This window comes from Klebsiella sp. KE9456, from assembly GCF_043832615.1.
In the GTDB taxonomy this organism is placed as follows: domain Bacteria; phylum Pseudomonadota; class Gammaproteobacteria; order Enterobacterales; family Enterobacteriaceae; genus Klebsiella; species Klebsiella indica.
The window spans coordinates 1-56,870 of the sequence record NZ_JBDYQK010000001.1; the positions used below are offsets into that span (position 1 = coordinate 1).

The 56,870-nt window shown below is 52.4% G+C and carries 56 protein-coding genes, 1 tRNA gene and 2 pseudogenes (1 of these 59 running past the window's edge); 24 read left to right on the forward strand and 35 right to left on the reverse strand.

All coding sequences use genetic code 11. The features are described from left to right. Positions 1-104, forward strand: a 104-nt coding sequence (locus ABK821_RS00005) for a hypothetical protein (RefSeq protein WP_395033806.1), incomplete at its 5' end; no start/stop codon positions are given. Between the two features lie 19 nt (positions 105-123). Here the strand turns inward: ABK821_RS00005 and ABK821_RS00010 are convergent. Then, positions 124-1,269 (reverse strand): annotated as a pseudogene (locus ABK821_RS00010) (IS3 family transposase). Between the two features lie 1,075 nt (positions 1,270-2,344). Between ABK821_RS00010 and ABK821_RS00015 the strand changes: the two are divergent. Beyond that, positions 2,345-3,244 (forward strand): integrase domain-containing protein, encoded by a 900-nt coding sequence (locus ABK821_RS00015; RefSeq protein ID WP_054176397.1) that lies wholly within the window; start codon positions 2,345-2,347, stop codon positions 3,242-3,244. A gap of 508 nt (positions 3,245-3,752) precedes the next feature. On the opposite strand, the gene ABK821_RS00020 is transcribed toward ABK821_RS00015, so the two are convergent. Further along, positions 3,753-4,700 carry a LysR family transcriptional regulator gene (locus ABK821_RS00020; RefSeq protein WP_343178147.1) on the reverse strand — a complete coding sequence of 316 codons (948 nt, stop codon included), beginning with the start codon at positions 4,698-4,700 and terminating at the stop codon, positions 3,753-3,755. 70 nt (positions 4,701-4,770) lie between these two features. Here ABK821_RS00020 and ABK821_RS00025 point away from each other — a divergent pair, with 70 nt between their 5' ends. Then, on the forward strand, positions 4,771-5,709 hold the full coding sequence (locus tag ABK821_RS00025) for an alpha/beta hydrolase fold domain-containing protein (protein ID WP_343178146.1): 939 nt from the start codon (positions 4,771-4,773) through the stop codon (positions 5,707-5,709). A 130-nt stretch (positions 5,710-5,839) separates the two neighbouring features. On the opposite strand, the gene ABK821_RS00030 is transcribed toward ABK821_RS00025, so the two are convergent. The 5 genes and pseudogenes from ABK821_RS00030 to ABK821_RS00050 all read right to left on the reverse strand — a co-directional run bounded on the left by ABK821_RS00030 (position 5,840) and on the right by ABK821_RS00050 (position 11,253). Continuing rightward, on the reverse strand, positions 5,840-6,688 hold the full coding sequence (locus tag ABK821_RS00030) for an MBL fold metallo-hydrolase (protein WP_053067579.1): 849 nt from the start codon (positions 6,686-6,688) through the stop codon (positions 5,840-5,842). Positions 6,689-6,716: 28 nt separating this feature from the next. Continuing rightward, positions 6,717-8,048 (reverse strand): annotated as a pseudogene (locus ABK821_RS00035) (MFS transporter). A 21-nt stretch (positions 8,049-8,069) separates the two neighbouring features. After that, positions 8,070-9,080 carry a succinylglutamate desuccinylase/aspartoacylase family protein gene (locus tag ABK821_RS00040; protein WP_343178145.1) on the reverse strand — a complete coding sequence of 337 codons (1,011 nt, stop codon included), beginning with the start codon at positions 9,078-9,080 and terminating at the stop codon, positions 8,070-8,072. Between the two features lie 107 nt (positions 9,081-9,187). Continuing rightward, complete coding sequence (locus tag ABK821_RS00045; protein ID WP_048330683.1) at positions 9,188-10,093, reverse strand: LysR family transcriptional regulator; 906 nt, start codon at positions 10,091-10,093, stop codon at positions 9,188-9,190. Between the two features lie 266 nt (positions 10,094-10,359). Next, positions 10,360-11,253, reverse strand: coding sequence for a LysR family transcriptional regulator (locus tag ABK821_RS00050; protein ID WP_054176399.1), 894 nt, complete (start codon positions 11,251-11,253; stop codon positions 10,360-10,362). A 159-nt stretch (positions 11,254-11,412) separates the two neighbouring features. Between ABK821_RS00050 and ABK821_RS00055 the strand changes: the two genes are divergently transcribed. Next, on the forward strand, positions 11,413-11,685 hold the full coding sequence (locus ABK821_RS00055) for a YciI family protein (protein WP_256818537.1): 273 nt from the start codon (positions 11,413-11,415) through the stop codon (positions 11,683-11,685). Between the two features lie 151 nt (positions 11,686-11,836). Here the strand turns inward: ABK821_RS00055 and ABK821_RS00060 are convergent, their stop codons facing one another. The 4 genes from ABK821_RS00060 to ABK821_RS00075 are packed head-to-tail and all read right to left on the reverse strand — an operon-like array spanning position 11,837 to position 14,891. Next, the gene (locus tag ABK821_RS00060) at positions 11,837-12,394 is read right to left on the reverse strand and encodes a flavin reductase family protein (protein ID WP_048330680.1); all 558 of its coding nucleotides are present in this window, start codon (positions 12,392-12,394) and stop codon (positions 11,837-11,839) included. Between the two features lie 58 nt (positions 12,395-12,452). Continuing rightward, on the reverse strand, positions 12,453-13,310 hold the full coding sequence (locus ABK821_RS00065; RefSeq protein WP_045903272.1) for an SDR family oxidoreductase: 858 nt from the start codon (positions 13,308-13,310) through the stop codon (positions 12,453-12,455). 35 nt (positions 13,311-13,345) lie between these two features. Then, complete coding sequence (locus ABK821_RS00070) at positions 13,346-14,113, reverse strand: SDR family NAD(P)-dependent oxidoreductase (RefSeq protein ID WP_054176400.1); 768 nt, start codon at positions 14,111-14,113, stop codon at positions 13,346-13,348. A 34-nt stretch (positions 14,114-14,147) separates the two neighbouring features. Continuing rightward, a complete protein-coding gene (locus tag ABK821_RS00075) occupies positions 14,148-14,891 on the reverse strand; it encodes an SDR family oxidoreductase (RefSeq protein WP_064184566.1) in 744 nt (247 codons plus the stop codon). A gap of 236 nt (positions 14,892-15,127) precedes the next feature. On the opposite strand from ABK821_RS00075, the gene ABK821_RS00080 reads away from it, so the two are divergent. Next, a complete protein-coding gene (locus tag ABK821_RS00080) occupies positions 15,128-16,033 on the forward strand; it encodes an AraC family transcriptional regulator (RefSeq protein WP_038807512.1) in 906 nt (301 codons plus the stop codon). Positions 16,034-16,358: 325 nt separating this feature from the next. Here the strand turns inward: ABK821_RS00080 and ABK821_RS00085 are convergent, their stop codons facing one another. Further along, the gene (locus tag ABK821_RS00085; RefSeq protein WP_044173415.1) at positions 16,359-16,733 is read right to left on the reverse strand and encodes a hypothetical protein; all 375 of its coding nucleotides are present in this window, start codon (positions 16,731-16,733) and stop codon (positions 16,359-16,361) included. A 111-nt stretch (positions 16,734-16,844) separates the two neighbouring features. Between ABK821_RS00085 and ABK821_RS00090 the strand changes: the two genes are divergently transcribed. Next, entirely contained in the window at positions 16,845-17,264 is a 420-nt protein-coding gene (locus tag ABK821_RS00090) for an Rrf2 family transcriptional regulator (RefSeq protein WP_048330677.1), read from the forward strand. 55 nt (positions 17,265-17,319) lie between these two features. Here ABK821_RS00090 and ABK821_RS00095 read toward each other — a convergent pair whose 3' ends face one another. Both ABK821_RS00095 and ABK821_RS00100 read right to left on the reverse strand, forming a co-directional pair. Then, positions 17,320-20,511 carry an efflux RND transporter permease subunit gene (locus ABK821_RS00095; protein ID WP_395033794.1) on the reverse strand — a complete coding sequence of 1,064 codons (3,192 nt, stop codon included), beginning with the start codon at positions 20,509-20,511 and terminating at the stop codon, positions 17,320-17,322. Next, positions 20,508-21,677, reverse strand: a complete 1,170-nt coding sequence (locus ABK821_RS00100; protein WP_079451228.1) for an efflux RND transporter periplasmic adaptor subunit — start codon at positions 21,675-21,677, stop codon at positions 20,508-20,510. Before ABK821_RS00100 ends, ABK821_RS00095 begins: the two co-directional genes overlap by 4 nt. A 740-nt stretch (positions 21,678-22,417) precedes the next feature. Between ABK821_RS00100 and ABK821_RS00105 the strand changes: the two genes are divergently transcribed. From ABK821_RS00105 to ABK821_RS00160, 12 genes are all read left to right on the forward strand, one after another. Further along, entirely contained in the window at positions 22,418-22,774 is a 357-nt protein-coding gene (locus ABK821_RS00105) for a hypothetical protein (RefSeq protein WP_343178143.1), read from the forward strand. Continuing rightward, positions 22,767-23,141 (forward strand): hypothetical protein, encoded by a 375-nt coding sequence (locus ABK821_RS00110; RefSeq protein ID WP_395033795.1) that lies wholly within the window; start codon positions 22,767-22,769, stop codon positions 23,139-23,141. The genes ABK821_RS00105 and ABK821_RS00110 overlap by 8 nt, the downstream gene beginning before the upstream one ends. A 98-nt stretch (positions 23,142-23,239) precedes the next feature. Beyond that, positions 23,240-23,605, forward strand: coding sequence for a hypothetical protein (locus ABK821_RS00115; protein WP_006781400.1), 366 nt, complete (start codon positions 23,240-23,242; stop codon positions 23,603-23,605). Positions 23,606-23,688: 83 nt separating this feature from the next. After that, a complete protein-coding gene (locus ABK821_RS00120; protein WP_114262819.1) occupies positions 23,689-24,336 on the forward strand; it encodes a hypothetical protein in 648 nt (215 codons plus the stop codon). Between the two features lie 75 nt (positions 24,337-24,411). Then, on the forward strand, positions 24,412-25,014 hold the full coding sequence (locus tag ABK821_RS00125) for a DUF3085 domain-containing protein (RefSeq protein ID WP_343178141.1): 603 nt from the start codon (positions 24,412-24,414) through the stop codon (positions 25,012-25,014). Between the two features lie 67 nt (positions 25,015-25,081). Continuing rightward, entirely contained in the window at positions 25,082-25,429 is a 348-nt protein-coding gene (locus ABK821_RS00130; protein ID WP_343178140.1) for a hypothetical protein, read from the forward strand. An 80-nt stretch (positions 25,430-25,509) separates the two neighbouring features. Next, positions 25,510-26,496, forward strand: coding sequence for an ArdC-like ssDNA-binding domain-containing protein (locus ABK821_RS00135; protein ID WP_343178139.1), 987 nt, complete (start codon positions 25,510-25,512; stop codon positions 26,494-26,496). Between the two features lie 105 nt (positions 26,497-26,601). Beyond that, positions 26,602-27,534 carry a DUF1281 domain-containing protein gene (locus ABK821_RS00140; RefSeq protein ID WP_343178138.1) on the forward strand — a complete coding sequence of 311 codons (933 nt, stop codon included), beginning with the start codon at positions 26,602-26,604 and terminating at the stop codon, positions 27,532-27,534. Positions 27,535-27,641: 107 nt separating this feature from the next. After that, the gene (locus ABK821_RS00145; protein WP_343178137.1) at positions 27,642-28,325 is read left to right on the forward strand and encodes an N-6 DNA methylase; all 684 of its coding nucleotides are present in this window, start codon (positions 27,642-27,644) and stop codon (positions 28,323-28,325) included. Between the two features lie 127 nt (positions 28,326-28,452). After that, entirely contained in the window at positions 28,453-29,928 is a 1,476-nt protein-coding gene (locus tag ABK821_RS00150) for a UvrD-helicase domain-containing protein (protein ID WP_343178136.1), read from the forward strand. 66 nt (positions 29,929-29,994) lie between these two features. Continuing rightward, positions 29,995-31,614, forward strand: a complete 1,620-nt coding sequence (locus ABK821_RS00155; protein ID WP_343178135.1) for a TraI domain-containing protein — start codon at positions 29,995-29,997, stop codon at positions 31,612-31,614. A gap of 60 nt (positions 31,615-31,674) precedes the next feature. Next, on the forward strand, positions 31,675-32,706 hold the full coding sequence (locus ABK821_RS00160; RefSeq protein WP_343178134.1) for a site-specific integrase: 1,032 nt from the start codon (positions 31,675-31,677) through the stop codon (positions 32,704-32,706). Positions 32,707-32,901: 195 nt separating this feature from the next. On the opposite strand, the gene ABK821_RS00165 is transcribed toward ABK821_RS00160, so the two are convergent. Both ABK821_RS00165 and ABK821_RS00170 read right to left on the reverse strand, forming a co-directional pair. Then, positions 32,902-32,977 (reverse strand) — tRNA-Phe (locus ABK821_RS00165). Between the two features lie 105 nt (positions 32,978-33,082). Next, the gene (locus tag ABK821_RS00170; protein WP_138360827.1) at positions 33,083-33,799 is read right to left on the reverse strand and encodes a DUF554 domain-containing protein; all 717 of its coding nucleotides are present in this window, start codon (positions 33,797-33,799) and stop codon (positions 33,083-33,085) included. Between the two features lie 436 nt (positions 33,800-34,235). Between ABK821_RS00170 and ABK821_RS00175 the strand changes: the two genes are divergently transcribed. Next, a complete protein-coding gene (locus tag ABK821_RS00175; protein ID WP_395033796.1) occupies positions 34,236-36,371 on the forward strand; it encodes an ornithine decarboxylase in 2,136 nt (711 codons plus the stop codon). A gap of 179 nt (positions 36,372-36,550) precedes the next feature. On the opposite strand, the gene mltC is transcribed toward ABK821_RS00175, so the two are convergent. From mltC to mutY, 3 genes are read right to left on the reverse strand one after another with little or no spacing between them, the layout of a single operon-like run. Continuing rightward, positions 36,551-37,633 (reverse strand): membrane-bound lytic murein transglycosylase MltC, encoded by a 1,083-nt coding sequence (gene mltC / locus ABK821_RS00180; RefSeq protein WP_138360844.1) that lies wholly within the window; start codon positions 37,631-37,633, stop codon positions 36,551-36,553. Between the two features lie 52 nt (positions 37,634-37,685). Continuing rightward, complete coding sequence (locus ABK821_RS00185; protein ID WP_138360825.1) at positions 37,686-37,958, reverse strand: oxidative damage protection protein; 273 nt, start codon at positions 37,956-37,958, stop codon at positions 37,686-37,688. 27 nt (positions 37,959-37,985) lie between these two features. Next, positions 37,986-39,044 carry an A/G-specific adenine glycosylase gene (mutY, locus tag ABK821_RS00190; protein WP_138360824.1) on the reverse strand — a complete coding sequence of 353 codons (1,059 nt, stop codon included), beginning with the start codon at positions 39,042-39,044 and terminating at the stop codon, positions 37,986-37,988. Between the two features lie 136 nt (positions 39,045-39,180). Here mutY and trmB point away from each other — a divergent pair, with 136 nt between their 5' ends. From trmB to ABK821_RS00205, 3 genes are read left to right on the forward strand one after another with little or no spacing between them, the layout of a single operon-like run. Continuing rightward, positions 39,181-39,900 carry a tRNA (guanosine(46)-N7)-methyltransferase TrmB gene (gene trmB / locus ABK821_RS00195; RefSeq protein WP_138360823.1) on the forward strand — a complete coding sequence of 240 codons (720 nt, stop codon included), beginning with the start codon at positions 39,181-39,183 and terminating at the stop codon, positions 39,898-39,900. After that, positions 39,900-40,226, forward strand: coding sequence for a YggL family protein (locus ABK821_RS00200; protein WP_138360822.1), 327 nt, complete (start codon positions 39,900-39,902; stop codon positions 40,224-40,226). Before trmB ends, ABK821_RS00200 begins: the two co-directional genes overlap by 1 nt. Positions 40,227-40,276: 50 nt before the next feature. Next, entirely contained in the window at positions 40,277-40,996 is a 720-nt protein-coding gene (locus tag ABK821_RS00205; RefSeq protein WP_138360821.1) for a DUF2884 domain-containing protein, read from the forward strand. A gap of 105 nt (positions 40,997-41,101) precedes the next feature. Here the strand turns inward: ABK821_RS00205 and ABK821_RS00210 are convergent, their stop codons facing one another. The 8 genes from ABK821_RS00210 to ABK821_RS00245 form a co-directional block, all read right to left on the reverse strand. Further along, on the reverse strand, positions 41,102-42,403 hold the full coding sequence (locus tag ABK821_RS00210) for a TRAP transporter large permease (RefSeq protein ID WP_138360820.1): 1,302 nt from the start codon (positions 42,401-42,403) through the stop codon (positions 41,102-41,104). Next, complete coding sequence (locus ABK821_RS00215; RefSeq protein WP_138360843.1) at positions 42,403-42,906, reverse strand: TRAP transporter small permease; 504 nt, start codon at positions 42,904-42,906, stop codon at positions 42,403-42,405. Before ABK821_RS00215 ends, ABK821_RS00210 begins: the two co-directional genes overlap by 1 nt. Before the next feature lie 47 nt (positions 42,907-42,953). After that, positions 42,954-43,940, reverse strand: coding sequence for a TRAP transporter substrate-binding protein (locus ABK821_RS00220; protein WP_142502668.1), 987 nt, complete (start codon positions 43,938-43,940; stop codon positions 42,954-42,956). 305 nt (positions 43,941-44,245) lie between these two features. Next, complete coding sequence (gene hemW / locus ABK821_RS00225; protein ID WP_138360818.1) at positions 44,246-45,382, reverse strand: radical SAM family heme chaperone HemW; 1,137 nt, start codon at positions 45,380-45,382, stop codon at positions 44,246-44,248. Then, positions 45,375-45,968 (reverse strand): XTP/dITP diphosphatase, encoded by a 594-nt coding sequence (locus tag ABK821_RS00230; RefSeq protein ID WP_138360817.1) that lies wholly within the window; start codon positions 45,966-45,968, stop codon positions 45,375-45,377. Before ABK821_RS00230 ends, hemW begins: the two co-directional genes overlap by 8 nt. Positions 45,969-45,980: 12 nt before the next feature. Next, complete coding sequence (gene yggU, locus ABK821_RS00235) at positions 45,981-46,271, reverse strand: DUF167 family protein YggU (protein ID WP_138360816.1); 291 nt, start codon at positions 46,269-46,271, stop codon at positions 45,981-45,983. Continuing rightward, complete coding sequence (locus tag ABK821_RS00240) at positions 46,268-46,834, reverse strand: YggT family protein (protein ID WP_142502665.1); 567 nt, start codon at positions 46,832-46,834, stop codon at positions 46,268-46,270. Before ABK821_RS00240 ends, yggU begins: the two co-directional genes overlap by 4 nt. A gap of 17 nt (positions 46,835-46,851) precedes the next feature. Then, complete coding sequence (locus ABK821_RS00245) at positions 46,852-47,556, reverse strand: YggS family pyridoxal phosphate-dependent enzyme (RefSeq protein WP_138360814.1); 705 nt, start codon at positions 47,554-47,556, stop codon at positions 46,852-46,854. Positions 47,557-47,572: 16 nt separating this feature from the next. Here ABK821_RS00245 and ABK821_RS00250 point away from each other — a divergent pair, with 16 nt between their 5' ends. Then, complete coding sequence (locus ABK821_RS00250; RefSeq protein ID WP_138360813.1) at positions 47,573-48,553, forward strand: type IV pilus twitching motility protein PilT; 981 nt, start codon at positions 47,573-47,575, stop codon at positions 48,551-48,553. Between the two features lie 95 nt (positions 48,554-48,648). Here the strand turns inward: ABK821_RS00250 and ruvX are convergent, their stop codons facing one another. The 8 genes from ruvX to metK form a co-directional block, all read right to left on the reverse strand. Next, entirely contained in the window at positions 48,649-49,065 is a 417-nt protein-coding gene (ruvX, locus tag ABK821_RS00255; RefSeq protein ID WP_138360812.1) for a Holliday junction resolvase RuvX, read from the reverse strand. Then, complete coding sequence (locus ABK821_RS00260) at positions 49,065-49,628, reverse strand: YqgE/AlgH family protein (protein ID WP_138360811.1); 564 nt, start codon at positions 49,626-49,628, stop codon at positions 49,065-49,067. The genes ruvX and ABK821_RS00260 overlap by 1 nt, the downstream gene beginning before the upstream one ends. A 179-nt stretch (positions 49,629-49,807) precedes the next feature. Further along, positions 49,808-50,755 carry a glutathione synthase gene (gshB, locus tag ABK821_RS00265; RefSeq protein ID WP_138360810.1) on the reverse strand — a complete coding sequence of 316 codons (948 nt, stop codon included), beginning with the start codon at positions 50,753-50,755 and terminating at the stop codon, positions 49,808-49,810. A 20-nt stretch (positions 50,756-50,775) separates the two neighbouring features. Continuing rightward, complete coding sequence (gene rsmE, locus ABK821_RS00270; protein WP_142502664.1) at positions 50,776-51,507, reverse strand: 16S rRNA (uracil(1498)-N(3))-methyltransferase; 732 nt, start codon at positions 51,505-51,507, stop codon at positions 50,776-50,778. A 90-nt stretch (positions 51,508-51,597) separates the two neighbouring features. Continuing rightward, positions 51,598-52,305: a deoxyribonuclease I gene (endA, locus tag ABK821_RS00275; protein WP_138360808.1), complete on the reverse strand. Its 708-nt coding sequence runs from the start codon at positions 52,303-52,305 to the stop codon at positions 51,598-51,600. 223 nt (positions 52,306-52,528) lie between these two features. Beyond that, the gene (locus ABK821_RS00280; protein WP_138360807.1) at positions 52,529-53,029 is read right to left on the reverse strand and encodes a SprT family zinc-dependent metalloprotease; all 501 of its coding nucleotides are present in this window, start codon (positions 53,027-53,029) and stop codon (positions 52,529-52,531) included. A 75-nt stretch (positions 53,030-53,104) separates the two neighbouring features. Next, positions 53,105-54,499, reverse strand: a complete 1,395-nt coding sequence (locus ABK821_RS00285; protein ID WP_343178126.1) for a sugar porter family MFS transporter — start codon at positions 54,497-54,499, stop codon at positions 53,105-53,107. Between the two features lie 389 nt (positions 54,500-54,888). Then, on the reverse strand, positions 54,889-56,043 hold the full coding sequence (gene metK, locus ABK821_RS00290) for a methionine adenosyltransferase (RefSeq protein ID WP_138360805.1): 1,155 nt from the start codon (positions 56,041-56,043) through the stop codon (positions 54,889-54,891). 800 nt (positions 56,044-56,843) lie between these two features. Between metK and yqgB the strand changes: the two genes are divergently transcribed. After that, on the forward strand, positions 56,844-56,870 hold the beginning of the coding sequence (gene yqgB / locus ABK821_RS00295; RefSeq protein WP_138360842.1) for an acid stress response protein YqgB. It continues 105 nt past the right edge of the window; the window shows 27 of its 132 coding nt (coding positions 1-27); its start codon is at positions 56,844-56,846; its stop codon lies beyond the right edge, outside the window.

Sequence of the window (56,870 nt, forward strand, 5' to 3'; positions counted from 1 at the left end):
ACCATCGCTGTCGTTCAATGTGGCAGTTATTGAAAAAAGTACGCCATTTTATGGATACCGCCAGTCCATTCCCGGGAGGAAAACATGGACTTGCAAAAGTGTAGCGGTATTAGACGCAGCTATTTAGACACTTCCGAGCCGTTGATAATACTGGTTTTCATATTCTGTCGGTGACATCTGATCGCTGGAACCATGCCGACGCTTACTGTTATAAAACATTTCGATGTAATCAAAAATATCGCTGCGGGCTTCTTCCCGCGTCCCGTAGATCTTTTTCTTTATCCGCTCGCGTTTCAGTAACTGGAAAAAGCTTTCTGCAACTGCATTATCGTGGCAGTTACCACGACGGCTCATGCTGCCCTCCAGGGCGTGTGATTTCAGGAACGACTGCCACTCATGGCTTGTGTACTGACTGCCCTGATCCGAGTGAACCAGCACCTGTTTTTGGGGATTACGCCGCCATAAAGCCATCAGCAGTGCGTTCAGGACAATATCCTTTGTCATCCGGGATTGCATGGACCAGCCGATAATTTTGCGTGAGAACAGATCAACAACCACGGCAAGATACAGCCAGCCTTCGTGGTCCTGATGTAGGTTATGTCCGTTACCCAACGCTCATCCGGAGCATCCGGATTGAACTGCCGCTGGAGCCTGTTGGGCGACACGATACTGGCCTCGCCTTTGCGGGCACGCGGGCTCCGGTAGCCGACCTGAGCCTTTATCCCGACACGTTTCATCAGTCGCCAGACTCTGTTGACTCCGCACTGATGCCCGCTGTCCCGCAGATCCAGATGGATCTTGCGATAACCATAGACGCATCCCGATTCCAGCCAAACTGTTTAATCTGTCCTGTCAGCCTCAGCTCTGCCTGATGGCGTTGTGAATGCGGCTGCTGAAGCCAGGCGTAAAATCCACTGGGATGAACATCCAGCACCCGACAGAGCAGGCGTACAGGCCAGCAAAAGGTGTTGTCACGGATAAAGGCGTACCTCAGTCGGACAGCTTTGCGAAGTACGCCGCGGCTTTTTTTAATATGTCCCGTTCGTCGGTAACCCGCTTCAGCTCTTTCTGGAGACGGCGGATCTCGGCCTGAGCATCTGACTGTTCTTTATTCGTGGAAGAATCCGGACCGTACTTCTTTATCCAGACGTAAAGGCTGTGGGTGGTGATATCGAGACATGTTGCAACGCTGGAAACAGAATGGCCACGATCAACAACCTGTTTGACTGCTTCAATTTTAAACTCTTCGGGATAACGCTTACCGCTCATGGGCACCTCTCTTTAAGCCATCTTAAATGACTCTGAGGTGTCTGTTAAACCCGTGGCTATTCATAAGGCGTTGTTTTAAAATATCCATATCAACCACTTTCATCGGAGAAAACTACATATTACTCACCCAAAAAACGATGTCTACATCCATTTGACGTCGTATTTCCCTGTTGGTACTATCAAACTGTTGTACTGTCGCACTGGCGACCACCAATGCTCTTGTAGCCTGTGATGAGCGCCTTCGGGTGGCTACAGTCGCACTTAAGCTGCGACCACCAATGTTCCGGCAGTCTGTGAGGCGCGCCTTCGGGTGACTGCACAATAAAACTCTCTAAGCCTGAAAGGGAGTACATGAAAAATGTGGCAAATCTGCTCACCTTTGAAAGCAGATATCGTCTATGAAAGCGCACTATGACGCGGCGATGAAGGTTTACTGTGTAGCAAATCTGCCAGTTTCAATTCACTTCCGTTCTGTGAACGGCATCAGTTCAACGTCTTCTCATTTGCAGTGATACGCCCTGAGTTTCGTACGACTTTTGCATCGACGGATAAGGCCATTTGGTACATTTGGCCGCTTACGGAGTTGCATTAGGAGCACGAAGCTGCGCGGCGTCACTTGTGAAGTGGCGAAGACACTACCAAGTGACGCGCGCAGCGCATAACGTCTCAACCCACGTACGACGTGGATTTCAACGTTTTACTACCATCTGACCAACATGTAATCCGTGTCAGTACGGTATTAAACTCACTTTTTTACATCAACGTAAGTACGACGGGAGGCCGTCTGAACGTTCAACTATCAGTAAGGAGGAAATCGACTCGGTATCGATGGCGACACTACGAAGAGTAGTGTTGGAGGCAGCTTGACGTAAGTCAGCTCTGCATAAGCAGCAAACAGATCAGAGATCTGGGGTGCCTCGCAAGAACTCAACAATTCGCCGCCCCGATGCACAGATACCAGTCGAGACGCATGAAGCGCAAAAGCAACCGTGTCGTCGGGGAATGAATTGCTGGTCTACAGATCCGTCTGCTTCTTTACAAGCAGAGTGACGTGTATGCCTGTGGAGATATTGAAATGTCCAGATTCAGTAAACAGCTGTGCAAACAACTTGTCACTCTTGCTCGTCAGGGACGGGGAAGTTATAAAACTGTGGCTGATCGCTCAAGAATTGCAGAACGATTTTCTGAGAGACTGTCAGATCTGAATATTCAGATTAGGGACGTGAAACACATTAAAACTTCACATGTTGAAAAATATATGGAAAGCAGGAAGACGGAAAACCTTTCTCTCAGAACCCTTCAGAATGAAATGTCCGCAATCAGATCTATCTTGCTATCAGCCGGAAGAAATAAGCTTGCTGACCCTAATCATATTAGTTTGAGCAATCATGCGCTCGGAATTTCCGGAGCAAACAGAGATGGTACGAAACTACCTATTACAGACGAAAAACTCAACGCTGTAGTCAATTTTGCTCAAAGAAAAGACGAAGGCGTAGCTCTTGCTGTGCAACTTTCCCGATATCTTGGGTTGAGAACAGAAGAAACCGTTCAGTCTGCAAAGTCTTTAAAAACATGGAGACAAGCATTGATTAATAATCATGAACGTGTCCGTATTGTATTTGGGACGAAAGGCGGGAGGCCGAGAGAAACAACAGTTTACAATCGTGAAAAAGTTTTATCAATTCTTGATAAAGCAATTCAATATATCAGTGAACATAACGGGAAGCTGATTGATAAACCCTCTCTGCATACCGCAATTGATCGCTACCGAAATATTGTAAGAGAGGCAGGGATGAATGGTAAAAATGCGCCGCACAGTTTACGTTATGCTTATTCACGAGATGCTGTAAATCATCATATTAAAAATGGAATGAGTCGCGATGAAGCCGAGGCATTAGTTTCAATGGATCTGGGCCATGGAGATGGCCGGGGGCGTTATATCAAACAAGTTTATTTTCGTAAGGAAACAGAATAGATTGTATCGCTACTGAATTTTCAGGATGTAGAGCCACAGCTCATTCAGGGCTGTGGCTTTTTTAAATTTCCAATCAGTAAATTTACATATTCGAACAGCTTTCATGCTTGTTACGCCAGCAAGTCTTACTGTTTCATTTATTGAGTTTCCGTTCCGGAAAGTATTGATTGTCTCTTTTTACTTGTTGGCTTTATTTTTAATGTAATAATTTTTTGACATGTAAAGAATGTCATTTCTTTATTTTGTGGTTGGTTACCATAAATTTTTCATTGTAGATAATAATTCCGATGTCAGATCGTTTGGTTCTTTTTGGTTTTTGTATTCGAAATGGTGGTGTTTTTTATTTTAAACTCAGAGTCTGTGGTTGTTAGTGTTTTACAATCCCATATCTTACGATACCGTTTAAACCATTAAAATCGCTGCCATTGTAAGAATGAGTGTGTCATTGATACTTAAAATGAATATAGGTTTTATTCAGAAAATTAAATCCGCACCATTCCTGATGGAGTTAGAATTCACTTTCCTTATCGTTCAGGTATTTTCGGAACTCATCAATAAATGTGCGAATTCGTGCCGGTAGATACCTGCGGCTGGGATATATGACATGGACGGCAAGCTCTGCCGCGCTTATTGACGGCAAAACTTCAACCAGCTTGCCTTCGTTCAGTTCCCGTGCCACGACAAAGCGAGGCAGAAGTCCGATTCCCATACCCTCTGTCGCAGCGACCCGGATGGCATCGCCACTATCGAATCGGGCGTAAATCCTGCCGTTGACGCTGACCGACTGACCTTCTTTATCGATGAAGTTCCACGCGGTGGTAGTGGTGCCAAGCCCGTAGATGAGGCGTTGATGTTTTTCCAGCCCGGAGGTGCTGAGAGGAACGCCCTGCTTTTCCAGGTAGCCCGGCGCAGCATAAAGACGCGGCCTGGCGCGCGCTATCACCTGCGTCACATATTCAGTGCTGGTCACCCCTTCGCCCACCCTGATAGCCAGATCAAACCCCTCTTCCACAAGATCGACAATCCGGTCCGTAAAATTGGCCTCAACGCTCAGTTCGGGCGATGCGGCCAGCAACGAGCCCAGAAACGGAATCACTATCGCTTTGCCATATCCTTCGGAAACCGTTAGCCGAAGCGTGCCGCGGGGAAGCGGATGGTCATGCCGGATACTGGCTTCGGCTTCCTGCACATCTTCGATTATCTGTAAGCAGCGGGAATAAAATTCATGGCCTTCCGTTGTGAGGGAAAGCCTTCTTGTTGTGCGATGAAACAACCGGGTCCCCAGGTAGTCTTCAAGACGAGACAGCGCTTTTCCCGCCGCAGAACGCGTCAATCCCACTGATGCCCCTCCCGCGACGAAACTGCCAGCCTCAGCTACGGCGACAAATATCCGGATCGCCCGGAGATCGAGTTCGGATGTTAACGGATTTCGTTTCGGGACTTTTGCCGCTCTCATAGGGGAAACATATTCGCTAATTAAAGTCGTAACATCATTATTGTCGAATAATAAACCAAGAGGTAAGAGAATGCTCCCGGAACAGGCACAAAACGCACTTGATGGCTGGATCACCGCCGCCGCCCCCGTGGTCAAGAAACTGTATGGCGAGACGGAAACCGAATGGCCAGAGGTTCGCCGGCAATATATGCATGGCATGCTTAATCTCTTTCCGGCCATCCGCGGCGTTTCCTACAATACAACAATGTTGGGATCCACCCCCGCTCTCTGCGCGACGCCAGGTGATGTTGAGACAGAGCGTACAGTCCTTTATATCCACGGCGGCGGTTACGTTCACGGAGGCGTAGAAGCCTACCGCGGCCTTACGGGACGTCTCGCCAACCAGCTGAAGGCAAAAGTCTACACCCCGGCCTACCGCCAGGCGCCTGACTTCCCGTTCCCGGTGCCAATAAACGATGTTTTTTCTGCCTATCGCGCCCTCCTGGCCTGCGGTAGCGATCCGCGAAAACTCGTTCTGGTCGGTGATTCTGCTGGCGGGGCAATGGTGGTAACCATGATGCGTAAGGCCCGTGACGCAGGTATTGCGCTGCCGGTGGCGGGAGTCGCCATCTCCCCATGGGCAAACCTCACGCACAGCGGTTTTTCCGCAACGGTGCGCGATGGAATAGATCCGCTCTGCCGCGTGGCGTTTCTCAATATCCTCGCGCGCACCTTCCTCGCGGGTGCGCTGCCTACGCATCCCGATGCGTCTCCCGTTTTTGCCGATGTTCACGATCTGGCGCCGATCCTGATTCAGATCGGTGAAAATGAAGTCATGCTCAGCGACGCGATCCGTCTCGCGTCCCATCTGGGCGAAGCGCGGGTACGCACGTCGCTTGAGGTCTGGCCGGGAATGTTTCATGTCTGGCATCTGTTGGCCGGGACGTTACCCGAAGCCGACCAGGCTCTGCGTAATGCGGTCCGTTTCCTCGACGACGCGCTGAGGATCGCTGAAGCTAGCGGGAAGTAACCTGCACAGGTACGGGCGGCGAACGCTCGCCCGTAGGCTAACAAACGTACTCACGCGCTCCTCAAGGTAAAGCCGTAGTGCCCCGCTGGCGCTGTGCAAAGGCGAGGCACATTTTTAAGGCCCTTCTATTTTACCGTTCAAATTCCCACACGAAGCCCTCTTCTGTGCCGGTAACGCGCCCCACAGAACTTGCTGAAAAGTGGCTTGTGAATACCGTCGCCTGACGTTCGGCGGCAAAGTTTAAGAACCACTTCCGGGACTGATTCGCCTGCAGACTATCCTTGCAAAATACGGAACTCAGGGCGTGATGAGACACCTGCAGCGGGGTATGCATCAGGTCGCCACAAAAAATCGCCGTTCCCTCTGTCGTTTCAACGGCAATGCTCATATGCCCGACGCTATGCCCCGGAGTAGGGTAAAACAGGATCCCCGGGAGAAATTCCGTCGGGGAATCCGCTACCGTCACCAGACGGCCGCTCTCAACAATCGGCAAAATGCTGTCATCAAATACCATTTTGCGCGCGGCAGCTGCCGGAGATGAGACAAAATTGAGCTCAGATTGAGAACAAACCCATGTCGCGTTGGTAAACGCAGGCCGCCATTTTTCCCCATCCCAGAGGGTGTTCCAGCCGACATGATCGGTGTGTAAATGGGTATGCAATACATAATCGATATCATCGGGTTGAATACCAGTCTGCTTTAAATTTTCCATCCATGGCGAAGAGAGCTGATGAAACAAGGGGCTAAATGGCCGATTCTTGCCATTGCCGGTCGCCGTATCAATCAGTATCCGGCCCTGCGGCGAGTCGATTAACCAGCTATGCACGCTCATTTCGATCGGCGTTTGCGCGTTCATCCCTGCAGGAAAACGAACGCCTGCGGCATCCGGCAATAATTTAGCCAGCGGCATGCTAAAAAGCTGTTCAGTAATTCGGGTAATAACCACATTTCCGAGACGATAAGAAGCGGGGGTAGACATCGGTGGCATCCTTTTGATAAACACATCATTAATCATGGCTGACAGCTGTAGCACTGCGCTTCATGGCAAGAGTATAAAACAGAGTCGCAGCCGTTGCCGCGCTGACGCTCACTATCGCCAGCCCCAAACCAAGCGCATTGTCAATTCCGTGAAATTTCTGGCTTAAATATCCGACCAGAAACGGCCCAATGCCCCCGCCCAACAGGTTAGTCATAAAAACCAGCAGGGAAATCGCGCGGCCGCGCATTCTGTTGGGGATCGCTATTTGTAACGGAATGGGGGCCAGCGCCATGGTGATGCTGGCGCAGAACAGCGTTATGGCATAAAAGATAATCGCCGTAGAAAATGGCATACAAGAGGCGAGTACGGAGAAAATAATCAACAATCCGCACGCGCAAGCAGACACTTTGAGCGAGTCTCGTAGCAGGTTTGCCGGTAGCGCCGCGCGCACTAATTTCCCGGCCAGCAGAACCCCGACAACCCCCGCACACATATATACCGGTCCGGTAATTTGCCCAACATAGCCCGCCGTGAGAGTAAAGTGCCGCATCATGACCGTCGGGAACCAGGCCGTCAGCGAATAAAACAGCATAATGAGGCAGGTGTAGGCAAAATAAAAAGGCAAGCAAAAACGGTTCTTCACCAGCAGTTCGTTAAGTACGTCGCGGAACGCAGGCGTTCCCTTTTCCACCGATGTCTGACTCGCCTGATGATTCCGCCGGGCGGGTTCACTTACGGTGAAAAAAACCAATATGGAGAGTAATATGCCGGGTAACCCGACGATTAAAAAGACCCATTGCTAGGGATGCATTGCCGCCAAACCGGGCATATGGCCCATTTCGCGGGTTAACCACCCCAACAACATTCCGCCCCCGGTGAGTGCCAGGCCGCTGCCAATATAGGGGCCCAGCATAAAGATTCCGGTAGCGCGAGTTAAACGGCTGGCAATAAACATATCAGCGAACAGCGACAACACGGCCGGACTCAGAGCGGCCTCCGCTATAGCCGTTCCACCGCGCCAGATCAACAGCTCCGTATAGCTACCGGCGGTAGCGCACAACATCGTTGAACATGCCCAAATGGCCACGCACACCGCAATTAATCTTACCCGATTGGCGCTGTCCACCATTCGGGAAATAATCACCCCGGCGGTAGCATAGCAAAGGGTAAAAGAGAACCCCTGAAGTATACCTATCTGAATATCTGAAATGTGTAAAGTAGCTTTTAATGGCTCAACCAGGATACTCATTATTTGACGATCGAGATAGGAAAAGGCAAAGCAGGCGAGGAATAACCCAACAGGGTAGGCGCATGCGCCCACCGTGGTCCCCTCTTGACTAGCACCGGATCGAATATTCATCGGGAATGCTCTCGTAGCGGATTAATACCAGGTGGCAGGCGAAGCGATCACCGCAATACAATCACCGGCGACGACATGAGAAAACGTGCGCGTGACCATAATCTCTCCGGTCCCGGAAAAATAGTGCTCTTTTGCCGGTTCCCAGGGGGCATCGAGGTTATAGAGTCGCCCGGCAAGCTGATCCTGTTTAACGCGATCGCCAAGTTTAAAACAGGGCTCAAACACCCCTCGCCCGGCAGAGAATAGATAATGTCCGGCGCCGCCTACCTTCATCAGTCGCGTCTCATTTTGTGAGGCGACGGGGGCATGCTTCGTGACCCCTGATGCCTGCAAAACGCGTCTCAGCCCACTCTCGACAATCTGCAGATTATCCGGGTTACAGGAGGCACCGCCCCCAAACTCACCGCAGAGAAAAAGCTTTCCGTGACGTTCCGCAGCAGCGCCGTATGTACGATCTTCTCCCAGCAGATCCATGATCATGGTCGTCGGCGCATTGAAAGCGTTAACGAGCTTGATGTAGTCGCGATGATGGGCCGCGTTTTTCGGAAGCGCGGCTAATAACACCGGCGCATGGTTAAATGATGCGCCGCCGGCATGCATATCTAAAATAATGTCGGCGAGCGGAAATAATTCCGTATCAACATAATGCGCGATCATTTCCGTCAGGCTGCCGTTCCGCTTCCCGGGGAACATTCGGTTCAGGTTGCCATTATCGATAGGAGAAGTGCGTGTACCCTGCTGAAATGCGGGGAAATTAAGCCCCGGAATCACAATAATTCTGCCATTAATTTTCCAGGCTGCCATTTCCTGGATAATTTTCATCAACGCGACGGGTCCTTCCAGCTCATCGCCATGGTTACCCCCGGTCATCAGGACCGTTGGACCTTCCCCTTGTTTCAGGACGGCGATCGGAACGGGAATACGCCCATAGGCGGAGGTGTTGTGCGAATAAGGAAGCATCAGCACGCCGGTTTGAAATCCCTCTTTATCAAAATCGACGGTGGCACTGATAAGCGAACGTGGTGAGGTCATCTAACACTCCTGATTCAGGTCGTTTGCGGATGGGCCTCAGTATGAATTTAGCCGTCGAATCAATAAAAGTACTTAATAGTACCCATTGTGATGCTTTAAAAGCATCACTAAGGATAATGTAAGATATTTAATGACTCATGGAGTGAATCTAAAAATCGTTTCACCAGCGGAGAGTTATTTTCTGCCAGAAATGCGAATTTTAATGGCATCATAATACTTAGATCTGACAAACGGACTAGTCGCACCCCTACCGGAAGACGTGAAATAGTGGCGGAATTAACCAGGGCGACGCCAATACCGGCATTGACCAGCGCCAGTATTGCGGACTCTGTTTGCGCTTCCTGTACCACGTTAAGGGTAATTCCCATGCTGTGGCAGGCGGCCATAACGTGATCGTAATAGGCGGGATAGACCCGGCGGAAGGAGGTGATAAACGGTAAGTGCGCCACCCGATGTAGCGATATAACGTCGAGATTATCCTCAACCGGCCATGCTTTTGGCAGCGCTAAGCGAATATCGTACTGATACAACGTTTTAAACTGACACTGTTCAGACATGGCGCCAAACCCATAAACAAAACCGCCATCGAGCTCGCCCTTTTCAATCAATGCAATCTGCTCCGGCGTGTTCAGCGGAATCAGTTCAAGCGTTGCCCGCGGCACAACCTGCTTAAAGTGACGCAGCGTGGAAGGTACAATCCCATCCCAGCTGCTGTTTTCCACAAATCCAAGTCGCAGATGCCCGTCAAAACCGCTGGCGATGCGATGCGCCTGTTCAACAGAAAGATCCAGTCCAGCGAGCATTTTTTTGATATCACGATAAAACGCTTCACCCGCCAGGGTGAGAGTAAGCCCGCGAGGATGACGAATAAAGAGTTTGACCCCAACTTCAGTTTCTAAGTCCTGTATTTGCCGGGAAATAGCGGGCTGAGTGACGTGAAGATAATGAGAGGCCAGGCGAATGCTTTTATGCTCGGCAACGGTGATAAAATAGCGTAAATGGCGTAGCTCCATTTTTTGCTCCAGAATAAAATTGCAGGTTCGCTGTAAGATTACAAGAGATAGACATGCTTGCATTTTTTTGAAACAGACTATCAGGATTAAACGAGACCTGCGTGGGTCTTCAGGATATTAACTGACGGTAATAATTAACTGGTTACTTCTGTAAAACAACCTTAGCTATGCCTGACCGGGTTAGAACTCAATCAACTGTGTGAGTCTGACAGTAAGCAATGACACCTGAGGCAGCGATGATAGTTCTTTCAGAACTTCCAGGGTAATTAGCTCAGATAATCAATCATTTCGTCAATAAATACCTGATACCTGCTTTCATTTACCCGTGAAGGGTCGTAGAGCAAATGCATTTCCCGTGAGGGAATAGTGAAGTTCTCCAGGATAGGAACGAGTTTTTCCCTGTTGATAAGTCGCCTGAGCTCTTTTTCATAACCAATCAGCACACCTGTGCCTCTTAATGCCGCCTCAAGGATTGCTCCCCAGTCGTTAATCGCCAGGCGAGAGTTTACCATCACTTCAGCAGGACCTTCAGTGCTGGCAAAAGGCCAGTAATGGGTTAACCCCGCAGACCAGGGTGCAAAAACCAGACACTCATGATGTTTCAGATCAGAAGGTTGTTCTGGATGACCGTACTTTGTCAGGTATTGAGGAGCAGCACATGCAATAAATCGGTATGCAGGCAACGGTTTTGCCGCAAGCCGGAGTTTCTTATCAAGCTCGCCGATTCGTATCACCAGGTCAAAATCCTCTGAAGCAGGATTAATAACGTCATCAGTAAGAACAAGTTCAATACGCATTTTCGGGTAGCGCTCAAGAAATGTGCTCAAAAAATCTACCAGGACATAACGGCCGAACGTTACCGGCGCATTCAGCCGCAGCGTACCTGCAAGAACTCCGCTCGTACTGCTTGCTTCCCGGTCAGCGCTGTCGATGGCCTGTAAAATTGTTTCACAACGCCTGTAGTACAGCGATCCTGCCGGCGTCAGGCTTTGCCTGCGCGTCGTTCGGTTAAGCAGGCGCGTTTCAAGCTGCTTCTCAAGTGTGGCGATATGGCGGGCCACCATCTGAGGCGACATACCGAGTCTGTCTGCGGCCGCGACAAAAGAGCCTGTCTGAACCACAACCACGAAGGCCCGCATTCCGGTAAGTTTATCCAGCATTCGCTACTCCTGGTTGTTTCAGAACTCAATATTGGCGAATTTTAAAAACTGCTAATACTTATTATGCTTATTTTTTGTCTTATGAACAGGACAGCGAAAACGATGCACATTTATATTGTCAGAATGGACCATCCGGACGGCAGCGGGTGGAATACCTTTGTGCGCGAGCATGTGATTTATCTGAAAGGTCTGATAGAACAGGGCAAACTGTTAGCGTCCGGTCCGCTCAAAAACACGCCACTGCGGGCGGGATTTCTTATTTTCAGGGCTGAGACGCGCGATGAAGTCCAGTCCATGATCGGTGCGGACCCTTTTGCACGTGAAGGCCTTATTGCCCACCTTGATATCCAGCAATGGGACCCGCTGTTCGGGCAGCTCAGCAGTTACTCAAGCCATAATGCAAGCGGGGATTTGAAGGATTTAATTGATTAACCAATTGAGTTAAGAAAAATTTCTCTCAGTCTGCCGGATGATCCACATACAGGGTATGGGGAAGAGGAACGCCTGTATTCATGGCGATACATTTCCGGTATGTTCGGTAATGTATCGCCATTAACCAATTCTGGTTAGCATGGCAGAACATTCAATCCATCAGGTCGCGCCATTTTACCATTCTGTCACTGAGGTCAAGCGTCTCTCCGTCGACACTGAAACGGCCATCGCCCTGATGGTGGAGCAGGCGCAGTTCCTGCCATGAGCTGTCAAGCCAAATCCGCCGAACTTCCAGCACCCACAGGTTATAGCGCCGCACCTGGCTGTCATCCACCACTCTGCACTCCAGGTTAGCCAGGCATTTATCTACCAGAGGCGCTCTGACCGATTGCGCGGCAACGGGGGTCAGGCCGAAACGCGCAAATTTGTCGTCTGTTTCTCCCGAGCAATTACCGATGTCCACAACGGCCTTTGCCATCCCGGCTGGCGGTACAGCCAGAACACATTCCCCGGTATCTGACAGCGCCTGATAGCTGTAATCCCAGGGGCCGATAATCACACCAACCAGCGGTGGGGCATGCTGCATCATCATGTGAAAACCTGCGGTCATCAGATTCGTCCGGCCATCTGTCCCCCTGGTGGACACCAGAATAACGGGACCAGCTTCAAGAATACGGTACGCTTTTTCCGCAGGCAGGCTGTCATGCATGAGATATCCTCCAGAAAGAAAATCAGGGACAGTGTGGTTCACATGTCCCCGGGGGTTATTACTCTTCAAAATCCGTGGCGTCTGACGCGCTTCGCCAGACATCAAGGTCCTGACTCACTGCATGCATTTTTTGTTCAGCGAGGGTGTTGGCAATCTTACCAGCAAAAAGATGCACGGGAGGGGCGTCAGCAAAGGCCGCCTGCAGTATCAGAGAAGCGACTTTATCAGGATTGCCAGCCTGTTTGCCGTCCAGACCGTTCAGATGGAGGTCCAGCGAGGCCTGAGCTTCGGTATAGTCAGCGATTGTGCGCTGGGCCACGACCAGCGTCTCTTTCGACAGAAACCCGGTGCGCACCGGTCCAGGATAAACCACTGTGGCTCTGATGTTCAGCTCGGCCAGTTCGGCCGCCAGGGTTTCGGTCAGACCGGCCAGTGCGAATTTGCTGGCGACATAGCTGCCCCAGCCCGCGTAACCGCCCTGAAAGCCCACGATCGACGCCACGTTGAAGATATGTCCGCTGCGCCGCGTACGCATATGCGGCAGGGCATGGCGCAGAACATGCAGGGGAGCAAACACGTTAACATCAAAATTGCGACGCAATTCGCTGTCGGTTAATGCTTCAATGGTGCCCTGCTGGCCGTAGCCTGCGTTGTTGACCACACAGTCAATGCGCCCGAAGGCGGCAATGGTGCTGTCGATGGCTTTTTGAACGCTGGCTTCGTTCACCAGGTCCACCTCCAGCGCCAGCAGTCGCGCGTTATCGTCGCCGAATGCCTGACGCAGACTGGTCAGGGTGCGGGAGGTTGCGGCTACGGCATCGCCTCGCGCCAGTAACTGGCGTGCCAGCGAAAGGCCAATACCACGAGCAGCGCCGGTGATAAACCAGACTTTTGCAGGGGAGGTTTGTTGTTGCATTGATGAAGACTCCTGTTGTTGAAAAATGAATTGCATCACTGAATGGCGACACTCATGCCACCGTCGGCCATAACTACTGCGCCGACAATGTAACTGGCCCTGTCTGAAGCCAGAAAGGCGGCGACTTCTGCGATTTCATCGGGGTGGGCTGCACGGCCAACCGGCGCTTTACGACCATGCTCTGCCAGATATGCCTGCCCGTCGGGCTGGATTGTATTCGTGATGTTTGTCACCGCATCTCCGGAGCCGACTGCATTAACACGAATACCGTGAGTGATAGCTTCCAGCGCGAGTGTACGGGTTAACTGTGCCAGCGCCCCCTTGGAAGCTGCATAGGCGGCGATACCGGGAAAAGACTGATAACAGGCGTAAGAACCAATATTAACGATTGCACCCGATTTTGCCGCCATCATTGGGCGCATGGCTTCCCTTGAGAAAAGAAATGCGCCCGTGGCATTAACAGCCATGACCTGGTTCCATTCCCTGAGCGTCATTTCTGCCACCGGCTGGTTGATGATGATGCCAGCGTTGTTGATTAAGACGTCGAGGCGACCGAATTGTTCTGTTGCAGTCCGCACGGCCAGTTCCGCACTGGCTTCCTGAGTCACGTCGGCGACAACGGGGACAATACCTTCACGTGCAAGCGCATTGACATTATCCCCCCGGCCAACTGCGACGATACGTGCACCCTGGCGGTGCAACAGTTCGACGGTCGCCAGGCCGATACCGCTGGCGGCACCGGTGACGATCGCAACACGGCCTGCAAAGGGCATAGCCCTGGAAAAAGAGCCTGACTCTGACATGAACACTCCTGAATAAATGAAAACATGTTTACGGTTAATGAGGACTGGCCACAGGACGGACGATGAGTTCGCTGATATCAACGCCAGCGGGTTGTTCGATGGCATAGGCGATTGCCTGCGCCACGGGCTCCGGAGGTAAGGCGATGCGCCGGAATTCGCGCATGGCAGTCCGGGCTGTTTCGTCCGTAATATGATCGGCAAGTTCTGATTCGACCACTCCCGGGCTGACCAGTGTCACCCGGATCGCATCGGTCTCCTGCCGAAGCCCGTCAGAAATAGCGCGCACGGCAAACTTGCTGGCGCAATAGACAGCGGCTGTGGGCGAGACCGTATACGCGCCTGTGGAGGCAATATTAATGATGTGACCATAACCCTGCTCCTGCATGATCGGCAGGACGGCGGCTATCCCGTGCAGAACGCCCCGAACATTGACATCCAGCATGCGGTTCCACTCTTCGACCTTCAACGCTGCCAGCGGTGAGAGTGGCATAACGCCAGCGTTATTTATGAGCGCGTCAATACGTCCGTGCTTCTCCAGCGCCCTGGCTGCGATGCGTTGCAAATCTTCTTGTCGCGTGACGTCAATTGCCATGGCATCAACACTACCCCCCGTTGCCCGCAACTCTGTCGCCAGTGCGGTCAGTTTTTCAATACGTCTGGCACCGATAAACAAATGATGCCCCTTCCGGGAAAGATGACGGGCTGTGGCCTCACCTATACCACTACTGGCACCGGTAAGAATGACCACTTTAGACGTTTCTGATACCACTGTTTTCATCACTCCTCCTTGCCTGTCACCGGGCGGGACAGGGAATGTCATTGGAATATCAAACAGGCAGGTATCATAAAGAGAGGGCACATACGACGACAGGCCTGACACTCTTGCATCATTGCCTAATCCTATTTTATTTATTGATTTTTAAGCATGCAGGGAGTGAAAATATAATCATTAAATTCAATTAGCAGGTCTGCTGTATGCCAGAAAGATTGCCCTCCATATCTCAACAGTCCGAAATGGCGGCTATGATTTGCCAGCTCGCCCCTCATGAAGGTCACACCCGTACGTTGCTGGATGGCGTGCGTCTGATGCGTGCTGACGGCGCGCTGGGGCGTACCCCCGTGTTGTACGAACCAGGCATTGTTATTGTCTGTCAGGGGCACAAAAGAGGTTACCTGGCCGACAGGGTTTACCACTACGACCCATTGCACTACCTGGTGCTGTCAGTACCTCTGCCATTTTCAAGCGAGACAGATGCCAGTCCGGCAGAGCCTTTGCTTGCTGTGTCCATTCGTCTGGATATGACAGCTGTGGCAGACCTGGTTATGGCTGTCGATCACCATGCCACTGCATCAGGTTCACCCGTTGGCATTGTCTCCACACCACTTGACGACACGCTGGCAGATACGACAGTTCGTCTTCTGAAGGTATTATTTTCACCACTTGAAGCGCGGGTTCTGGGCCCGGGGATTGTGCGGGAGCTGATTTTTCGTGTGCTGCTGGGTGAACAGGGCGGAGCCATTCGTGCTGCGCTGGCCTGTCATGGCAACTTTGGACGTATTGCACGTACGTTACGGCGTATCCACCTCGATTACGCCCGTCCACTGGATGTGGCTTCACTTGCGCACGAAGCTGGCCTGAGCGTTCCGGCTTTTCATGCGCATTTCAAAGCCGTGGCGGCGACTTCTCCCATTCAGTACATCAAGTCAGTGCGTCTTCATCAGGCGCGACTGATGATGATACGGGATAACGTTACTGCAGCAGGGGCAGCAGCGCGGGTCGGCTACGAAAGTGCGTCGCAGTTCAATCGGGAGTTCAAAAGACTGTTTGGTCGCAGCCCCGGAGAGGAGACACGTAAAATGCGCACAGCATTCGCACTGATGGAACCTGCGCAACTCGAAGCAGCGACGTCGACACACTAATCTGCAACTGTCGATATTCATGCGCAAATGTTCACTGTAAACCGGACTGAGACGCCAGGACGCTAACAGTTCATGCTGATATGAAGGTTATCTGAATAACCTGTAGGATTTTCGTTCGTAACAAAAATGTCAGCTACACCTGCCGGCACATCAACACCGGCAGCCAGAACCAGTATGTACCTGTACCTCTGTGAACTGCGTGGAAGACGAACGTAAAACATCGCAAAACCTGGTGCGAAAGCGTAAAGCAGTCGTGCCATTTATATGCGCAGATTGCCGGGCTAACCGTCCTGCTTTCATCACCAGGTTTTCAGGCCCGTTCGAGTTACAAACCCAGCTTGTCTTTCATTTCTTTTTCTTCAATCGCCTTGGCAATAGCGTTTCTCATCACTTTCAGAATGATCCCACTGAACATGGCCGTTAAACCGATGGTAAAGAATGCCGTAACCGCAAGGTCAATTAACCAGAATCCTGAATGAACAAGAACGGGCCTGTAAATTGCAACACCGGCAAAAACCACCCAGTGACTGAAACAATAAAAACAACTGAACAGGTAACCTGCCATGGCATTTTTTTTGACCATCCATTCACGCAACGGGCGAAACATTTCCTGCTGTGTGACGGTGATTGAAATGCAACTGGACATCAGTGCAATGACGAGGCAGACCCATAACTGTTCTGACACATTATCGAATGACATAAAAAATACTCTCTGTATGGATTTCATGTAATAGTATAAGATACATGACATCGCACCGCTTATGCAACAACGAAAGTTTCATAAGAAGCTTCGCAGTAAACAGGATAAAAAATGAGAAAAGACCACCGGCTGTCCCGTGCATTACACGTGCTGATACATATGGATAAAATACGCGATCCCGTTACCTCGGAAGATATAGCATTGATGATCAATACGAATCCGGTCGTGGTCAGACGCCTTTTCCAGGGGCTCAAACAGGCGGGTATCATTCATTCTGAAAAAGGGCATGGAGGTGGCTGGACACTCCAGAAATCTCTCGGAGACATCACTCTCCTTCAGGTTTTCCACGCTATTGGCAGCACTGAACTTTTTTCAATAGGCTGGGCGACTGAGCATGACAAATGCCAGATAGAGGATGCAGTTAACAATGAAATAAGTGATACGCTTGAAGAGGCTAGGTGTCTGATTACGAACCGCTTTGCTGAACTTACCCTTGATAAGCTTGTGCCGGAAGTCCTTAAACATAAATAAATTCAACAGCCGGGCATCATATAATGTCCGGCTGTTGAAAGGTCATGATAAATTTTTAGTCTGAAGCCTGTTCTGTTACCGGCCGTTCCTCAGGCGCGTCCGGTAAAGTGGCCGAGTGCAGTGGTTTCCCTGATATTTGTCGGGCTAACAGGTAGAACACGGGGGTCATAAACAAGCCAAAAAGGGTGACGCCAAGCATTCCAGAAAATACCGATATCCCGATAGACTGACGCATCTCAGCGCCAGCGCCATGCGATATCATCAGGGGGATTACACCCATGATGAAAGCCAGTGAGGTCATCAGAATAGGACGCAGCCTGAGACGGCATGCTTCCTTCACTGCGCTACAGGCAGACTTACCTGAAAGTTCAAGTTCACGGGCAAATTCAACGATAAGAATGGCATTTTTAGATGCCAGCCCGACCAGGACGATAAATCCAATTTGCGTAAAGATATTATTGTCCCCATGAGTGAGCCACACCCCGGTAAGTGCAGAAAGGATACTCATTGGAACAATCATAATCACAGCCAAAGGGAGCGTAAGGCTTTCATACTGGGCAGCCAGCACCAGGAATACAAGGAATACACAGAGTGGGAAAATCCAGACGGCACTGTTGCCTGCAAGAATTTGCTGGTAGGTCAGGTCTGTCCACTCATACTCTACGCCGGGTGGAAGTGTTTTCATCGCTATACGTTCAATCTCTTCCATCGCCTGACTTGAAGAATAGCCTGGAGCAGGAGCGCCACTAAGATCGACCGCTGTAAAACCGTTATAACGGGTAACCAGCTCAGGACCGTGTGTCGGCTCAATACGGGCTATGGCAGACAGCGGTACCATATTGCCATCGGCATTTCGGGTCTGTAGTTTCAGTATATCCTCCGGGGTCGCCCTGAACTCTGCGTCGGCCTGCATTCTTACCTGATATACACGACCTATTATATTGAAATCATTTATATAATATGAGCCAAGATAGGATTGTAATGTTTCGGTGATATCACTGATGTTCACCCCAAGTTGTTTGGCGCGATTACGGTCAATATCGACATTAATTTGTGGAAAATTATTCTGGTATGTTGAAAAAAGTGGCGTCAGCACAGGTGATTTAGCTGCTTCTGCCTGAAAGCGTCGAAGTACTTCGGCCATTCCGTCGTAACCTATATTTCCTCTGTCTTCAAGCTGCAATTTGAATCCCCCCAGGGAACCCAGACCCATAACGGGTGGTGCCGGGAAAACGGCCGCAAAATCTGCGCCAGGTAGTGACTGATATCTGGCATTCAGAGAAGCGGCAACATCATCTGCGCTGATGCCAGGCCGTTGCTCAAAAGGCTTGAGGAGGACAAATGTCAGACCGGAACCAGGGCTTGTGGTGGTGCCGTTTACAGACAATCCAGCATAAGAAGATGTGGAAGATACTCCTGGCTCACTTCGTGCTATTTCATTCATTTTTTCCAGTACCCGGTCTGTTCTGGACAATGATGCGCCAGCAGGAAGCTGCACAAAACTGATAAGGTATTCTTTATCCTGAGCAGGGATAAACCCCCCGGGTATAGACCTGCCCAGTAACAGCGTAATTGCCAGCAGAATGCCATAAATCACCATAATCAGAATCTTGCGCTGGCCAAGCGCGCCAACACCTTTTTCATATCGCCTGGCACTACTGTTGAACAGGCGGTTGAAAACAGTAAAGAACCGTCCACAACTACGATGCATAATGCGCGTAAGCCAGTCGCTGTCTGAATCACGTGACTTCAGCAGCATGGCAGAGAGAGCCGGTGAGAGCGTAAGGGAGTTAATAGCGGAGATAATCGTTGAAACTGCTATTGTCACTGCAAACTGCTGATAAAACCTCCCGGTCAGGCCACTCGTAAAAGCCAGCGGAACAAATACGGCACTCAGCGTCAGCGCGATCGCAATAATGGGACTACTGACTTCCTGCATAGCCTTGCAGGCGGCATGATATGGCGTCATGCCTCTTTCTATGTTTCTTTCTACATTTTCAACAACAACAATGGCATCATCAACGACAATGCCAATAGCCAGGACGAGGCCAAAAAGGCTCAGGGCATTGATTGAAAACCCAAAAAGGTACAGAAATGCCATTGTGCCGGTTATCGAAACGGGAACAGCCAGCAGAGGAATGACTGAGGCGCGCCAGGTCTGGAGGAAAAGAAAAACAACCAGTACCACGAGGAGTATGGCCTCAAAAAGAGTATGAAGCACAGCTTCTATACCCGCCCTGACTGATTTGGTTGGATTGTAAACTATCTGGTAATCCAGTCCTTCGGGGAACTGTTTTTTCAGCTCTTCCATTGTGCGACTTACCCGTGAGGCAATTTCCAGAGCATTTGCGCCCGGAGACTCCTGTATGGCCAGCGCTACCGCAGGCTTTTTATCCAGGTAAGTACGCATGGCATAATTTTCAGCGGCCAGTTCAATACGGGCGACATCTTTCAATAATGTCGTTCTGGTATCCTGTCGGGCATGAAGCACAATGTTGCCAAATTCTTCAGCCGTTTTAAGCCGACCGCTGGCATTAACTGACAACTGTAACGGTGTTTCTTCCGCCATAGGGGCTGCGCCAACGCTTCCCACTGGTGATTGGGCGTTTTGTTCACGGATAGCAGAGGCGACATCTGATGTCGTCAGTCCGCGAGCAGCCATAGCATCAGGATTAAGCCAGATTCGCATCGCGTAACCACCGGGGCCCCATACTGATACCTGGCCAACTCCCTCAATACGCGAGAGCTGGTCTTTGATGTTACGTATGGCGTAATTACTGATGTAATTATCGTTATATCTGCCATCAGGCGATATCATATGAACGGCAAGTGTGATATTCGGCGAGCTTTTATTCGTTGTGACACCCAGTCGCTGGACATCTTCAGGTAACCGGGGCAGAGCCTGCGACACCCGGTTCTGCACCCATTGTTGAGCCTGATCGGGATCTGTGCCCAGTTTGAAGGTCACTGTCAGATAGAGATTGCCATCCTCATTTGAAAGTGACTGCATATACAGCATATTCTCTACACCGTTCACAGTTTCCTCTATTGGAGCTGCAACCGTCTGTGCAATCGTGGTGGCATTGGCTCCAGGATACTGGGCATGAACGATAACGGATGGGGGGACAACCGGTGGGTATTCCGATACCGGCAGACGAAATATGGCGATAATCCCTGCCAGAATGAACAACGCAGACAGTACTCCAGCAAAAACCGGCCTGTCGATAAAGAATTTTGATACTTTCATGATGACTTATTTCCTTCCCGGGATTTTGAAGAAGGGGATTCGTCTTTGCTGACAATGACTGTTTCACCGGGACCGACCAACTGCGCCCCACCGGAAATAACTCTGTCACCCTTATTGAGGCCTTTTTTCACAACAATCAGTTTCCCCTGTCTGTTTCCCAGTTCTAGGGGGCGATATTCAACTTTGTCACTGTTTCCGACTACTAGCACATAGCGTCTGTCCTGGTCGGTGCGGATCAGTGTCTGGTCAATCATTACTGCTGTATAAGATTTGCTTGCCTGGAGTCTGACCCGAGCCTGTAAACCGGGAAGCAACCTTGATGTTGGATTATCAAGAAGTGCGCGCATCCTGATAGTGCCGGTTTCAGTACTGAGATGATTATCCACAGAATGAAGAATGGCTTTATGTGGATAATCTTTTTCATCGGCCAGTCCTACCAGCACTTCAGGTTTGTCTTTATTTGAAAGCTTGTCGATATAATTAAGATAGGTTCGTTCATCCGCATTAAAAGCGACATACAAGGGATCAAGAGCAACAATGGATGCAAGAACCGGACTGTCAATACCGGCTGCGACCAGATTACCGACTGTCAGTTCTGCTCTGGAAATACGGCCAGTTACCGGTGCGGTAATCCTGGTATAGCTTTCGCTGAGCCTGGCGCTCTCAACCTCAGCTTCAGCAATCTCTCTGGCTGCTTTCGATTCCCGGGCGGCATTGTTCAGAACGTCATAATCGCGCTGTGAGATAGCATGGGTCCCGATAAGTTTTTTACCCCGGGACAGATCCAACAATGCCAGGTCCTGCTTCGCTTTTGCCTGCGCGTATGCTGCACGAGCCCGGGCCAGTTCAGTCTTATAAGGGGCTGGATCGATAATAAATAAAATATCGCCTTTCCTGACCAACTGACCATCCCTGAACTTAACATCCACAATCGCGCCTGTAACTTTTGAACGTACAGCGACCTCATCGGTGGCTTCCAGTTTTCCCGAGAATTCGACCCAGTCGTTTACCGTATGAACAACTGCGGACGTAGTTCGCACCGTTTTAAGGTTTGATGTCTCAAGTGCATACGCGTCGGGTATGACGCTCTGTTTTGAAAGGAACAGCCCGATGACAGCCAGTGTACTGGTTAAGCACAACATGCGACGTTTGAACGATACAGTCATAAATCAGTCCAGAAATGATTTGATTATGAAATCGGACGTTAAGAAATTTATCGATGCTTAACGCCAAACTTTTTGTCTGAGTTGCTTCACTGATACGAGGGCGCAAAAGGATCTGGCTAGCTGGTATCAAAAAGCGAAATCATGTAACTTCATATGAGTCATGAGATAGGCTATCACAAGAAACAGATAAAGTTACATGATATTTTTGCGTGAAGAGTTTTTCTCTAGAAAGGTTTTAAGCTCAAGGAAAGAAGAGATTGCTATATTTAAGTAAATTCATGCATTAATGTTGTGATGTGCTCGCCATAGAATGTGGACTGAACTGTCCTAACTCCCGTAGACGATCCTGCCCTATAAATGTCTCTGGTATGTCTGTTAAACCCGTGGTGATTGATGGTATTTAATAGGTATACCCATTTGATACCATATTGACACAAGCTCCATTTGCTCTGAAAATGAACAGGCTTATACGTTGCTTTTGCAACCACCAATGATTCAGTAGCCTGTGAGAATCGCCTTCGGGTGGCTACAACAAAAGCTCCTGTAACCTGAAAAGGGGCAAAAAATTGGTAAATCTGCACACCTTTGAGAGCAGAAATCGTCAATTTAAGCGCACTATGACGCGACGATAAAGGTTCCTTCTGTACTAACCAGACAGTCAGAATGTTGTTTTTTCTGACTCCCCGACGGGAAACACTTCCCGCTCGGGCAGGTGTTTCCTTTTTTTATGGAGAAACACAATGTCTGTCATCTCTTCTGCGATTTTCCCTGAACATATCCTTACTCAGCTTCAGCAGTCTGCTGACGCAGCTGTCCGGAAATTGAAATCTTTCATTTATCTGCACCGCAACAGCAGCTGGTATGTCAACGGTTCGGGCAATTATGCCGTCCGTGCGCATATCACTTGTGTTAAAGACCAGGGCGTTAACGTCTTTCTTACCGTTCGTACAGGTTGCCACCGCACTGAGTATGTTTTTCACCGCCTGCCGGTTCTCTTTCCTGAGGGAATAACAGGTCGTCGAAACGCATACCGTCAGGCACAGCATCTGGCACACCTGCGCTACCGTCTTCTTTCCGGAGGGCATTCTCATGACTGAAGCACTGCACTATGTCACTTTCCGTATTCTGTCGATGTTTGAGACGCGACGGGATGTATGTCCTGCTCAGTATGGCCTCGTAAGTGGCGTTTTCATCCGGGGCGAAATCCTCAGAGATAACGTCTCCTGTGGCGAACAGGTTTTTGTCGCACCGCTCGGTGATTGTGATCCAACTGACCCCGAACTTTGCGTCTGGTGTCAGTATCACGGATATTCTTCCCTGGTTAAAGCCGGCGACATACTGGATGGTGTGGCCGTTTCTGGCATAAATCTCACCGATCCACTGTCGTTAGCTGTTCTGCAACGCCTCCGCTTTAATCCTAAATATGTGTATCAGGAGCATTCTGATTCATATGCACTGAATTGATCGGCTGATGAAGGCCGTGACCGTAAAATGTTGTGGACCCTGACGGGGATATCTCTCCGTCGGAGGGAATATCCCGTTATTTACCTGAGGATATACCCATGCACACAGACGTTTATACGCTTAAAACTCCACTGGACACGCTCAGCTGGCTTTGCCTGCTTGAGAGTGAACTCCTGAGCATCAGGGCATTTCAGCGTCTCGATCTACATACGGACCGGGATGAACCAAATGAACTGACGTTTCTGGAAGATTCCATCATTGGCACCGGCACAGCTTATGGCTGGTTTGTCTTTTTACTCGGGGAAGGCGATATTCCGCCTTTGCCTGATACGTCTAAAAATCTGCTCTTTACGCTGGACGAGCTGGGAAAAGAAATTAACCGGCCCTTCTGGGAGAAGGCCGTGGATGAAGGTATCCAGGATGCCCGGTGTGATCGGGCTATAGCGGCTCTCGAACGGATGTAACCAGCAGACAGAACACACCCTGACGGGGATTGACTCCCGTCCGGGGGATTAATCCCCCTTTTTTCATCGCGGAGGATTTATCAATGAAAGACCTGTCTTCTTCCCCGGCTTCCATGTCGGTTGTCTACACCATCGAGCACGTCAGCACGGTTCCGTTGCGTCACTGGCATGCTTTCGTTCTGGCCGTAACAGAAACCTTCTGGCAACTGCCGGTGCGTCTGCGTCCGGGAAATATGTATCTGCCGTCTCTTAACCGCGCGGCTGACCTGTTTCCGGTTGCTGATGTCATGGCGTTCTGTGGCAATTCAGGCGGCTGTTTCTGGCCGGTCAACATGACCATTGAGCGGGAGCGCAGCCACAATACGCTGAGTATCCAGGAGCTGGATTTTCAGCATCAGCCCTGCGATTTCTTTGCGCGTGTTGTGATGGTCCTGCTGCATAACCTGTGTCCGGACAGCTTCCGGATACATTCTTCAGACGAGGGTCGCAGCTGGGCGTTACCGTTACGCTGGATTGAACAACATCTCGGCCTGCCTGAGCAACCGACGCTGACCGCGCCTCAGCCGGTACTGAAAACACCGGTAGGCGAGGGCGCGTTTGATTCCCTGCTGCTGCAGCTGCTCTCCGGTGGTGAGCGGGTGCTGAGCAATGAGGACTGGAATGCATTCGTGCTGGCGGAATTCCATCTGTACGAACTGAAGCGGGTCGCGGAAACATCTGACTCGTTTTAAACAGTAATGACGTTAACCCCGTCGGGAGAGATGACTCCGGACGGAGCGGCTCTCCCGTTTTTACAGGAAAGCCCCATGCTTTTTTTCGACAATAAAGACCTGACGAACGTCCTGCTGACCGCCCGCATGCAGGGAGGCCAGCTTCATCTGGCAAAGGATGAGGGTGTTTATCTGATGCCGGCCACCGGTGCCTGGCAGGGCAACGATCCGGTGCCGCGTATTGCGTATGCCGCAGGGTGTCACCCTCAGAAAAATGAGGACTGGTACGACACGGCGCGCCTGCTTGCCGGCGGCGATGATTTCATTGAATCACTGACGATAAGCGACGCGATCGCCACCTCTGTACTGTCCGGCAGGACGGACCTGAGGATCCTGATTACCGACACACAGATACAGGTGCTCACCGCAGCGACTGACCGGGTGAAAGTGGCGCAGTATCGCCAGAAGGCCGATCAGCTTTTGGCGAGTGCAGTCTGTCACTTCAGTGCCTGTGTCGGGCCTGATGAACTCTGCCGCTGGCGTGAAAACGCCGTGCGTATGCTGACGCAGGCGGCCTTCATCAGCTGTAAGCGGGCGAAGCCTGAAGATCATCAAACCTTTCTGAACGCCTGTGGCAGGCTGCAGGCTAGGTTATCGCAGGTGACCCCGCAGGGGGCGCTGCGAATAACCGGACGTTAACTCACCCCGGCAGGGACTTTTCCTGCCGGAAAGGTTCCTGCCTCTTTCTGAACCGAAGGAGGCCCGTATGGGACTGGATATTTTTCTCTACAGCCAGCACAGGCAAAACGTCGCAATACCGGCACCGTATCATCTGGTGTGTGAACTGAGCCGCGATTTTTCACTGATTACCTGGGTGGATAAGCATGTCGGTGAGGTGGAAAACGCGACCTGTCTGGAACTGTCACGCGAGCATATTCAGCAACTGAAAGAGAGGCTGGACTGTGCGATTGCGACATTTACAGAGGGTAATGAGGATAATCCGCTTCTTCAGCGCCGGCTGCAGTACGTTTTTACCCTGCGTGACAGGCTGGAAAGCCTGCTCAGTGATTTTGACTTTGAACATGAATACCTGTGGTTTTATGCCGCATGGTAACTGACTTCTGAATTTCCCGTCGACGGGCGTATCTCTGCGCCCGCCGGCGCAGGGGTATGCCTCTGATTAAAGGTATACTCATGAAAAAAACGACTTCACACAAGGCGGCCCGCCGTCCGGCAAAACAGACTGACCTTTATCGCCAGATCACCGACCGCATTGTTGTCGCGCTGGAAAACGGCGTCGCGCCCTGGCGTAAGCCGTGGCGCGCGGCTGCCGGCAGCGGTCTGGCCGGTCTGCCCCTGAATGCCACAACCGGACGTCACTACAGCGGCGTGAACGTCCTGCTTCTCTGGATGTCAGCGGAAGAGCAGGGTTTTCGCAATAACCGCTGGATGACTTACCGGCAGGCGCAGCAGGCTGGCGGGCAGGTGAGTAAGGGAGAGAAAGCCACCCTGGCGGTGGTTTATAAGGACTGGACGAAGCAGGCGGAGGATCGTGAAGGCAACCGCCTTTATGACAGTGACGGTAAACCGCTGACGGAAACCGTGCCGATGCTCAAACCCCTGCAGCTGTTCAACGCTGAGCAGTGTGAGGGGTTGCCGGCAGAGGTTGCGGCTTCTCCTGAACAGCCCCCGACGGTGGATGAGGACGGCATACTCTGTCCGGACGTGATGAATAGGGTGATCCGGATGTTTAACGCCACAGGGGTTAAACACCGGATGCTGCCTCAGAACCGGGCTTATTACCGCCCGCTGACGGATGAAATTGTGATGCCGGTGGCTGAGCAGTTTTTTACGGAGGCGGACTGCTGGTCCACGCTGTTGCATGAGCTGGTACACAGTACCGGTCATGCGAAGCGACTTAACCGGGAGGGGATAACCTCCTCATCCCGCAAGTTCGGGGATCCGGTGTATGCCTTTGAGGAGCTCATCGCTGAAATGGGCAGTGCGTTTTTGTGTGCCCAACTCGGGGTGTTCGGTGAGGTTCAGCACGACAGCTATGTGGACCACTGGCTGAAGGTGCTGAAATCTGACAAAAAGGCCCTGTTCCGCGCCTGCCGGCATGCCCGGGAAGCGTCGGAATATCTGCTGGCACTGCCTGAAAGTCAGGCTGTGGCGGCGTAATTAACTTATCCGGTGGCGGTTATTCCGTAACTGTCGCCGTCCCGTGAGGACACCGCTCCTCACGGGGCTGTGTCCTCTTTTTTTTATGAAAGAGGAGTATTCACTATGTCCGAATGGTGTCATAACCGCCTGGAAATCACCGGTAAATCCGTCTGCATCGATGTCATGCTGCAGTGGATAAACGGCACTGACGTACCGCGTCACCGCCACGCAGTGCAGCAGAGCATACAGCTGTTTCTGGCTGGCGCGGCGGGGATACTCAAGCCGGTGCGCACCACGTCGTATCCGCCCTGTCAGGGGCTGGTCCGTGCAGGCACAGGGCTTTCCACTGCGGCCAACCAGGCGTTTGAAAACTGGCTGGCATTGTTGCTGAAGGATGTCGTTCTTGATGCAGAAACCATCAGAGCCGTGGACCGGCTTTATCACCAGTCAGGTCTGGGCGCGCTGAAATGGGAGAATATTCCCGGCCCGGCACGTGAGATTATGGCGGAGCTGATTGCCAGACAGTATACCGACTGGTTTGGTCTGGTCAGCGCCGGCGATGAGTCTGATGTCGCAACTGCCTGGGAGCGGCTCAGCCAGTATCCTGAACGCTCCCAGCCCTGCGATATGCTGGCCGTCATACCCACGCGGCTGGCAGCAGAGCTGAACGGCTCCGGGGGGCTGATGTCCGGTGTGTCGACCACAACCAGCCTCTACTGCCGGCAGTACGGCATGGAGTGGCCGGCCGGGCACAACGTCAACTGGCAGCGCCATACGCCTAACAGTCTTACGCTGCAGATGGATACGCCCTGGCTCCCGCCGTCAGGTGAGGTTGTCGGGGAAATCTCTGCGGTGTTTGACTGCGAGGTGCGTCACAGCTACAGCGAGCCCGTGAGCGGGCTCAGCGGTTACGACTGCTATGACGGCGGCGAACATGTCGACGGACATAAAGGTGCGGCCGGCGCGTCTCAGCCCGGTCAGGTGCTTTATCTCGTCAGCGATGAGCCAGCGTTACCTGCTCAGGATGCAGCATCTTATCGTGAGGTCCGGGGGTAAAAGCCTGTTCCTCCGTTAACCCGGCCACGGCAATGCCGTGGCTTTCTACCCTCAGGGGACACGTCCCCTGGTCAGGGTGCGTGTTCCCTTTTTTATGGAGAAGACGCATGCCTGGCATGATTAACCACGAAAAAGCCTTTGTTAAGTTGTTCAGTCAGACGGCCCGGTATCATCACCGGTTTAAAGTGTTCGAAGACTTCATCAGCTGCAGCGTCATCGCGCTGGAAAACCGGCTTTGCTTCAGTGAAGCCCGGGAGCAGAAGTATCTGCGTATAGTCGGTGGATACGAAAAGGAGGACGTCACGCACATGGCGCAGCTGCTGGCCCACGTTGTTAACGGGCTGGGTGACGCGCCCGGGGACTTCCTGGGGCGTGTCTTTATGCAGCTGGAGCTGGGTGACAAATACCGGGGGCAGTTTTTTACGCCCTGGGACGTGGCCAGAATGATGGCGGCCATGCAGCTGGGCGACACTGAAGCGTTGTTCCGTGACAAACCTTTCATCACCCTGAATGAACCTGCGTGCGGGGCCGGCTGCATGGTCCTGGCATTTGCTGATGTTCTGCAAAAGGCAGGGTGGCCACCGCACCGGTATCTGTGGGTCTCCGCGACAGATATCGATCCGCTTGCGGCCGGTATGGCTTACATACAGCTGTCCCTGTGCGGGATTGCCGGCGAAGTGGTGATAGGCAATACCCTGGTGAATGAACGACGCCGGATACTTTACACACCCGGGCATTATCTCGGCGGCTGGCCTGTTCGTCTGAGTTCACGGCACTTTCAGGCGGCATAATCACATCCACACGCTCCCGGTCGGGAGCGTTTTTTATTTCTGAAGCAGGGTATCTGGTTTTTTATCGTAGTGAACGCTTCCCGCTGTCAGGCTGTTTTTTTCACATCTGCTGCTGCGGGAGAACACCGTGAACTGGAAAACAACAGCTGAACAAAACGCCATCATCCAATGGAAGGGTAATCATCTTGTGGTAAATGCGTTTGCCGGCACAGGAAAAACCTCCACGTTAGTGAACTACGCTGAAGCCAACCCGGAAAGTAAGATGCTTTACCTCGCCTATAATCGCGCTGTGCGGGATGAGGCTGAACGTAAATTCCCCTATAACGTAGAGTGTAAAACGTCGCATCAGCTTGCATGGGCCCGTTTCGGCAAGCATTTCCGTGACCGGCTGACAGCCAGTCTGCGCATTACGGATGTGGCCAGAAAGCTCAATACCCGCCACTGGCCGCTGGCGCGGCTGGCGCTTAGCGGACTGAACATGTTCCTCTGCAGCGCAGACCCCGAGCCAAGGCTGATACATCTGCCTGCTGAGGATGATCGCCACGGTCTCGATGCAGGTAAAATTCTGGGGGCAATCCAGATCCTCTGGTATGAGATGAGCCGTACTGATTCAGTCTTTCCCGTCACGCACGACACCTACCTTAAACTGTTCCAGCTCTCTCATCCTGATCTGTCAAAACGCTGGGACACCATACTCTTCGATGAGGCCCAGGACGCCAATCCGGTGACCAGTGCGTTTGTACTGAATCAGCCCTGCCGGGTCATCCTAGTCGGCGACCGTTACCAGCAGATTTACCGGTTTCGTGGGGCAGATAACGCGCTCAATGCCCCGCAGCTGGCGAAGGCAGACCGGTTGTGGCTGACGGCGAGTTTTCGTTTCGGCCCTGAGGTCGCGCGTATGGCCAATATCCTGCTGGAGCGTGCCGGAGAAGAAAAGCGGGTGACGGGAAACGGGGGGCAGGACGCCGTCGTCAGCAGCATCCCGGATGAGGCTGAGCACGTAGCTGTACTGAGCCGGACGGTGTCCGGCGTGATTGGTAGCGCCCTGACGGCAAGCCTCATGGAGAAAAAAGTCTTCTGGGTCGGAGGGATTGAAGGCTACAAAACGGAGGAGCTGGAAGACCTGTACTGGTTCTCCGCCGATATGCCTGAAAAGATGCAATCCCCGCGCCTGAACCGGGACTACCGGGATTTTGACGAGTACTGCTCGATAGCCAAAGCCACGCAGGACGTGGAGATGAACCAGGCTATTCGCCTGCTCGATGACTTTTTCCCGCTTCCGCAAAAACTGGCCATTATGCGCCGTCAGGTCGTCACTCATGAAAAAGACGCTCAGGTCACGGTTTCAACCGCACACCGCAGCAAAGGGCTGGAATGGCCGGTGGTAATGCTGAGTGAGGATTTTACTGACATTACCGATCCGCTCCTCTCGCAGGAAGAGCGACAGGATGAGACTAACCTACTGTATGTGGCTGTCACCCGCGCAAGAGAGACGCTTGTGCTTAACGAGCTGATGCGCTGGCTCAGTGAGGCCGGTGAGGGCGATGATGAAAACGATGCCGTTATGCCCGGCGACACGGGAGAAACTTACGGGACTGAATAACTGGTTTTTTATGGTGCGGAGCAGGGAGGGTCATAACACTGAGCAGCCCTGTACCAGGAGAACATCATGCTCAGCAGAATCCGGACCCTGAGGTCTCTGTTTTCAAAAGGTGAACCAGAAGCAGTACAACATATATCCACGATTACGCCTGTCGGCTACCACGCCCCGCGTGAGGCCAGTAGGCTGTGCGCCAGCCCGCTACGAGAAACCTGCCTGCAGCAATTGTGGGAGAACTGTTCTCTGCCCGCAGACATCTATCAGCGGCTCTATTTAGCGCCTCTTAATGGTTTATTAGCCAGGGTACAGAATGTGCCGGCCGCACAACAGGGAAGGTGGTCACAGTCAGACGGCTTCGGCGACCTTACGCTACAGTTCACGACCTGTGCGGTCAGGCTGGCAAAAGGGTATATGTTTCCCCCCGGCGCGGCACCGGAAGAGCAGGCAGCGCAGAATGTGATGTGGAATGCGGTGATTTTCTGGTCGGCACTGTTCTGGCACCTGCCTCTTCTTGCGACTCTGGAGGGGGAGTTGCTTGACGGTAAAGGCTGGTTTCCGGGAATGACCGTTCCGGACTCGCCTTATCGTTTTCGGTTTCGGGAAGCAGGGAACGCATCAGCATTTGCGGCCTTTGCCGCCGGACAACTTATGCCGGCAGAGGCGACGGGCTGGCTGGCAGAGAATCCCGAGGCACTGGGGAACCTTGCCGGCGCGCTCTGGAACCAGCATCCGGGCATGCCACTGATACGAAGCCTAATGAAGCAGGCCGCTGAAAAGGTAGAATCGCCTTCGCAGGAGATATCAGGGGCACATGAGACAGTCAGTACCCCCGCAGAGCCGGCCCTTTCCATTCTACAAACGCCGCCTGATCAAGAGACTAAATTACAACCTTCATCAGATGTAACACCCAAAACTGCATCGCCCGAAATCTCAGATATGCAGGTTACTCAGCTTGCATCTTCTATCACACCTGTCTCAATGGTCGATGGCTTCAATCCGGTCAGCAATGAGAAGGCAGGTGGGGTTACGGAATGTGATCCTGGCGATAAAGAGGAAGCTGATACAGAGATGCTACTGAGTCTGTTCAGTGCAACCGAAATGACTGAAGTGACCGGGGCCAAAGCGGGTGAAGAAGATTCCTCAGCCAGTACTAAAGCAGATGACGGGTCAGAGTTTTTATCTCTTAATGAACTGCCTCTCGAAATTGATAAGCATCAGATGAATCAGACAGTAGCGGAAGACTCTTTCCCTGAGCAAGGTGTTGAGGATAGCATCCCGTCACACAGCGTTAACATTGATGTAAAAAAAACACTAAAAAAAGAACAGGCTGGAACTGACTTCCTCAGGTGGCTTTCTGAAGGGCTTAAGAGCAAGCAAATCGACATTAATCAGCCTGATTCCAGGGCGCATGCCGTCGCAGGATTCATCTTTCTCAGGGTGCCGGACATATTTTATCTTTACATCAGAGAAAGCGGGACAGAGCTGAGCAGGGATTCCATACAGTTGGAATTTGAGAAGCTGCATCTTCACAGAGTGCGGCGGGGCGAGCGTTTTAATAAGGCAAAACTATACCATTCGCCTGACAAAGCAGGCACGTTTAAACCTGTAAGTGGGTATCTCGTCAAGACTACACACCTTTTCAGAGGGGCATCTTCCCCTGAAGACAGCGAGCTTCTGTCTTTCCTTTAAAGGAGGGGCAATCCATGAGGGCCCTTACGGGCAGCTTGATATAGAAAAAGGAAATGCTGTATGTCTGACAAAAACCATCATATGACATGGGAAGAATTGCTTGAGGAGTACTTCTTCGCCCGAAACCTGCGCGCTGCAACAGAATGGAGCTATACGAAGGTTGTGAAGGGGTTCCGGAAATTCACGGGTGCTGACAAAACCCCATTAATGGTTACTCATCATGAAGTACTAAGATGGCGGCGATATGTACTCAGAGAAAAGCAACAATCTGCGCAAACCTGGAACAACAAAATTGCACATCTCAGGGCCCTCTATAACTATGCGATGGAAAGCGGTTTATTGCCTGAGGGCAGAAATCCTTTCAACAATTGTACCGTACAGCGCGACAGAAAGAAAAAGCGCACGTTAAACCGCTCTCAGCTAACCCGACTTTATCTGATAATGCAGCAGGCTGAAATTGAGTCATACAGGAAAATTTTTGCACGTGGCGGGCGGAGTGCGCTTTACCCGGTCTGGTTCTGGATAACCGTTCTGGATACGCTCAGATATACGGGAATGAGGCAAAATCAACTGCTGCATATTCAGCTCAGGGACGTCAATCTGACAGAAGGCTATATAGATCTGCGCCTTGAGGGAAGTAAAACGCACAGGGAATGGCGCGTTCCCGTTGTCAAACAGCTGCGTTTGCGGCTACAGCTTCTTCTTACACGGGCAACGGAGGCTGGAGCCGGGCCAAAAGATAACCTCTTCGATGTCAGTTTTTACATTGCCGGGAAAAAAGCAAAATTTGACAGAAATGATGTGACAGTGATGCATCAAAAGATCCGCTCCTTTTTTCGCCGTCTGTCAAAGGAATGTGGTTTTGCCGTTTCGCCGCACCGTTTCAGACATACCCTGGCTACAGAACTGATGAAAGCACCGGAAAGGAATCTTCAGCTGGTTAAAGATTTACTGGGTCATCGTAGCGTAAGCACAACAATGGAATATGTGGAACTCAAGATGGACATTGTGGGAAAAACACTGGAAGAAGAATTGTCGTTACACACAGATCTCTGTGTAGAAAGGGAATTACAACTATTGACACAAAACTGATTGACTGGGATTATTGCCAGTGATCGAGAGAAGGGAGCCTGCAGCAACAGGCTCCCTCACTTGAGGGACTGATTCAGAAACGTTAACCAGTGCAGATACGCCTACACCGGAGGACATTCCGTAATGACCGGCCCCTGTATTAACCGCCCGTTAAGGTTCTCATCTCTTAACCAGCGTGCTTTGATGCAAAATTAGTGGTGCCCGAACTCGGAATCGAACCAAGGACACGGGGATTTTCAATCCCCTGCTCTACCGACTGAGCTATCCGGGCAACGGGGCGCATTAAACCTGATTCGCCGCACCTCGTCAACGAAATTTATCTATTTTGTAGCAGACTGAACAATCTATCATCACATTGAATCCAAAGCACGCATCATCAGGCGAATAATGCTGTCCAGGCGACGGAAATCGGCATTGCCAGCACCAGCGCGGGCAGCATATTCACCACTGCGAACATTTTAATCCCGCAGATACGCAAACCTGTCGCGAGCAGCAACATTCCCCCGACGGCGGTGAAATCCGCCATCATCATCGGTGTGGTCAGCGGCATAATCAATGACGCGCAGGTCGCCAGCGCTAACTGAATCAGCAGCATCGGTACGCAAATGGCGGAAACGGCCATTCCCAGGGTGCAGGCGAAAATGATGGCAGTAAAGAAGTCAAGAAACGCCTTAGCAATAAGGATGCTGGGGTCGCCGGTCATCCCTTCGCGCATCGCGCCGAAAATCCCGGTGCCGCTGGCGCAAAATAGCACGATGATGGCGACATAACTTTGAATATAGGACTCGTGCGTCGACGCCTTTTTCTGCCCTTTTTGGCGCGTAAGCAATTGCTGTAGCTTGCTGACCAGCGTATTAATGCCCTTTTCCATATTGCACACTTCACCCAGCAACGCACCCACCAGCGTTGAAAGCACCATCACTGGCAGGTTAACGCACTTGTTGACCAGCAGAATCCCGATACCTAACGAGGCGAGACCAAAAATAGAGGTCATTGATGTACGAATCCGCTCTGGTAATCTCTGACTTAACAGTGCGCCAATCATGCCGCCCAAAAGGACTGCGCTGGCGTTAATAAATGGCCCTGTAATCAAAATACAACTCCTGTTAATGATTTCTAATGATGCGGTATTATGGCGCGATTATACAGTGAAGGCTCGCGCCTCTGTGGTATGACGGCATAGGTAATTCATCTTGCGCGCCCCCTATAAAGGTGACATGATTGCGCGAATTTTCTCCCCTTAAGAGATAAGGCCGCCGTGATGATGACATCGCTATTACATCGCCGTTGCCGCTGCGTACAGATGCGCAGGTTGCCTCGTCTTGCTACCCTTACTTTTCATCCCCTATCCACCATGCGGTGAGCGTAACGCATGCTCACTGCAGGACAACAGTAAGAGCGGACACGGTCTGCTTTTACTGATGTCTGGCGGTCGGAGCTGGGATCCAGTCAGGCCCTGACATTTCGTTGGCCAGCGCGTAGATGCCTGGCCGAAGCCTTTTACTCTCCGGAAACGGGTATTCGCGCTCATGAAATCAATGCACATTGCCGCCAGCCACGAGCTGGTATCCCGCCTGTCCACCCATCGCCTCGTGGTGGCGCTGGACAGCACCGATTTTACCGATGTGGCGGCAGTCGTTATCACCACAGCAGAAAGCCGCAGCGGCATCCTTTCGTTGTTAAAACGTACCGGCTTCAACCTGCCGGTCTATCTGTTCAGTGAAACTGAACACGAAAAACCGGAAGGCGTGGCGGGGATCATTCGCGGTAAAGAGCAGGAGTGGCTGGAACTGGAAACTGCGGCCTGTAACTATGAAGAGAATTTGCTGCCGCCTTTCTTCGATACTCTGACGCAGTATGTCGAAATGAATAATAGCACCTTTGCCTGTCCCGGCCATCAGCATGGCGCGTTTTTCAAGAAGCATCCGGCGGGGCGCCAGTTCTTCGACTTCTTTGGTGACAATCTTTTTCGCGCTGATATGTGCAATGCGGACGTTAAACTCGGCGATTTGCTGATCCATGAAGGTTCAGCCAAATACGCGCAGAAGTTCGCGGCGAAAGTCTTCAACGCTGATAAAACCTATTTCGTGCTTAACGGTACTTCAGCGGCGAACAAGGTAGTCACCAACGCATTGCTGACCCGCGGCGATTTGGTGTTATTTGACCGTAACAACCATAAATCAAATCATCATGGCGCGTTGATCCAGGCCGGCGCGACACCGGTTTATCTTGAAGCATCGCGCAATCCGTTCGGTTTTATTGGCGGTATTGATGACCGCTGCTTCGATGAAAAGTACCTGCGTGATTTGATTCGTGAGGTGGCGCCGGAAAAAAACGATATGCCGCGGCCGTTCCGTCTGGCGGTGATTCAGCTCGGTACCTATGACGGTACAATTTACAATGCGCGGCAGGTGGTCGATAAGATTGGTCATCTGTGTGATTATATTCTGTTTGATTCCGCATGGGTCGGCTACGAACAATTTATCCCGATGATGGCTGACTGCTCGCCGTTGCTGCTGGATCTGACGCCGGAAGATCCCGGCATTTTTGTGACTCAATCGGTGCATAAACAGCAGGCCGGCTTCTCGCAAACCTCGCAGATCCATAAAAAAGACAATCACCTGCGCGGCCAGGCGCGTTTTTGCCCGCATAAGCGGCTGAATAGCGCTTTTATGCTGCATGCCTCAACCAGTCCATTTTATCCGCTCTTCGCAGCCCTGGACGTGAATGCCAAAATTCACGAAGGGGAGAGTGGGCGGCGCCTGTGGGCCGAGTGCGTGGCGCTGGGAATCGAGGCGCGTAAAGCGATTATCGCCAACTGTAAAATGATCCAGCCGTTTATTCCACCAGTGGTGGCAGGGCGTCCGTGGCAGGATCATCCCACCGAAGCCATCGCCCGCGAGCGGCGTTTCTTCAGCTTTGAGCCGGGGGCGCGCTGGCACGGTTTTGAAGGTTACGCCAGCGATCAATACTTCGTCGATCCCTGCAAACTGCTGCTCACCACACCAGGTATTGATGCGCAAAGCGGTGAATACACCGATTTCGGCATTCCGGCGACCATTCTGGCACACTACCTGCGTGAGAACGGTATTGTGCCGGAAAAATGCGATCTCAACTCAATTCTGTTCCTGCTGACGCCCGCCGAGAGCACAGAGAAGCTGGCGCAACTGGTGGCGATGCTTGGGCAATTTGAGCAACATATTGAGTCCGATAGCCCGCTGGCCGACGTGTTGCCGACCATCTATAACAAGTATCCGGTGCGCTATCGGGATTACACCATTCGCGAACTGTGTCAGGAGATGCATGACCTGTACGTGAGCTTTGACGTGAAGAGCCTGCAGAAAGAGATGTTCCGCAAGCAGAGTTTCCCGCGTGCGGTGATGAATCCCCAGGATGCCAACGGTGAGTTTATTCGCGGTAACGTTGAACTGGTGCGCTTAAGTGAAGCCGAGGGGCGGATTGCGGCGGAAGGCGCATTACCGTATCCACCAGGGGTGCTGTGCGTCGTACCCGGTGAAATCTGGGGCGGCGCGGTGCTGCGCTATTTCCTGGCGCTGGAGGAAGGCGTCAATATGCTGCCGGGCTTTTCGCCAGAGCTGCAGGGGGTTTACAGCGAAACGGATGCGGATGGTATCAAGCGGCTGTATGGGTATGTGCTGTGTTAACGCCGGATAAGCGCTGGTAACTCTGGCGGTTCCAGCAGAAGAAGGCGCTTGAGGAGACAAGGGCGCTCAGATTGCTGATAAAGTGCGTTGGTCGCCGCCGACGGAAATACGAGCACAATGTCTGATACAGGTTTGTCATCAGTCTCAACGCCCTTGAGGAGACAAGGGCGTTTGGGGGATTAATAACGACGATAGCCTTTTTGCGCGGTGTTGACCTTGTACAGATAGCGGCGCGACTCCGCGGAGGGATGACGGCTGGTGATGGTCTGATAAACATCGCCCGGCGTCATGGTATTGATGATATTCGCAGCCTGAGTCTTATCGCTGGAGAAGAGACGCAGCACGCTGCCCGCGCCGCCGTTATACGCGGTAATCACCGCATAACGGCGTGAAGTTGGGTTCTCAATACCGGCCAGATAGACGTTGTTCAGCATCGCCAGATAAGCCGTGCCGGTGTTGATGTTATTGACCGGGTCGAACAGATAGCTGCGGCTCGGCAGGCCTGATTTCCCCTGCGAACGGAACACGTCCTTACCGGCGCTGTGCTGAACCACCTGCATCAGCCCCAGGGCGTCGGCATGGCTGACCGCATAGGGGTTAAAGGAGGATTCGGTTTGCATAATCGCCAGAATAAGCGACTCATCAACACCATATTTCTGTGATGCCTGGCGCACTATCCCAAGGTATTTATGCGCGCGTTTGTCCAGGTGGTTCGGCACCAGGTTAATGGTGATGCTGTAGATCATCCGTGGGCCATTCCTGCGGCTTTTCAGGCGGTTTTGCAGTAAATAGTCGGCAAAGCGCGAGGCGCGCCACTCCCAGCGAATTGACTCGCCGGTGTTATCCACCACCTGACCATAAAGAAACGGCTCTTTCGAAATCTGAATATCATCAATGTCGGAATAGAGGTCGATGGAGTTAGGATCGTCGCCCATCAGCAGGGTTTTAACGATCGCCTGGCGCAGACGACCCGCCGGGTCGGTACCGGCAATGGTTTCGACGGTAATGGTCCCTTTATCAAAGTTAATGTGGCTGCGGGTTTGATACTGGTCGGTGTATTTAACGTAGTCTTTCGGCCCGGCCAGTAGCACTTCGTTATAACCCCAAATGTTCTCGATGTTATGGGCGAACTGACCAACCAGGATATCGAAGCCGTTGGTGTCCTTCACCCACGCCTCGTTATACCCGGTGTCTTTTTTTGGCGAACTGGAACACGAAACGAGCAGGGGCGCAATCAGCGCTAGCGCTAAGTATTTTTTCATCATTCCGGGAGTGCAAGTTGTGTTTATGTGAGAAAGGGCCTGCAGGCCCTTATTATTTTTCTGGCGGCGTATAGCCTTCGATGTGTACGTCTTTACCTTCGAACAGGAACTTGACCATCTCCTGCTCCAGCAGTTTGCGGTGCTCCGGATTCATCATGCTGAGTTTTTTCTCGTTGATCAGCATGGTCTGCTTATGCTGCCATTGTGCCCAGGCTTCTTTGGAGATTTCGTTATAGATACGTTTGCCAATCTCGCCCGGATACAGCTGGAAATCCTGACCATCGGCTTCGCGCTGCAGGAAAGTACAAAAAATCGTTCTGCTCATTATTAATCCTCTTTAATCGCCAGAGAGCTAAACCGGTGCCCCGGCCTTCAACTGTTGCAACAGGCGCTCCACGGGGGCCGCCAGGCCGACGGATGGCGGCTGCGCTAAGTTATACCAGAGTGCGTTCCCTTCATCCATGCATGTGCTGGATGAATGTACTGTAAGCCACATCGGCACAATATCCAGATGGAAATGGCTGAAAGTGTGGCGGAACGCGGTTAATTGCGTCAGATTATCTGCCTTAATCTGACGTTGCGCCAGCCACTCACGCAGTGCATCTTCATCCTCAAACTGCGGGAAGCAGAACAATCCTCCCCACAGCCCCACCGGTGGACGCTGAGAGAGATATACCTCATCGCCGTGCTGCATTAGCAGAAAATAACCGGTACGTTCCGGAAGCGTCTGTTTCGGTTTTTTCCCAGGATATTGAGTCCATGAATGATTTGCGTAGGCCAGGCAGCCGTTATTCAATGGACAAAGCTCGCATTTTGGCTTTGAGCGGGTACATACCATCGCGCCGAGATCCATCATCGCCTGGTTAAAACGTTCCACACCTTTGGCTGGCGTGACTTCATTACTGATATCCCACAGCCGCTTCTCAACCTCTTTTTTCCCCGGCCAGCCGCTGACAGCATAGCAGCGTGCGAGCACGCGTTTCACATTACCATCAAGAATCGGATAATGCTGACCGAGGGAAAGGGACAAAATCGCCCCTGCGGTGGAGCGTCCAACGCCGGGCAATGCGGAGACCTCATCAAAAGTTTGCGGGAATTCGCCGCCATGCAGCGTTGCGACCTGCTGCGCCGCTTTATGCAAATTGCGCGCGCGGGCGTAATAGCCCAGCCCGGTCCACAGATGCAGGACCTCATCAAGAGGCGCGTTAGCCAGGTCGTTAACCGTTGGAAAACGTGCCATAAAGCGGTCGAAATAGGGGATGACCGTCGCCACTTGCGTTTGTTGCAACATCACCTCGGAGAGCCATACTTTGTAAGGCGTCTTGCCGATTTGCCAGGGCAGGGTTTTACGCCCGTATTTGTCGTACCAGTCCAGTACCTGGGCTGAAAATTGCGCGGCGAGAAAAGTCAAAGCTACAGCTCCGGGATTGCGATTATAAGGTGGCAGATTGCAGCACAAGGGCGAGAGACTGTAAACCCTTGCATCCGCCGGGTAACTTTGGATAATGCCCGTTTTCCGAACACTCTCACAAGCAGACTTAACTTTTATGAAAAACGACGTCATATCCCCGGAATTCGATGAAAACGGTCGCCCGCTGCGCCGTATTCGCAGCTTCGTCCGTCGTCAGGGGCGCCTGACGAAGGGTCAGCAGCATGCGCTGGATAACATTTGGCCGGTGATGGGCGTTGAATTCAACGATGCGCCGCTCGATTTCGCCGCCCTGTTTGGCCGTGAAGCGCCGGTCACCCTGGAGATCGGTTTCGGTATGGGCGCTTCGCTGGTGGCCATGGCGAAGGCGAAACCGGAACAGAATTTTCTCGGCATAGAAGTGCATTCACCGGGCGTTGGCGCCTGCCTGGCTTCCGCCGAAGAAGAGGGTGTGCAAAACCTGCGCGTCATGTGTCACGATGCGGTTGAAGTCCTGCATACGATGATCCCGGATAACGCCCTGAATATGGTGCAGCTGTTTTTTCCCGATCCATGGCACAAAGCGCGGCATAATAAGCGGCGTATCGTTCAGCCGCCTTTTGCCGAACTGGTAAAAAGTAAGCTGAAACTGGGCGGTGTTTTCCACATGGCGACCGACTGGGCGCAATATGCCGAACATATGCTGGCAGTGATGTCTTCACTTGAGGGATACCGTAATCTGTCTGAGAACAACGACTATGTACCGCGCCCGGCATCACGTCCGGTAACCAAATTTGAACAGCGTGGTCATCGTCTTGGCCACGGCGTATGGGACTTAATGTTCGAGAGGGTGAAATAATGGCAACGAATCGTAGCCGTCGTCTGCGTAAAAAAATGCATATCGACGAGTTTCAGGAAGTGGGTTTTTCCGTGGCGTGGCGCTTTGCGGAAGGGACAAGCGAAGAGCAGATCGACCAGACCGTTAACGATCTGATTGATCAAGTGATTGAGCCCAATAAGCTGGCTTTTGACGGCAGCGGCTATCTCTCCTGGGAAGGTTTAATCTGCATGCAGGAAATTGGCAAATGTACCGAGGAGCATCAGACCCTTGTACGTCAGTGGCTGGAGGCGCGCGGGCTTGCCGATGTTCGCACCAGCGAACTTTTTGATATCTGGTGGGACTAAGTTTGACAAGGGTCGGCAACTGCCGGCCCGTTTTGTCTTAAGGGAGTAAAATGATGCGCAAAACGCTGTTGGCCGTGGCGCTTTCCGTCACCGCTTTGTCCGCGCATGCGGACTACCAGTGTAGCGTCACGCCGCGTGACGATGTCATCCTTAGCCCGCAGCAGGTGCAGGTGAAAGGCGAACACGGCGATCTGGTGATTAAACCGGACGGCAACCTGAGCTTTAACGGAAAAGCGTATTCCCTGAATGCCGCTCAGCGCGAGCAGGCTCAGGACTATCAGGCCAGCCTGCGCAGCAGTCTGCCGTGGATTGATGAAGGCGCACGTTCTCGGGTTGAAAAAAGCCGCGCCGCGCTGGATAAAATTATTACTGAACAGGTGGGCGCCAGCAGTAGCATGCATAGCCGCCTGACGAAGCTGGATGCGCAACTGAAAGCGCAGATGGGGCGTATTATTGAACATCGCAGCGACGGGCTGACTTTTCATTATAAAGCCATTGATCAGGTGCGCGCCGACGGCCAGCAACTGGTGAACCAGACCATGGGCGGCATCCTGCAGGACAGCATCAACGAGATGGGGGCGAAAGCGGTCCTAAAAGGCGGCGGTAACCCGCTGCAGGGGATCCTCGGCAGCCTGGGCGGCCTGCAAACGGCGATTCAGGAAGAGTGGAAAAACCAGGAGGCAGATTTCCAGCAGTTTGGTAAGGATGTCTGTAATCGCGTGGTTTCCCTGGAGGAGAGCCGCAAAGCGCTGGTGGGGTCGCTAAAATAATCTTTATTCCGCTACCTGCGCCTGCAGGTAGCGGAATCAGGTTCTGTGTTTATCCTTTCCGTTGTTGTCGGTTGCTGATAAAGCATCCTGAGTCATAGAAACAGGTTACATCAGCCCCAGTATCTGCGGAATAAACAGCGAGATCTGCGGAATATAGACAATCATCATCAGGGCAATCAGCAGGGCCGCGTAGAACGGCAATAGCGGCTTGATCAATTGCTGAATTTTAACGCCGGAAATCGAGCAGCCGACAAACAGCGCACTCCCCACTGGGGGCGTCAGCAGACCGATACACAGGTTAGCGACCATCATAATGCCGAAATGCACCGGATCCATACCTAAATCCTCGGCGATTGGCAGGAAGATTGGCGTGAAAATCAGCACCGCCGGAGTCATATCCATAAAGATCCCGACGATTAAGAGCACGATATTAATCAGTAGCAGAATCACCACCGGGTTTTCAGAAACCCCCATCAGCGCGTCGCTTATCATGTAGGGAATATCGGCATTGGTCATTGCCCACGACATGCCGACCGAGAAACCAATCAGCAGCAGCACGATAGAGGTCATCACCACGGATTCAAGAATCAGCTTTGGCAGATCCCGCCATTTCACTTCCCGATAAATGAGGACCGACAGGATAAAGGTATACACGACGGCAATAGCGGAGGCTTCTGTTGCCGTGAAGATGCCGCCGAGGATCCCGCCCATTACGATGACAACCAGCAGCAGGCTGGGCAACGCGTCGAAAAACGCTTTTACCGCCTGGGCGCAGGTCGGGCGTTCAGAGACCGGGTAGTTGCGACGCTTAGCAATGATGGCGCAGACAGTCATGATCGACAGGCCCATCAGAATGCCGGGCAGATAACCTGCCATAAATAGCGATGCGACCGAGACGCCGCCCGCCGTCAGCGAAAAGACGATCAGCACGTTTGATGGTGGAATTAACAGGCCCGTGATGCAGGATGAGACGTTAACCGCCGTAGAGAAGGCCGGGTCATAACCTTTTTGCGTCTGGATAGGATTCAGCGTTCCACCCACCGCAGCGGCAGCGGCGACAGCCGAACCTGAAATGGAGCCGAACATCATGTTCGCCAGCACGTTGACATGACCCAGAGAGCCCGGGACGCGCCCAACCATCACCTGCGCCAGATTAATTAAGCGTATAGCGATTCCACCGCTGTTCATTAGCGTACCGGCAAAGATAAAGAACGGGATAGCCAGCAGGGCGAAGTTATCCAGTCCGTTCGCCAGGCGCTGAGAAACGGTGATTGCCGCGATATCCCAGGGGAACATCATTAGCATCGAGCCCACGGTGGCGATACCAATAGAAAAGGAGATAGGTACGCCAATAAAGACCAGCACAAAGAAAGAACCGAACAGCGTCAGTGCAATATAGCTATCCATTAGTGTGCTCCCGCTTCAGCGTGCTTCATGTTTTTCAGACCGCTGCTAATAAAACATAACGCGTAAAACATCATGATGATGCCAGTTAGCGGCAGGATCAGATAAACATAACCCATCGGAATCTGCATTGCCGCTGAGACCTGGGCGGTTGACAGTGTTTTTTCAATCAGCTTCAGGCCGCCGGTGACGATCACTGATCCGGCAAAAATAAAGATCAGTAAATTAATGATTACGCTGAGAAATGCCTGTTTGCGGGGCGACAGCGTCATCGCAAGCAAATCGATAGCCAGATGACGCTGAGCGCCAACAGTGTAAGCTGCACCCAGCAGGCCGACCCAGATCATTAAAAAGCGGGCCAGTTCATCGGTCAGGGTACTTGGCGCGTTTAATACGTAACGACTGAATACCTGCCAGACGACGCAGACAACCAGCGCTACCATGACGGCGACAGAGAATGCGGCGATCGTGCGATCCACCGCCAGTTTTATGCGGTTAAGTATCATCATTGATTCCCCGATGAAAACGGGCCAGTTGCCGGCCCATTAAAGTTTTATTCGGCAGCAGCTTCAAATTTGGCCAGCAGAGCAGCCTGTTTCGGGTCTTTTTTGAAGTCATCAAACAGCGGCTGTACGGCCGCACGGAACGGCGCTTTATCGACTTTAACAATTTCGCCACCCATGGCTTTTGCCTCTGCGCGGGTGTCGGCATCGATCTTTTCCCACAGCTGTTGTTGATAAACTTCTGAGGATTTAGCCGCTTTGGTCAGGATTTGTTGCTGCTCTGGCGTGAGCTTGTCCCAGGTGCGACTGGAGATAACGAGGAAATCCGGGATTGAGGCATGTTCGTCTTCGGAGAAAACGTTAGCGATTTCGATATGGCGGGTCTGAACCCAGGAAGGAACGTTATTTTCCGCACCATCCACGACGCCCTGCTGCATGGCGGTATAGACTTCGCCAAAGGAGATGGGGGTTGGCGACCCTCCCATTAATTCAATCATCCTGAGCGTTGTCGGGCTGGCCTGGACGCGGATCTTCAGTCCTTTTAAATCTTCCGGTTTGGTGATGGGCTTTTTGGCATAAAAACTTCGTGTACCGGCAACATAAGCAGCAAGCGCAAAGAACCCTTTGTCTTTAGTGGACGCCATTATTTCCTTGCCCACTTCACCGAAGACAACTTTATTAAAATGCATCTGGTCTTTAAACAGAAACGGCAGGTTATAAATCGCGTAGATATTATCAAATGACTCCAGATCGCTGGCAGAACCTTTGGTCATATCCAGGGCGCCATTTTGTAATAGCTCCATGGTTTCTCGCGCGCTACCCATTTGGCTACTGGGGTAAATACGTATCTTCATATTACCGCCGGAAAGTTGGTTAACCTCTTTGGACATCTTTTCAAAAGCCTGATGAACAACGTGGCTGCGCTCAAGGTTATGCGCCAGTTTTAACGTAATTTTCTCCGCCGCGCCGGCACCTGAAGAGAGTAGGGCAAGCAGAGATACGCACGCCAGTGAACAAGGGAAAGAGAATTTTTTCATGAATCGGCTCCATGCACATAGGTTAATTGGTCAATATCTTGAGCATATTTCCTTCTTTCTGTATGACATGTTATCCTGGCTGTCTGACATCTTTAAGCTATCTGACTCACAAATTTTTTCAGTGACGCAATGAAATGCATGGTTTTGTGCTTAATCTCATATTTATTATTGGGTAAATAAGTTTGTTTCATTTTTTATTGTAAATTTCGCACGAATGATTCGAAAATAATAATATTGACGTATCGGAAAAAGCGAGCAATGAAATATCCCGCCCTATTTTTATCGCGGGATATAAATTAAAGGGATTATTCGTGAAGGAATAATTCGAGGAGAGAATTTAAAAACAGCTTACCGTGCCCGGTAATCTGCCAGCAGCGCTTATCTTCCGTCAGATAGCCCTGGGCAATCGCCGCATCAATCTGTGGGCGGATGGTGCGCTCATCAAGCCCGGTGTAGCGGCTGAATTGATCGCGCGGCGCCGCTTCCAGCAGGCGAAAACGGTTCATAAAAAACTCGAACGGTTTATCTTCAGCTTCCACATCATGCTGGCGTTCAAGGTAGCGACCTGCCATATAGCCACGCGGATGCCGGGTTTTTGCCGTCCGCAAAATCCGCCGGTCCGGGAAGGTCACTTTCCCGTGCGCGCCGCAGCCGATGCCCAGATAGTCGCCAAAGCGCCAGTAGTTCAGGTTATGCTGGCACTGATAACCCGGCTTAGCATAGGCGGAAGTTTCATATTGCTGGTAGCCCGCCGCGCTTAGCAGATGATGCCCCTGCTCGAAGATATCCCACAGGGCATCGTCATCCGGCAATACCGGCGGACGCGAGCCAAACAGGGTGTTGGGCTCAATGGTCAACTGATACCAGGAGAGATGCGGTGGGCTGAGCTCAATGGCCTGGCGCAGGTCGTCCAGTGCCTCCTCCAGCGACTGATCGGGCAGGCCGTGCATTAAATCAAGGTTAAAACTGCGCAGCCCCAGACTGCTTGCCAGGTTTGCCGCGCGTTTCGCCTCCTGCGGGCCATGAATGCGCCCGAGACGCTGGAGCTTCTGCTGGCTAAAGCTCTGGACGCCGATAGAGATACGGTTGATGCCCGCGCGCTGATACTCCACGAAACGATCCACTTCCACGGTACCAGGATTGGCTTCCATGGTGATTTCCGCATCGGCCGCCAGCGGCAGAGACTCGCGAACGCCATCAAGCAGGGTTTGCATTGCCGGGCCGGAGAGCAGGCTCGGCGTACCGCCGCCGATAAAAATCGTCCCAATTTCTCGCCCCTGCGCATAATGGGCGTCAGCCCGCAGATCGTTCAAAAGATGCTGAACGTAATCGTCGTGCGGCACGTCGCCTTTCAGCGCGTGCGAGTTAAAATCGCAGTACGGGCATTTTTGCACGCACCACGGGATGTGAATATAGAGGCTGAGAGGCGGCAAATTAGCCATTACGTAAGGCGTCCAGTAACAGTTTCAGCGCCCGCCCGCGGTGGGAAATCGCGCTTTTCTCTTCGCGGGTCAGTTCAGCTGCGGTTTTCCCTTCCGTCGGAACAAAGAAAATTGGGTCGTAGCCAAAGCCGCCGCTGCCTGCGGCTTCGCGTGCGATGATGCCGGGCCAACTGCCGTGGCAGACCAGCGGCGTCGGATCTTCCGCGTGGCGCAGATAAACCAGCACACAGTGGAATTTGGCCTGGCGTTTATCGTCCGGCACGTCCTTCAACGCAGCGAGTAACTTTTCCAGGTTCTGTTGGTCGGTCGCATCTTCGCCGGCATAGCGCGCGGAATAGATGCCAGGCGCGCCGCCCAGCGCATCGACGGCCAGCCCGGAGTCATCGGCGATGGCCGGCAGTCCGGTAACTTGCGAGGCATGGCGCGCTTTCAGAATGGCATTTTCAATAAACGTCAGACCGGTTTCCTCTGCGGAATCGACGCCCAGATCGGTCTGAGCGACGATATCGAGGCCAAAATCTGCCAGTAACGAGGCCAGCTCACGCACTTTTCCGGGATTGCCGGTGGCGAGAACAACTTTTTGCATAATCAATCCTGTTTATTCTGTCAGCGCGGCGATCCCGGCCGGGATCTGCTGCGGATGAATGATTTTTATCTGTTTGTGACGGCCCAGTTCGCCCTTTTCAATAACAATCTGGCTTTTCGCTACGCGAAACTGTTTGGCGAGGAATTTAACCAGATGGGCATTGGCCTGGCCGTCAACGGGGGGAGCGGTAATGGCGACTTTCAGCTCGTCGCCATGTAAACCAACGATGCTGTCTCGGCTGGCTTTAGGCTGAATATACAGCCGCAAAACCAGCCCGTCAGCGCGGACTTCAACGGCACTCATAGCGCCATCCACAGTCCCGGAAGCAGAATGTTGCCGGTAGCCTGCAACAGTTCGGCGATACCCATATTGATAACGTACAGCAGCAGAACCAGCACCATCGGGGAGAAATCAATCCCACCCATTGATGGCAGCATTCTGCGGATCGGGCGCAGCAGCGGGTCAGCCAGTTGCATAAGAACATATTCCACCGGGCTGCGGCCCTGGCTTACCCAGCTCATAATGGCCATCAGCAACAGCACCCAGAAAATCAGCGAGCCCACGGTTTTAATGAGGATCAGCAGCGCAGAAATCCAGATAATGGGCTGGAAAGTCACGACCATAAACAGGACGATGGCTTTCACGACGCAAAGAATAAATGCAACCAGCAGGGAGGCGCTATCGAGCGGCCCCATTGCCGGAATGATGCGGCGCAAGGGGCCAACGACAGGCTGCGTCGCTTTGACCACGAACTGCGAAAACGGATTATAAAAATCGCAGCGCGCCCACTGCATCCAGACGCGTAACAACACGACCATTGTATAAAGTTCAATGGCCGTTGAAAGCAGGAAAGTCAACGTCTTCATGGCGTTCCTCAGGTTCCTTATTTTTTGCTGTAGTCGCGTGCGCCGAAAATTGCGGTTCCGATGCGCACCATAGTGCTTCCCGCCGCGATAGCGGCTTCCATATCATCCGTCATCCCCAAAGACAGGGTATCGACGGTAGGGTAGTGCGCTTTTAGCCGGGCAAATGCTACCGCCATTTGTTGGGCGACGGCAAACTGCCTTACATATTCTGACTCTGGCGCCGGAATCGCCATTAAACCGCGCAGCCGCAGATTCGGCAGTTCAGCGATTTCCGCCGCCAGCGCGTCCAGTTCTTCAGGCGGAATGCCCGACTTGCTCTGCTCATCGCTAATGTTGATTTGAATCAGCACATTGAGAGGCAGCGCATGCGACGGACGCTGCTCGTTAAGGCGAACGGCGATTTTGAGGCGATCGACGGTATGGCACCAGTCAAAGTGCTCCGCCACCAGACGGCTTTTGTTGGACTGCAGCGGGCCAATAAAGTGCCACTGTAACCCGGTTACGCCAGTTTCCTGAAAATGGCGGATTTTCTCCACCCCTTCCTGAACATAGTTTTCGCCAAATGCAGTCTGACCTGCGGCTATCGCTTCTTCGATCGCGCTCGCCGGTTTTGTTTTACTCACTGCAAGCAACGTAACTTCTTCTGGAGCACGACCGCAGCGTACGGCGGCGGCGGAGATTTTGTCCCGGACCTGTGCCAGGTTATGCGCAATATCGTTCATATACCGAGGATGAGTTATGGAACTGGAAGAAATAGTGGCCCTTAGTGTAAAGCATAATGTCTCCGATCTACACCTGTGTAATGCTTCGGCACCACGCTGGCGTCGTCAGGGAAAGCTGGAGCCCGCGCCATTCGCTGCGCCGGACATCGGCCAGATCCTTCATGACTGGCTCAGCGATGATCAACTGGTTCAGTGGCAGAACAGCGGGCAAGTAGATTTCGCCCTGGCTCCGGCGGGCGGGCCGCGTCTTCGCGCTAGCGCATTTGCCCATACCCGCGGCCTGTCGCTGGTGTTGCGTCTGCTGGCGGAAACCTGTCCGTTACTGGACGAGCTTGGCGTTCCGGTAGCCTTAACAGAACTGCTCAACGAAGAGAGTGGGCTTATTCTGGTGACCGGAGCCACAGGTAGCGGTAAATCAACCACACTGGCAGCGATGGTGGGTAGCCTTAATCAGCGTCTTGATGGCCATATTTTAACGCTGGAAGATCCGGTGGAATTTATTCATCGTAGCGAGCGCTGCCTGATTCAGCAACGGGAAATCGGCCGTCACTGTTCCTCTTTTGCTGCCGCTTTGCGCGTCGCGTTACGCCAGGATCCGGACGTTATTTTGTTGGGTGAGCTCCGCGACAAAGAGACGATCCGTCTTGCATTAACCGCGGCGGAGACCGGCCATCTGGTGATGGCGACGTTACATACGCGCGGTGCGGCACAGGCGGTCGAGCGGCTGGTCGATGTCTTCCCGGCGCAGGAGAAAGAGCAGGTTCGTAGCCAACTGGCGGGGAGCCTGTGTGCGGTGCTGGCGCAAAAACTGCTTCCGGATACCGCTGGCAAAAGGGTTGCGCTGTACGAACTGCTGGTCAATACCCCGGCGGTAGCGAATTTAATCCGTGAGGGAAAAACGCATCAACTGCCCGGCGTGATGCAAACCGGGCAACAATCTGGCATGCAAACCTTTACACAAAGCTTTCAGCAACGTACGGCTGAGGGGCGTTTGTAGTCGGTTGTTATATTCAGATATCTTAAGCTTGCACGCGGTAGCGCGCAGGAGCCCGATATCGTGCGATGACGCCCGCATATGCCTATATAACAGGCTTAAAACCCTTGTTCAAAATAGCTTTCAAGAATGATGACGGCAGAGGCTGAATCAACTCGCCCCTTATTGAGCGCCCGGAATCCGCCGTGTTCGAATAATCCGGCTCTGGCTTCAACCGTGCTCAGGCGCTCATCATGCAGTGTTATCTGTACGCCGAAGCGGCCATGTATCTTATTGGCAAAGTTACGCGCTCGCGCGGTCAGCGGCTGCTCCGTGCCGTCCATATTAAGCGGCAGGCCGACGATAACGGCGTCAGGTTGCCACTCTTGCAGCAGTTTTTCGATAACGTTCCAGTCGGGTTTACCGTCCTGGGCTTTTAATGCGGGAAGGGGGCGGGCGGTGCCGGTAATGCGTTGCCCAACGGCGACACCAATACTTTTGGTGCCGAAATCAAAACCCAGAAAGGTCCCGCTCATTATGCATGCCCCGCTTCGGCTGGCATGGTCACGATGTCAATACCGATCAGTTTTGCCGCATCGCGCCAGCGGTCTGCTATCGGCGTGGTGAACAAAATATTCTGATCGGCCGGCGCGGTTAGCCAGGCGTTATCCAGTATTTCTTGCTCCAGTTGGCCTTTTTCCCAGGAAGCATAGCCCAGCGCGACCAGCACGTTGGCCGGTTGTTTGTCCGTCCCCAGCGTTTCCAGGACATCACGGGAGGTGGTGATCACCGTGTTATCAGAAATACGGATGCTGGAAGAAAAATCAGAGGGGGGCGTGTGCAGAATAAAGCCCCGATCCTCGGCCAGCGGGCCGCCCAGCATCACCGGTTTATCCAGACGGATCTCAGGGTTGCGCGGCTCAGGCGTGATTTTTAACTTTTCCAGGATCCCTTCAACCTGCAGATTTTCCATCGGCTTATTGATAATAATGCCCATGGCGCCGTCATCGTTATACTCGCAGATATAGACTACCGAGCGGCGGAAAATCGGGTCCTGAAGAGCAGGCATGGCAATTAGAAAGTGATGCTGTAAATTCATTGTCAGAGGTTCTGTTCCTGGTTCAAAAAAGCAGCACCCAGTATGCGGGTAAAGTATGAAAGTGTCGATTCAACTTTATCTTGCAGGCTTCAGGGGTGTCGCCTGTCTATAATCTGAAATTGAATCTCTTTCAGCTATCTTCAGGCTACAGGCGTTACCCCATAGCCTGAATCTGCCCTTTATTTATTAAGACGCTTTTCGATGGCATCCATCAGCATACCCGTAATGGAAATCGGGAATGCCGCTTCGATCTCGCGTACGCAGGTCGGACTGGTGACGTTAATTTCCGTCAGGCGATCGCCGATGATATCCAGACCAACGAAGATTAAGCCTTTGGCTTTTAGCGTCGGGCCAACGCGACGGGCGATGGACCAGTCGCTTTCGGTCAGCGGACGCGCTTCGCCACGACCGCCAGCCGCAAGGTTGCCACGGGTTTCGCCGCCCTGCGGGATGCGGGCCAGGCAGTATGGAACCGGTTCGCCGTCAATCACCAGCACGCGCTTATCGCCATCTTTAATGGCGGGCAGATAGTTCTGCGCCATGCAGTATCGGCTGCCTAACTCGGTTAGCGTCTCGGTAATAACGCCGAGATTAGGATCGCTCTCTTTAACACGGAAAATCGACGTGCCGCCCATACCGTCCAGCGGCTTGAGGATGACATCGCCATGTTTTTCCCAGAATGCTTTCAACTGCGCTTTATTGCGGGTAACCAGCGTTTCCGGCGTCAGTTCGGAGAACCAGGCGGTAAACAACTTTTCGTTACAATCGCGCAGGCTTTGCGGCTTATTGACGATGAGCGTACCTTTCTCTTCGGCGCGTTCCAGAATATAGGTCGCGTAGATAAACTCGGTATCAAACGGCGGGTCTTTACGCATCAGAATCACGTTAAGGTCCGCCAGCGGCAGGTCCTGTTCGCCGTTGAATTCGTACCATTTATCGTAATTCTGCTCGACGCTCAGCTTGCGTGTACGGGCGCGGGCTTCGCCATTGATTAAGTACAGATCGTTCATCTCCATGTAATGGAGTTCGTAGCCGCGACGCTGCGCTTCCAGCAACATGGCGAAGCTGGTGTCTTTTTTGATGTTGATGGTTGCGATGGGATCCATCACGATGCCGAGCTTGATCATTATTCTTCTCCGTTAACGCTTCAACCTAAGTCGCCAAAACGCACCTGCAGGGCGGTAATGGCAGTGAGCGCAGTTGTCTCTGTACGCAGAACGCGAGGTCCTAACAGGATATCAGTAAACTGGTAGCGAGCGGTCATTGCTATTTCTTCCGCGGAAAGGCCGCCTTCCGGACCAATCAGCAGGCGAACGCGCTCGACCGGCAACGGCAGCGTGTTAATACTGGCGCTGGCGCGCGGGTGCAAATTGAGCTTAAGTCCTTCATCCTGCTCCGCGCACCAGGCTTCAAGCGGCATGGCCGGGCGAATCTCCGGCACCACGTTGCGGCCACTCTGCTCGCAGGCGGCAATGGCGATTTTTTGCCACTGCTGGATCTTCTTTTGCAAACGTTCAGCGTCCAGTTTAACGCCGCAGCGTTCGGAAAACAGTGGCGTTATGAGGCTTACACCCAGTTCGATCGATTTCTGAATCGTGAACTCCATTTTTTCGCCACGGGACATAACCTGGCCTAAATGGATATGCAGCGGTGATTCGCGGTTATCGATTGTGCTGCTCTGCACCGCCACCAGAACATTTTTTTTACCTGCCTCGACAATAACCGCTTCGAAGACCTGATTGCTGCCATCAAAAAGCTCAATTATCTGCCCTTTACCCATACGCAGCACGCGGCCGACATGGTTAGCCGCATCGTCGGAGAGGGCGATATGGCTACCCGTTGCGAGCGGTTCTGGATGATAGATACGAGGAATGCGCATGTTTGATATTCCGTTCTTCGCGCAGATGCTGTCTCCCCCCGTTCCGGGGGAAGCGTGACGCTGCAAATTGACAATTGCCGCTAGTGTAGGTTAGCTCTTTCGCGCCTGGCAAGCCTGCTGGACGTACGGATTATGATTGCCCTGAATTTTCGCAATACGCTCGTCGCGCTCGCACTCCCAGGCGGTGACCGGGTATTGCTTATTCCATGCGGTAAACAGTTGGGTTTGCTGACGAGAGAGATTTAGCTTATAGCGGTCGCGCATATAAAAATAGATGCGGGCGATAGCCCCTCGGGCGCGAACCGGCGGCTCGGCGATTTTGTCTTTGAAGTCCACTTTCATCGCGCACTGGCCATATTGGCCTTCACCACCGTTCCACTGGCTGTACATAAAGTTGCCGCGATCGCCATTTACTTCGCCGACCGCTGGCTGCAGATTATGCATATCGCTTTCCATTTTGCGGTATTCCGGATCTTTAGCGCAGTTTTTCCGGCCACCCTCCTGCCAGCACAGGCGCTGATGGCCAAACTGCCAGGCCGGAACCACGTGTTCCCACTCGACCCGATGGGCGCGGTTTTCATTTTTACGCACTCTATAACCACAGGATTGCAGGTCGATAATGCCTTTTTTACCCTGCCAGTTGATTTTACAGCCACAGTAGAAATCGCCGGGAACATCGGCGTTAACTTTGACGCCTGCGGCCTTGGCCTGGGAAAAACTGTGGATTCCTTCCGCCGCAAGCGGGGCACACGCCGTCGCGCTGAGCAATGCGACAGCAAAAATATGAATACGGGACATTGTGAACTCCGTAGTAAAACGAGCCCGCAACGTAACGAATACGATTGCCGGATGCAATCAGTCAGCGCAGAAAATTTCCAGTTATACCCGAAATCCTGGTAACGACCACGTCGCTGGCTGGATGTGATACGGCCACTCATTTGTTGTTGTGATACTCAGGAATAGCCCGGGGTGCATGATTTGCTGTTAAAACGTGAATGAGTGAGGCGAGGTATTCGGGGGATTACTCTTCAGCGACCAGGACATCACCACAGCGGGTGCAGCGATAAACCGCTTCGCCCCGTACCACACGGTTATGGCGGCGGACGGTTAGCTGGTGCTGCTGACACTGGCAGCGGTAAGTAAAGGTATTTTGCCGCACTGACGCAAGTTCGAAACGATGGGTGCGCAGGGCCGGAACGCCCAATACGCTTTCCATCATCCATTTCCACTCTTTACCATGCGGCGCGACGCGGCCAAAGTGATTCCACACCAGCAGGTGGGCTAACTCATGGGGCACGACCTCACGGATAAACGCCTGCTGGTTTTCCAGAAGCAGTACCGGGTTAAGACGAATTTCGTTTTTTTCCAGCCAGGCGGTACCGGCGGCGGCTCCGCGTTGCTGATAAACCAGTACCGGCTCTCGATAGTTACGCCCCAGTTTGAGGTTTGCTTTGGCCAGATTCTCCCGCAGGCTGCGCATGACAGCCTGTTGAAGAGCAATCGGAATTCGGGGTGTTTTCATAGCGCCAGAGGATAATGCGCCACGGAAGGGAGAGCAAGAAGAAGCTTCCTCCCCGCAGAGAGGAAGCGTGTCAGACTAGTCGCGGGCGCCGATTTCACGCAGTTTGCGGCCTTTCATCAGGTTACGTTCAATATGTTCCAGTGAAACGTTTTTGGTTTCGGGGATCAGCCACAGGGTCAGGAAAATGAACAGAACGTTCAGCCCGCCGTAGACCCAGAAGGTGTTGGCGCTTCCCAGAGAGTTCAGCATGGTCAGGAAGGTGGCGCCAACGATCATGTTGGCGATCCAGTTGGTCGCCGTTGAGCAGGTAATACCGAAATCACGTCCTTTCAGCGGCTGGATTTCGGAACACAGTACCCAAATAAGCGGGCCGGCGCTCATGGCGAAGCCAACGATAAACATCAACAGCATCAGGACCGCGAAGTACTGTGCCATGGCGGAGTGAATCCCGATATGCATCATGCTGCCCAGTACGCCCATGCCGACGGCCATGACGATAAACCCGAGGATCAGGGTCGGTTTGCGGCCCCAGCGGTCGACCAGGCCGATCGCGATGAAGGTGGCCAGAACGTTGGTCAAACCAACGATGACGGTTCCCCACATCTGTTCGGTGGTATTCGCGTAGCCCGCCAGTTCAAAAATCTTCGGCGCGTAGTACATGATAACGTTCATACCGGTGAACTGCTGCATCACCTGTAACAGGATGCCGAGAAATACCGCGCGGCGGAAGTTGCTGTTCTCTTTAAACAGCGACCAACCGGATTGTTTTACCTGCAGACTTTCACGGATCTCATCAAGCTCGCGTTTTGCTTCTGCGCTGGTGTCGCGCAGGCGCAACAGAACGCGTTCGGCATCGACAAAGCGACGTTTAGCCGCAAACCAGCGCGGGCTGTCTGGCAGGAAGATAACGCCAATCAGCAGCAGTACCGCCGGGATAATAATCACGCCGAGCATCCAGCGCCATGCGCCGCTGTAGCTGAAGGCGGTATCGGAAAGATAAGTGCCGAGAATACCAATGGTGATCATCAACTGGTACATCGAAATCATACTGCCGCGAATTTTTTCCGGCGCGATTTCCGACAAATACAGGGGGGCCGTGTAGGAGGCTACGCCGACAGCCAGACCGAGCAGGACGCGGGAGATCAGCAGTACTTCAACGTTCGGTGCGGCGGCAGAGAATAACGAACCGGCAACGAACAGGATTGCGCCAATCATCAGGCTTTTTTTACGCCCGAGTTTAAAGGAGAGCCAGCCACTGCCGACCGCACCGACAGCGGCGCCGAACATCATGGAACTCACTACCCATTCCTGGGTGTGAGCGCTTATCTGAAACTCGTCGGCAATAAAGGGTAAAGCGCCTGCAATGACACCGATATCAAGGCCGAACAGCAGACCAGCCAGTGCGGCGAGGAAGCAGACGAAGAACGTCATCGTCTTGTTTGCGCGCCCTTGTGTTTTGTTGTCAGGCATAACGCCCTCCAGTTGAGTGAGTGATTCGTCTCCGGGTAGGGTAGGGAAGTCCGCAGTAAAAAATGTGATAAAAATCACGACCGTGTAATCGATTACACTAAGGTAAAGAAACGTAATCAATATAAATTTATTTAAATCAATTAGTTGATATAGTATGGCTTAGTTTATTAAAAACGCTAATCAGCATTCTCTGAAATATTGTGTAACACTGCGGAGTGTTGTTACATTTCACGTCGGCCTTGATAAGAGATTGAATCTGTATCTAATGTAATCGCTTTCATTTAAGTGCTTGTTTCAAGGGAAACTACAGGACAGTTGAACAGTTGCGAATGAGGATTGTTGCAAAAAAAAGCCAGCGCATGGCTGGCCTTAAGCGTGCGGGAATGGGGTTATTTCAGGCCAGCGGCATCGCGAAGTTGAGCTGCCTTGTCGGTTTTTTCCCATGGGAAGTGTTCACGACCAAAGTGACCGTATGCCGCAGTCTCTTTGTAGATAGGGTGCAGCAGATCCAGCATTTGAATCAAGCCGTACGGACGCAGGTCGAAGAATTCGCGTACCAGCAGGGTCAACTGTTCAGAAGGCACTTTTTCAGTACCGAAGGTTTCAACCATGATAGAGGTCGGTTCAGCCACGCCGATAGCGTAAGAAACCTGAATCTCACAACGGTCAGCCAGGCCAGCGGCAACGATGTTTTTCGCAACATAGCGTGCAGCGTAAGCCGCTGAACGGTCCACTTTAGATGGATCTTTACCTGAGAAAGCGCCGCCGCCGTGACGAGCCATACCGCCGTAGGTATCAACGATGATTTTACGCCCGGTCAGTCCGCAGTCGCCCATCGGGCCGCCGATAACAAAACGGCCGGTCGGGTTGATAAAGAATTTGGTGGAAGTATTCAGCCACTCGGTAGGCAGAATCGGTTTAATGATCTCTTCCATCACCGCTTCCTGCAGCGATTTCTGGTCAATTTCTTCAGCGTGCTGGGTAGACAACACGACCGCGTCAATACCGACAATTTTGCCATCGTCATACTGGAAGGTGACCTGGCTTTTCGCATCCGGGCGCAGCCACGGCAGGGTACCGTTCTTGCGAACTTCAGCCTGACGCTGCACCAGACGGTGCGCGTAGGTGATCGGCGCTGGCATCAGCACATCGGTTTCGTTGGTCGCGTAGCCAAACATCAGGCCCTGGTCGCCCGCGCCCTGTTCCAGCGGATCGGCGCGGTCAACGCCCTGGTTAATATCCGGAGATTGTTTTCCGATCGCGCTCAGCACCGCGCAAGAATTGGCGTCAAAGCCCATATCGGAATGCACGTAGCCAATTTCACGGACCGTATTACGGGTGATCTCTTCGATATCCACCCATGCGCTGGTGGTGATTTCACCGCCAACCAGAACCATGCCGGTTTTAACGTAGGTTTCACATGCTACGCGTGCTTTTGGATCCTGTTCGAGGATCGCATCCAGCACGGCGTCGGAGATTTGGTCAGCAATTTTGTCTGGATGCCCTTCTGATACGGACTCGGACGTAAAGAGGTGTTTTGCCATATTTAATTTCACCTGTAGACTATTCGGGTAGCTCATACTGTTGTGTGAAGAGGCTTTGACGGATGACTATACCAAAGCTTGCAGGTAGTGACACGAGCAGTCTGAGTGTTAATCAGTATAGACGGATTAACTTCTGGATGGCTATTTTAGGTCAGTTCTTGAGCCCATTTCCAGCCTTTTTTGATATTGGTCGCATTTATGGAAAAAAGGGGGAGGGCAGTTTTGCTGATAAAACCTGACAGCGTACATATTTTTATTTTGCTTTTTACCGCGCTTCTCGGTATAAATCGCCGCGCGCGGCTCATTAAAAAAGCGCACGAAAAAAGCGCACGGGCACGCAGTTCGTGGCGTCACTTCCAGCCGGGTTAAGAGCCTATCCCATTGGGGCTATTTTTGAACCCGGGCAGTGCTCAAACGGCCTGCAACAATAACGCCTGGTGGAATAGGCTAAGCAGTCTGTATTTACAGCGCCCCGCAATGGCGTTTGCGCTGTCTGTCAGGAATGTATCGCTTTGGCTTGTCGCTGGCCCGTATCGGGGCAGTGTGGAGGTGCTCACAGATAATGAACCCACGTTTTTCACCTGGCTCGCCGCGTCGTATCGTCGCGCGTCACTGTCCTGCATCATTCTGCATCTTTCTCATGCAAACCTGCCGATGTTCTACCCATCTCGGCGCTTCTCAGGATTCCAGGGCCGGTCGGCCAGCCGAAAACTGAACAAGGGCGCTCTTGCGATAGCAAGGGTTTTCTCGTGGTTTCTCCGGACTGTCATACGCTGTTCGGCGACGTGTTGTACGATGATATGAATAAGAAACCGGTCGCACAGTCA

Coding starts and splice junctions, on each gene's coding strand:
- ABK821_RS00160 (WP_343178134.1), top strand. CDS start 31,675: ATGTCTGACAAAAACCATCATATGACATGGGAAGAATTGCTTGAGGAG.
- ABK821_RS00285 (WP_343178126.1), bottom strand. CDS start 54,499: ATGCCTGACAACAAAACACAAGGGCGCGCAAACAAGACGATGACGTTC.
- ABK821_RS00020 (WP_343178147.1), bottom strand. CDS start 4,700: ATGAGAGCGGCAAAAGTCCCGAAACGAAATCCGTTAACATCCGAACTC.
- hemW (WP_138360818.1), bottom strand. CDS start 45,382: ATGGCTAATTTGCCGCCTCTCAGCCTCTATATTCACATCCCGTGGTGC.
- ABK821_RS00155 (WP_343178135.1), top strand. CDS start 29,995: ATGCTCAGCAGAATCCGGACCCTGAGGTCTCTGTTTTCAAAAGGTGAA.
- ABK821_RS00100 (WP_079451228.1), bottom strand. CDS start 21,677: ATGACTGTATCGTTCAAACGTCGCATGTTGTGCTTAACCAGTACACTG.
- ABK821_RS00260 (WP_138360811.1), bottom strand. CDS start 49,628: ATGAATTTACAGCATCACTTTCTAATTGCCATGCCTGCTCTTCAGGAC.
- ABK821_RS00080 (WP_038807512.1), top strand. CDS start 15,128: ATGGCGGCTATGATTTGCCAGCTCGCCCCTCATGAAGGTCACACCCGT.
- ABK821_RS00030 (WP_053067579.1), bottom strand. CDS start 6,688: ATGTCTACCCCCGCTTCTTATCGTCTCGGAAATGTGGTTATTACCCGA.
- ABK821_RS00065 (WP_045903272.1), bottom strand. CDS start 13,310: ATGCAACAACAAACCTCCCCTGCAAAAGTCTGGTTTATCACCGGCGCT.
- ABK821_RS00140 (WP_343178138.1), top strand. CDS start 26,602: ATGTCCGAATGGTGTCATAACCGCCTGGAAATCACCGGTAAATCCGTC.
- ABK821_RS00240 (WP_142502665.1), bottom strand. CDS start 46,834: ATGAAGACGTTGACTTTCCTGCTTTCAACGGCCATTGAACTTTATACA.
- ABK821_RS00145 (WP_343178137.1), top strand. CDS start 27,642: ATGCCTGGCATGATTAACCACGAAAAAGCCTTTGTTAAGTTGTTCAGT.
- ABK821_RS00115 (WP_006781400.1), top strand. CDS start 23,240: ATGCACACAGACGTTTATACGCTTAAAACTCCACTGGACACGCTCAGC.
- ABK821_RS00185 (WP_138360825.1), bottom strand. CDS start 37,958: ATGAGCAGAACGATTTTTTGTACTTTCCTGCAGCGCGAAGCCGATGGT.
- ABK821_RS00280 (WP_138360807.1), bottom strand. CDS start 53,029: ATGAAAACACCCCGAATTCCGATTGCTCTTCAACAGGCTGTCATGCGC.
- ABK821_RS00060 (WP_048330680.1), bottom strand. CDS start 12,394: ATGCATGACAGCCTGCCTGCGGAAAAAGCGTACCGTATTCTTGAAGCT.
- ABK821_RS00205 (WP_138360821.1), top strand. CDS start 40,277: ATGATGCGCAAAACGCTGTTGGCCGTGGCGCTTTCCGTCACCGCTTTG.
- mltC (WP_138360844.1), bottom strand. CDS start 37,633: ATGAAAAAATACTTAGCGCTAGCGCTGATTGCGCCCCTGCTCGTTTCG.
- ABK821_RS00095 (WP_395033794.1), bottom strand. CDS start 20,511: ATGAAAGTATCAAAATTCTTTATCGACAGGCCGGTTTTTGCTGGAGTA.
- endA (WP_138360808.1), bottom strand. CDS start 52,305: ATGTCCCGTATTCATATTTTTGCTGTCGCATTGCTCAGCGCGACGGCG.
- ABK821_RS00250 (WP_138360813.1), top strand. CDS start 47,573: ATGGAACTGGAAGAAATAGTGGCCCTTAGTGTAAAGCATAATGTCTCC.
- ABK821_RS00090 (WP_048330677.1), top strand. CDS start 16,845: ATGAGAAAAGACCACCGGCTGTCCCGTGCATTACACGTGCTGATACAT.
- gshB (WP_138360810.1), bottom strand. CDS start 50,755: ATGATCAAGCTCGGCATCGTGATGGATCCCATCGCAACCATCAACATC.
- ABK821_RS00230 (WP_138360817.1), bottom strand. CDS start 45,968: ATGCAAAAAGTTGTTCTCGCCACCGGCAATCCCGGAAAAGTGCGTGAG.
- ABK821_RS00245 (WP_138360814.1), bottom strand. CDS start 47,556: ATGAACGATATTGCGCATAACCTGGCACAGGTCCGGGACAAAATCTCC.
- ABK821_RS00045 (WP_048330683.1), bottom strand. CDS start 10,093: ATGGAGCTACGCCATTTACGCTATTTTATCACCGTTGCCGAGCATAAA.
- ABK821_RS00200 (WP_138360822.1), top strand. CDS start 39,900: ATGGCAACGAATCGTAGCCGTCGTCTGCGTAAAAAAATGCATATCGAC.
- ABK821_RS00135 (WP_343178139.1), top strand. CDS start 25,510: ATGAAAAAAACGACTTCACACAAGGCGGCCCGCCGTCCGGCAAAACAG.
- ruvX (WP_138360812.1), bottom strand. CDS start 49,065: ATGAGCGGGACCTTTCTGGGTTTTGATTTCGGCACCAAAAGTATTGGT.
- ABK821_RS00110 (WP_395033795.1), top strand. CDS start 22,767: ATGACTGAAGCACTGCACTATGTCACTTTCCGTATTCTGTCGATGTTT.
- ABK821_RS00040 (WP_343178145.1), bottom strand. CDS start 9,080: ATGACCTCACCACGTTCGCTTATCAGTGCCACCGTCGATTTTGATAAA.
- ABK821_RS00015 (WP_054176397.1), top strand. CDS start 2,345: ATGTCCAGATTCAGTAAACAGCTGTGCAAACAACTTGTCACTCTTGCT.
- rsmE (WP_142502664.1), bottom strand. CDS start 51,507: ATGCGCATTCCTCGTATCTATCATCCAGAACCGCTCGCAACGGGTAGC.
- ABK821_RS00075 (WP_064184566.1), bottom strand. CDS start 14,891: ATGAAAACAGTGGTATCAGAAACGTCTAAAGTGGTCATTCTTACCGGT.
- ABK821_RS00175 (WP_395033796.1), top strand. CDS start 34,236: ATGAAATCAATGCACATTGCCGCCAGCCACGAGCTGGTATCCCGCCTG.
- ABK821_RS00220 (WP_142502668.1), bottom strand. CDS start 43,940: ATGAAAAAATTCTCTTTCCCTTGTTCACTGGCGTGCGTATCTCTGCTT.
- ABK821_RS00025 (WP_343178146.1), top strand. CDS start 4,771: ATGCTCCCGGAACAGGCACAAAACGCACTTGATGGCTGGATCACCGCC.
- ABK821_RS00085 (WP_044173415.1), bottom strand. CDS start 16,733: ATGTCATTCGATAATGTGTCAGAACAGTTATGGGTCTGCCTCGTCATT.
- ABK821_RS00130 (WP_343178140.1), top strand. CDS start 25,082: ATGGGACTGGATATTTTTCTCTACAGCCAGCACAGGCAAAACGTCGCA.
- metK (WP_138360805.1), bottom strand. CDS start 56,043: ATGGCAAAACACCTCTTTACGTCCGAGTCCGTATCAGAAGGGCATCCA.
- ABK821_RS00105 (WP_343178143.1), top strand. CDS start 22,418: ATGTCTGTCATCTCTTCTGCGATTTTCCCTGAACATATCCTTACTCAG.
- yggU (WP_138360816.1), bottom strand. CDS start 46,271: ATGAGTGCCGTTGAAGTCCGCGCTGACGGGCTGGTTTTGCGGCTGTAT.
- ABK821_RS00125 (WP_343178141.1), top strand. CDS start 24,412: ATGCTTTTTTTCGACAATAAAGACCTGACGAACGTCCTGCTGACCGCC.
- ABK821_RS00210 (WP_138360820.1), bottom strand. CDS start 42,403: ATGGATAGCTATATTGCACTGACGCTGTTCGGTTCTTTCTTTGTGCTG.
- ABK821_RS00050 (WP_054176399.1), bottom strand. CDS start 11,253: ATGCTGGATAAACTTACCGGAATGCGGGCCTTCGTGGTTGTGGTTCAG.
- ABK821_RS00215 (WP_138360843.1), bottom strand. CDS start 42,906: ATGATACTTAACCGCATAAAACTGGCGGTGGATCGCACGATCGCCGCA.
- ABK821_RS00120 (WP_114262819.1), top strand. CDS start 23,689: ATGAAAGACCTGTCTTCTTCCCCGGCTTCCATGTCGGTTGTCTACACC.
- trmB (WP_138360823.1), top strand. CDS start 39,181: ATGAAAAACGACGTCATATCCCCGGAATTCGATGAAAACGGTCGCCCG.
- ABK821_RS00070 (WP_054176400.1), bottom strand. CDS start 14,113: ATGTCAGAGTCAGGCTCTTTTTCCAGGGCTATGCCCTTTGCAGGCCGT.